The organism is Bacillus sp. 123MFChir2 (genome assembly GCF_000383235.1).
Classification (GTDB): domain Bacteria; phylum Bacillota; class Bacilli; order Bacillales; family Bacillaceae_G; genus Bacillus_A.
The window spans coordinates 288,358-346,028 of the sequence record NZ_KB910924.1 but is presented as its reverse complement, the minus strand read 5'-3'; the positions used below and the strand labels follow the sequence as shown (position 1 = coordinate 346,028).

Sequence of the window (57,671 nt, the reverse complement as noted above, 5' to 3'; positions counted from 1 at the left end):
TCTGGTGGTTTAATCGACTTTATTTTATTCGGTGTATTACCAAACCGTACAGCATGGTGGTGGGTAATTATTGTTGGTCTTGTACTAGCAGTGATTTACTACTTCGGATTCCGCTTTGCAATTCGTAAATGGGATTTAAAAACACCAGGTCGTGATGTAGTAGCGGATACTGATGGAGCAGGAGCAGTAGAAGCAGGCGAGCTTCCAGGTGAGATTTTAGTAGCACTTGGCGGAAAAGAAAACATCGCTTCTTTAGATGCTTGTATTACACGTTTACGTGTGCAAGTAAAAGAACAAAAGGATGTAAACAAAGATCGTTTAAAAGAGCTTGGAGCAGCAGGTGTTCTTGAAGTTGGTAACAATATTCAAGCTATCTTCGGCCCAAAATCAGATACATTAAAATCACAAATTCAAGATATTATGGCAGGCCGTGCGGTGCATGTTGCAAAAGAAGCACCTGCAAAAGTAGAAGCGCCTGTTCAAAAAGATACAAATGAAGTAATTGCGATTCCAATTGAAGGTAAAATTTTACCAATCACTGAAGTTCCAGACCAAGTATTCTCTGGAAAAATGATGGGTGATGGCTTTGCAATAGAACCAACAGAAGGAACAGTCGTATCTCCTGTAAATGGTGAAATTGTGAACGTATTCCCAACAAAACATGCAATTGGTATCCAATCAGAAGGCGGAAAAGAAATTTTAATTCACTTCGGTATTGATACAGTAAAATTAAATGGAGAAGGCTTTGAAGCGTTAGTTTCTCAAGGAGACAAAGTAACACAAGGCCAGCCGTTATTAAAAGTAGATATAGCGTTTGTAAAAGAAAACGCACCTTCTATTATTACGCCAATTGTTTTCACTAACTTACAAGAAGGACAAAAAGTTGAAATCAAAAAGCAAGGTGATGTCAAGAAAGGTGAAACAAACGTTATTGATATCCATTAAGATTTAGACGCAAAATGTTTATAATTATAATAGGCGGTGTGGTTGACCGAGCATCGCCTATTATATACAATATAGATGGTGTTATACTCACATCTAGACAACTTCAAATATACTGTAGTTTAAAGGAGATAGATCATTATGGAAAAAATCTTTAAAGTAACTAGCGACTCTGGAATTCATGCTCGTCCAGCAACTTTACTTGTAAATACTGCAAGCAAATTTGGTGCGGATATTAACTTAGAGTATAATGGTAAAACTGTAAACTTAAAATCAATTATGGGTGTTATGTCTTTAGGTATTCAACAAGGCGCAGAAATTAAAATTACTGCAAATGGTGATGATGCAGCTCAAGCAGTAGCAGCTATCGAAGAAACTATGAAAAACGAAGGGTTAGGAGAATAATGACTCTTAACATTAAAGGGATTGCTGCATCAAGTGGTATTGCCATTGCAAAGGCGTTCCGTTTAGAAAATCCTGAATTTAACCTTGTAAAGAAAACGATTTCGGATGAAGCTGCGGAAATCGCACGCTTAGAATATGCGCTTGAAAAATCAAAATCTGAATTAGAAGCAATTAAAAATCATGCTTTTGCTGAGCTTGGTGCTGATAAAGCTGCTATCTTTGAAGCGCATTTACTAGTATTAAATGATCCAGAACTAGTAAATCCAGTGAAAGATAAAGTGAATAATGAAAAAGTAAACGCTGAATTCGCAATGGATGAAGTTGCATCCATGTTCATTACTATGTTTGAGAACATGGATAATGAATATATGAAAGAACGAGCAGCGGATATTCGTGATGTGACAAAGCGTGTTATTGCACATCTACTTGGAATTAACTTCTCAAACCCTAGCACAATTTCTGAAGAAGTAATTATTATTGCAGAAGATTTAACACCATCTGATACAGCTCAGTTAAATCGTAAATATGCAAAAGGTTTTACAACTGATATTGGTGGACGTACATCGCACTCTGCAATTATGGCTCGCTCTATGGAAATACCAGCTGTTGTTGGTACAAAAGTTGCTATGGAACAAATCCAAAACGGCGATATCGTAATTATCGACGGTTTAGACGGAGAAGTAATTGTAAACCCATCTGAAGAAACACTTCGTGCTTACGAAGAAAAGAAAGCGCAATTTGAAGAACAAAAAGCAGAGTGGGCAAAATTAAAGAATGAAGCGACAGTTACAGCAGATAATCAACATGTTGAACTTGTAGCAAATATCGGTACACCGAAAGATGTAAAAGGTGTTATTGATAACGGCGGTGAAGGCGTTGGCTTATATCGTACAGAATTCTTATACATGGGCCGTGACAATCTTCCAACAGAAGAAGAACAATTTGAAGCATACAAATCTGTTCTTGAGGGTGTAGGAGAGGGGCAGCCAGTTGTTGTTCGTACACTTGACATTGGTGGCGATAAAGAACTTCCATACTTACATTTACCAAAAGAAATGAACCCGTTCTTAGGCTACCGTGCAATTCGTTTATGCTTAGAAGAACAGGATATCTTCCGTACACAACTTCGTGCTTTGCTTCGTGCAAGTGTATACGGTAACTTGAAAATCATGTTCCCGATGATTGCAACTCTTGATGAATTCCGTCAAGCAAAAGCAGTTTTATTAGAAGAGAAAGAGAAACTTGTACAAGCTAATGTAGCTGTTTCAGACGCTATTGAAGTAGGTATGATGGTTGAAATTCCTGCTTCAGCGGTATTAGCTGACCAATTTGCAAAAGAAGTAGATTTCTTCTCTATCGGAACGAACGACTTAATTCAATACACAATGGCAGCGGATCGTATGAATGAACGCGTATCATACCTATATCAACCATATAATCCAGCGATTTTACGCCTTGTAAAAATGGTTATTGATGCAGCTCATAAAGAAGGAAAATGGGCTGGTATGTGCGGTGAGATGGCAGGAGATGCCTTAGCAATTCCGTTGTTAGTTGGATTAGGATTAGATGAGTTTAGTATGAGTGCAACATCTATTCTTCCAGCGAGAACACAAATTCGCAAGCTTTCAAAAGCGCAAATGGAAGAATTAGCACAAAAAGCTTTAAACATGTCAACTGCTGAAGAAGTAGTAGAACTTGTAAAAAGCATTTAATGAAAAAAACTGGGATTGATTTGAAATCGGTCCCAGTTTTTTTTATACAATTCATTTTGTCATGAGTAGTTGAATAAATAAAACCAGGAAAGCGATAGCTTTCCTGGAAAGTACTGACTCTTATTAGAAAACAATCGCTACAACATCATGTGGGCAAACACGAAGTAGACCTGATCCAGGAATATTGCCTCCTGAGAAAAGTGCTACGCCATTTGAGAAGCCTTCAAATACAACGTTATTAAAAGTACCGTTATCTCTAATTGTTAATAGAGCGATTTGAGTACCGATTGAAAGGTTTCTTAGAACGTTGCAAAAACGATTTCTATTACCATCGGTACGGCGGTCGTCGCGTCTATGGCTACGGCGGTCGCTACGTACACGGCTACGGCAGTCATCAAATCCAAAACATCCTCCGAACATAATTCTCACCCCCTTCACATTAATAAGATATGCTTTAGGTACATGCATTGTTTGGACATAGTGAAGAATTTTTTTTAGATTTTTCCCTATTTTTTAGGAAAGGAATAAATGTTTTCTGTAGAGTGTTGTTATTCCTTTTATAACATATGAGAATAGGGAAATGAGAGTTTGGACAAAAAGCGGATATGTATAGAAAAAAGACTGCCTCTTTTTCATAAAGACAGTCTTTATATTTTTTTGCTTTTATATAAAACGATGATGTATACAGGAAGTGCTAATAGTAATGGTACAAAGGAGCGAGAGGCATACTGATTAATTTCTGATTGAAGTGTTGTTTCTTTTGAAAACTGTAGCATCGCAATATTTGTCATGTCCCCAACGAAGTACAGAAGCAGTACTGTGACTATGTAGCACAATATGGCGATAAAGCTTCCATATAAATTCAACGAAAATCCCTCATTTGTTATCGATTTGTTACTATTGTATCACAATTGTAACAAAAAAGCACCTTTAGATTACAATCTACCATTCCTAGGTAGTAATCCACTCTTAATATTTAGAGAGAAGTAAAGACGATAGATATGTGCAAGTTAAAAAACGACCTTTTTATTTAGAGGAGGACGAGAGCATCTAGCAGTGACTTATATGTCAAAAAATTACGTAACTACTCGGTTACCGTATGAAAAAACCTCCATTGATGGAGGTTTCACTTTATTTTGCCCATTCTGTTACTTGTTCTACGCTCATGCGTGGTGCTGAGTGCCCTGCTAATGTAGATTCGCCGATTGTAATTAACATAATTGGAATGTAACGATTAGAAACGTTAAACTCCTCCATTAATGCTTGTGGGTTGAATCCTCCAATTGCACATGTATCCCAACCAGTTGCTTTTGCTGCAAGCATAAGTTGCATTGCTGCTAAAGATGCATTTGAGAACGCTGCATCACGCGGGTATTGTTCACGTTGATATGCACTTTCAATATTTTGAGCTAAACGATTTTTTGCTTCTTCCTGCATAAATCCTTGTTCTACTAGTGGACCGTATACAGAATCAACACTTTTATATGCTTCTAGGTCGCCTAATATAGCAATAACTGCGGAGGCATCTAGAATTTGTTGTTGATTATATGCGATTGGATGTAAACGACGTTGCACATCTTCTCCTTGGAATACAAGGAATTTCCAATGTTGTAGATTCCATGCTGATGGTGCTTGGCCAGCAGCTTTTAAAATGTCATTTAATTCCTCTTTAGAAATTTCTTTTTTAGGGTTGAAAGCACGATTAGATGTACGTTCGTATAAAACAGTAAAGAAATCTTGCTTTGTCATTATAGTTCCTCCAAGCTTCGTTTCTAATTGTAAATCATTTTGAATGAAAAAAATGTTCTTTACTTACATTTTGTAAGTTGGTACTGTAAAAGAATATAATATATATATTTCTATTGTCAAGTCTTTTAAAAAAAGATATGGATAAGAGAAGATATTCGCACAGGCGTCTTATCTATTGTAGACATACAATAAAAAGATGAAACAGTGCTTTGATGGGTTTATATAACGTGAAGCTGCCATACGATGGTTTGTTGAACAAATCAAGTTCTTAAGAGTAACTCTGTAGTAGAGTGTAAGAATGGGATAAATGAAGTGAGTGAAGGCCTAATGGTGCACATTCTACGTTTTTTGCTGGAACATACAGTTTTTCAAAATGTATTACAGGATCTTGATATGAATGTATTGTATATTGAAGAAGGGCATAACGATCGGCAGACAATTGCAATGTTAAAGCCAAAGTGCTTGTTTTTGGCACATAGTTTTAAAGAAGGGAAAATATTGTTTGAAAAAGTTCAACCGCAAATTGTCATTATATACATCTCGCAAGCTTCTCAGGTTGATTTCGTAAAAGAACTCTTCACTTCAGATAAATCGTTTATCATTGTATGGAGTGAAGAAGTGACATCTCCATTTGTTGACCTTATTAAACTTGGTATACGAAACATTGTATTACCTCCAATTACGCCGCAATCTGTACTTGCTGAAGTCCAAAAGAGTGTGTATGAGTTATCATTAGTAAAACAAGTCATGTTACAGCAAGAATTACTTCAAATGATATTTGATTTTCAAAATGATTTATTTCTTATTTTGGAAGATGATGAAATCATAGATTGTAATACGAATTTTTTGCGTTTTTTCGGATATGAAGACCTTATGTCATACCATGAGCATCATATGACATTTGCAGAACATTTTGCCCAAGAGAATGGGTATTACATTGCGGAAAATAATACAATGTGGATTGATGATTGCTTAACGCATTCAAGAAAAATTAAAATGTATAATGAGGTTGGAGAAGGAAGAGTATTTTTGTTACGTATTGCTCCGTTACAAAATGATGTATCGAGATTTATCGCAACATGTACAGATATTACAGAGCTAGAAGAAGAATATAAAGAGCAAGAGCGTTTAGCAACAACTGATCCTCTGACAAATATTTATAATAGGATAAAGTTTCAAAGATTATTTTCAGAAGGTTGGGAAACTTCCATGCGAATGAACCAACCATTTGCTCTTGTTTTATTTGAACTGGATAATTTTAAAAAAATAAATGACACGTATGGGTATGATTTTGGAGATTTAGCATTGGTACAATTGTCGGAGCTTGTAACAGCAAAATTACAGCCGCATCATATTTTTGCGCGGTGGAGCGGAGAAGAATTTGTTATTTTTTTGTCTCAGGCAACAGAAAAAGAAGCATTTCAAATTGCAGAATCGCTTCGTTTTTTTATTGAAACAAAAAAAATTTCTGGAATTTCAAAGATAACCGCAAGTTTTGGTGTTGCTGCATTTGAAAATGGAATTACAAAAGAAATGTTAATGCACCGAGCAGATGTTGCATTATATGAAGCAAAGAAGAAGGGGAAAAATCAAGTTTGCTTATATCGAAAAGGAAAAATGTAATGTTTTTTCGCAACAAATTGTTGCGATTTTTTTTTATTAACGGATAATGGTGAAGAGGGGGGAGTAAATATTTAAGATGCAATGGAGGATTTTTAGGAATGAAGACGTTATGGAGCACAATTATTTTTTTACTTTCTGTTTTATTAGTAGGAAGCTATTTCTTTTTTAAAGTACCTGCTAAAAAAGAAGCACAATCAATAAAAACAACTGTCCCTGCTAATACAACGAAGGAAAAACCAAAAGAAATTGATTATACTGCTGTTACCCAAAAACTAGATCAGTATCTAAAAGATAAACAATTTAATGGATCAGTCCTTGTTTCCTATCAAGGTCGTACAATCATAAATAAAGGGTATGGCTATGCGGATGTTCAAAAACAAATTGAAAATACACCGCAAACAAAATATCGAATTGGTTCTATTACAAAAACGACAATTGCTGTATCGATTTTACAGTTGCAAGAACAAGGGAAGTTAAATATACAGGACAATGTACATACGTATATTCCATCTTTTCCTGCGAATAAAAATATTACATTATATCATTTATTAACGCATACATCAGGACTCCCTGAACACGGAAAAGGGAAAGTAAATGCGGCATCTAGGCTTAATTTAGTAACGTGGCTTGGACAACAACCAACTGCTTTTCAACCGGGGCAAGGCTGGCTATATACAGATTATAATTATATGTTACTAGCTTATATTGTAGAAAAAAGCTCGGGACAATCTATAGCACAATACGTTACAGAGCACGTCTTCATTCCAGCAGGAATGACAGAGTCAGGTATGGGCGAGACACCGGAAGGGGCTGCGGATTTTGCAAAAGGATATAAAAAGAAAGAGAACGAGAATGAGCTTGTATTAGCCCCAAAATTAGTCATGAATTGGTTATATGGATGCGGTGAGATGTATACAACAGTACATGATATGCAAAAGTTAGACGAAGCAATTATGACAAGTAAGCTTATTTCGCCTGAAAGTTTAAAACTAATGTTAACACCACCCACAGATAGAAAATACGCATTTAGCTTTTATATATATCCAGATTATTATCACAATCATGGTGTACTTTCGGGATGGAATACATTTAATAACTTTAATTGGGATAAAAAACTATTTGTTACTGTATTTTCAAATGTGCAAAATGGAATTAATGATGAGTTTAATACCGAATTTCGCAAACTTGTGAGTGATTTGTTAGAAAAAGAGGAGATGAAAAAATGAAGCAGTTATTACCACCAACTTCTGTTGGTTTTGTTGGTACTGGTGTTATGGGAAAAAGTATGGTGCGTCATTTATTAAAGGCAGGCTATACGGTGTACGTATATAATCGTACAAAAGAAAAAACTGCAGATTTAATTGAAGAAGGTGCACATTGGTGTGATTCTCCAAAGGAAATTGCAAAAACAGCAGATGTCGTAATGACTATGGTTGGATATCCGTATGATGTAGAGGAAGTATACTTTGGTGAAAATGGAATTCTTACTCACGCAAAACAAGGAACGATTACAATTGACTTTACAACATCAACACCAACTTTGGCGAAACGTATTTACGAAGAAGGAAAGAGCAAGGGGATTTATGTATTAGATGCTCCTGTATCGGGTGGAGATATTGGAGCAAAAGAAGGGCGTCTTGCAATCATGATTGGTGGAGACGAAGAAGCATATAAAGCATGTCTGCCATTATTTGAACTGTTAGGTAAAAATATTATGCTGCAAGGAAAAGCAGGCAGTGGTCAGCATACAAAAATGTGCAATCAAATTGCGATTGCATCGAATATGCTTGGTGTATGTGAAGCACTTGCTTATGCTAAAAAGGCGGGATTAGATCTGGAAAAAGTGCTACAAAGTATTTCTACTGGTGCAGCAGGCAGTTGGTCATTAAGTAACTTAGCACCTCGTATGTTACAAGGTGATTTTGAACCAGGATTTTACGTGAAACACTTTATGAAAGATATGAACATTGCCTTAGCAGAAGCAGAAGAGCTTGGATTATCTGCACCTGGTTTAACTCTTGCAAGAGAATTATATGAGCAATTGATGCAAGATGGTGAAGAAAATAGCGGAACACAAGCATTATATAAACAGTACATAAAGGAGTAATTGTATGAGTTTAGAAAAGTTCGATAATATTATTCGCACAGTACAGTGTACAGAAACGACTTTTATTAATGAAAAGCAACTAGCTGCGTTTAAAAATAAGTATAACTTTGAACCGGTATTTGAATATGGCAGAGATGCAACAGGTCGTTATGTTATTCGAACAACGAAAGAAATGCTAGAAGAGATGGAATTTTATTTAGCACTAAAATATGAACGTGATCTGATTGATCTATATATGAATGCTGAAGTAGACGGGAATTTTTATGTTTCGGTTAGCTACGGGGACGATGCGCTTCATTTACAGGAGCTGTTTCAATTTTTAAAAGAAAATAAATAAAAAAGTCCTCACATGAGGACTTTTTTATTTAGGAAAGGCTTGTTGCCCGGCGTGCTTTTTCAATTGGAAAGGGAATCACTTCAGCCATTCTGTTTCGAGTAAATCGTTTTGTGTGAGCATGACGTAATATATAGAAGGCAAACAATATGCCAACAGGAACCGCACCATATAAACCAAAAAATAAAGCGCTTACAGTAGATGCGACGAAACCAATCATACCAATTTCTAACTCATCCATAATAGCTCCCATGACAGCAGGTATAGCCCCGCAAACGACACCAAAAAGAATTGCTAAAATTAACTCCATGTATTCCCTTCCTCCTTTTTACAATTTCGTGCTTTTTTACTAGTATTTGTATTATAACATATTTTAAACAGAATTTTCAGAAAATGTTCATAAAATGTTCATAAAATTGTAAAAAAATTTCGACAAAGAAGAAGGTTTATTTCATAAAAGGAGATAAACCTGTCTATAGAAGGATGTACATGTGTAGAGTGAATAAAAGGAAGGAGAAAAAAGTAATGAATATCGCTTGTGTACAAATGAATATCGCTTTTGGTAATGTTGAAAAAAATATAGAACATGCTGAAAAAAAAATAAGCGAAGCGATGAATGGAAATCCAGATGTTATAGTATTACCTGAGTTATGGACAACAGGTTATGATTTAGAGCGTCTTCCTCATATTGCTGATTTAGATGGGAATGATACAAAAGGTTTACTATCAAAATGGAGTAAGCAAAATGAAGTAAATATTGTCGGTGGTTCAATCGCTAAGCAAACAGGGACTGGTGTTACAAATACGATGTATATTAGTGATCGAAACGGAAAAATTGTGGCTGAATATAGCAAAGTGCATTTGTTTCAACTGATGGATGAGCATAAGTATTTAATTGCTGGAAAAAAAACGGGGCATTTTGTATTGGAGGGTATACCGTGTGCGGGAACGATTTGCTATGATATTCGTTTTCCAGAGTGGATGCGCGTTCATACTGCACACGGGGCAACCGTATTATTTGTTGTGGCAGAGTGGCCGCTTGTTCGTTTAGCACATTGGCGATTATTGCTTCAAGCAAGGGCAATCGAAAACCAATGCTATGTTGTAGCGTGTAATCGAGCGGGGAGTGATCCTAATAATGTATTTGCAGGCCATTCTTTAATTATTGATCCATGGGGAGAAATCATTGCTGAGGCCGATGAAACAGAAACGATTTTGTATGGAACATTAGATATAAAGAAAATTTCTGAAGTGCGAAAAGCGATTCCTGTTTTGTTTGATCGTCGTCCAGAATTGTACACGCCAAAAAAGTATTGACAAACAAATTTTATTCTCGGTATAGTCAGAATTAAAAAAATGATAAATTTATACAATTATATATACAATCTTATTTCATTCTGCACAACCGCGACTTATATGTCGAGAAGCTGAAATGATTTAAATTATTTGTAACTACTCAGCTATATATTTCATTTAGAAGTTTAGTAAGGGGGGAAATTCCGGCCATGAAGATAAAAATGGGCCTACATCTCGTTACCTTTCTTTGTTTTAAAACTTCGCATGTGGTAGGAAAGAGCACTGACCGCTACTATACATGGCCAGTCCCTCTCGCCCACTTAAAAAAATGCGTTTCTGCCTTTTTTCATAAAGTAACTGAGTAGTTATAATTGTTTTTAGTTACCACTTTTTTGCCTTTCTGCTTATTTATAATAAGAAGGGAGGAGACAACGATGGAGGAATGGATATCAGTTATTGGCAATGTTGGTTTTCCAATTGTTGTTACGCTATACTTACTGCATAGAATTGAAAGTAAGTTAGATAGCGTTATTGTTGCAATTGAGAAGTTACCAAAGCAAATGTACGGATATGAATCTCCAAAAGAAAATGTGTAAATGCAAATTGAAAACCCGATATAACCCCCCCTTTTGTTAGGGGAGGACGAGAGCGTCTGAACATGTATAGGAGCGGTCAGGTCTTTTTCCTGCCGCATGCCAGGTTTGAAATAAAAGGAGCAGGCTAGTGGTAGGTATATTGTATTCTGTATAGTTGTGATTTGTGTGTTAAAAAACCAAAGTAGATTTATATATGTAACGGAAACGGATTGCGTGAATAAGCACAATCCGTTTTTAAAATTGATATAGAAGAAACATAGTTTGTTGTCATTTACTGTGCCGTATAACCACCGTCAATGACAACAGCCTGTCCTGTAACTCCTTTTGCTTTTTCGCTTGCTAAAAATAAGGCGTAGTTTGAAATTTCTTCTGTATGTAATAATCGTTGTTGTGGTACGAGCGGGTAAATGACATCTTCTAACACATGTTCAAGCAGGACATTTCTTGTTGTAGCTAAATCTTGAAGTTGATTACGAACAAGAGGGGTATCAACATAGCCGGGACAAAGTGCATTTACGGTAATACCATACTCAGCTCCTTCTAGTGCTGCGACTTTTGTAAGCCCAATTACCCCGTGTTTGGCGCTATTATATGCAGATTTACCTGCAAAACCAACGAGACCATTAATAGAAGCGATATTAATAACGCGACCGTATCGTTGTTTTTTCATAATAGGAAATGCGTGTTTTATTGCAATAAACGGTGCAATTTGCATAATTTTAATCAGCATTTCAAACCTTTCAGTTGGAAAATCTTCAATTGGAGAAACGTATTGCATACCTGCATTATTAATTAATACATCAAGTGAACCAAATCGTGTAACAGTTTCAGAAATAGCTTGTTCAATCTCACATTCTACTGTTACATCACATTGCATTCCAAATACTTTATACCCTTCGTTTTGTAATTGTTTCACTGCCTCTTGTACTCGGACCTCTAACCGATCCGTAATTACGACAGTTGCCCCCTCTTTCGCAAAGGCCTTTCCCATTTCATATCCAATGCCGCTTGCTGCACCTGTTAAAAATACAATGCGATTGCTAAACATTTTTTATTCCATCTCCTCCATAAATATAGTTAGACTAATGCTCTATTTATAGAAAAGAAGTGGGAATTCCTGCAATCTTTTGGGGAAATTATGAAAGCTATCTTGTTTTACAAAATACTGTTTGTTATACTATTTTGTAAAGCAAGATACTTATACTTACCTATCTTGTAAAACAAGATAGAGGAAGGATTTGAATGATGTCGACGAGTCAAATGCTAAAAGGTATTTTGGAAGGATGCTTACTTGCCATTATTTCTGAAGGAGAAATATACGGATATGAAATGAGTGAAAAACTGGCACGGTATGGTTTTACCATGGCAAGTGAAGGAAGTATTTATCCGCTATTAATTCGCATGCAAAAAGAAGAGTTGATTATAAGTACGATGAAGGAATCCTCATCTGGTCCAAAGCGAAAATATTACACACTAACAGAAAAAGGTGAAGATGCACTAGATAATTTTATGGAACGCTGGGAAGCGATGCAAAGTAGTGTACAACGCTTGTTAGAAGGAAAAGGGAGGAAACGATAACGTTGACGTGATGAAAGGAAATCAAAAACAAGTAATCTAAACGAGGGGAGAGTATCATGCAAGTTTCTAAAGAAGGCGAAAAGTTTTTAGTTGATATGAAAGTGTACTTATTAACAAAAGGAATAAAGGAAGGAGATGTAAATAGCTTTATAGAAGATGCTGAGCTTCATTTAATAGAAGGAGAAAAAGAAGGAAAGACGGTAACAGATATTTTTGGGGATTCTCCGAGAGAATATGCGGAAGAGTTGGCTGAAGAGATGGAAATTGATAAGAAAGAAAATTGGAATTTACTTATTTCTTTAGCAATTGCAACGGTAGCTTATTGGATGATTCCAGAACTTGTATTTCGAAATGCAGGGAAACCATTCACTGTATCACTTATTAATTTAATTGGATATCCTATCATTTTATTCTTGATGATAGCAGGGATGATTTTTGCTTTTCGTAGCTCTAGTTTTCAAAGTAAATTGAGAGAGTTTTCTGTTATATATGTAGTAATGGCTGTCATTCCAATGGTTTTACTTGTTGGATTAATGCTGCTTAATAAACAGTATGGTACAGCATTTTTCTCTTTATCCTCGATTCAAAGTTATATTCTCGGTTTCTTATTATTTGCAGCAGCTATAATAATTAATTTTCGTTTAAATAGTTGGATGGGGGTATTAACATTATTTGTTTTGCTTTTTATTATGTTTGTATTTGAATACTTTAAAATTAATAATACGGGATGGGGAAATTTAGAGCCAATTGTGTCGTATGGAAGCTTAATACTGCTTATGATGTGGGATTCTAAACAACAAAAGATTGTGCAGAGATAGTTAAGATAGGAGTGGGTTAGGTGCTGTCAAGAGAATCAAAGCAGTTTCTAGAAGATACAGGAGCCTATTTAACAGTAAAAGGAATAAAAGAAGAAGATATAAAATCTTTTTTAGAAGACGCCGAGCTTCATTTAGCAGAAGGAGAACAGCAAGGGAAAACAGTAATCGATATTTTCGGAGGTTCTCCAAAGCAATATGCAGATGAATTAGCAAGAGAAATGGACATAGATAGGAAGAGAAATTTTACTTTGTTGGTAACTTTCATTATGAGTGTAACCGCATATTGGACAATTCCAGATTTATTATTTCGAAATTTGAATGAGCCCTACAAAGTATCTGTTATTAGTTTCATTGGCTATCCTCTTATTGTATGTTTCATACTTATAGGTAACGTGTTATTTGCACGAAACATGCTTTTTCAAAATAATAAATGGAAACGAAATATAGTATTAACGATTATGGCTATAACGCCTATATTATTATCTCTTACCCTTATGTTTTCTAATGAATGTTACGGGGCAACGTTATTTGAAATTACTGGGCAGTTGCGATATATCATTGGAATCACGTTGTTTGTTTTGGCTGCTATTATTAATATTCGCATGATTGGTTGGAGTGGACTGTTTATATTAATTGTTATGATTCTTGTACCGCTTCTTTTTGATCAATTAAGAGATAGAAATTTATATTGGGGAATTCCTGTTTTAATGGGAATAGCTTTTCTTATTTTATGTTTCTATTTTAAAGATAAAAAGTAGAAGTAACTACAGCGTTTATTTTTTCTCTTTACGCAATAAAGGGCTTTGTAAAGATAACTCTCTTTGTGTATTTGTTAATAAGGAATCTATTTGTGATATATAAGGGGTAGGAATGATGTAATGCATAAGGTTTGTAGGAGAAGGATGGTGCTCGGAGCCGTTTGGACATTCAGGATCAGCATTTGTAAGCTTATCTTGTACACGGCGTGTGAATAAAATGTGGCCGATTTCGTGGGCAAGTGTGTACATGTTTTTCGAAGCTGAAGCGGCGTTTGTTAATACAATGTAACCTTTAATTTGATTACGAATTGATATGGAATAGGCACAAGCGATTACAGATTGTTCTTGAAAATAATCACTGCCGATATAACAAATATAAATATCACATTGCGACGCATGCTCAGAACATTTAGCAAATAAGGAAGCCAACTTTGGTTGCGATTTTAACGAAGATACGTAACTAATTTCACCATCATGAAAACGATATAGTTCATCTAGAACACTGACATCTTTAATTTTAAATATAATAGGATGCCAAATATATTCGGCAATTGCAATATCCCTAGCAATGCGGTGGTTGTCAATATGAGATCCAGGAGTAGTGAAAATACATATGTTCATGTAAGGACGCATAGGAGACACCTCAAATATTATGAATTTTTCTATCGAAATATACTTAACGATTAAAAAAAGGAGGCATAAATGTTTTTAATGTATTTACATTGTTTTTTTGCCGAATCACGTATGGAGAATATTCTTTATTTGATAAGAGCTGCGGAAGGATAGCGTCCTCTTTGTTTAGTAAACTGTTAAAATTAGTTATCATATGGGTGAACTGTTCATCCGTAATCATACCGCTCGTATGCCAATAACACATCATTGCATAGGCGATAGAGCTTGTATCGACGTTTACGGTTATATTCACATTAGAGTTTCCGCTGTTTGAAATATTGGAGCTATTTCGCCGCATCATAATTAATCCTCCTTACAAAAATAGGCTACTGTTTAGTAGCCTATTCCTTTTTGATTATTTTGATTTAGATTTTGGTTATTTAGATTTAGATTATTTTGCGAGGATTGAGTAGCGTTATTTAAAACATTTGTTAAAAATGGGAGCAGGGCCGCTAATAATTGGTTTGTAACATCTGTATTCAATTGACCTTGACCTTGTGCCTGACTTTGATCTTGACTTTGTGCCAGCTCTTGTCCCTGTCCTACATCAGTAGACTGCTGATTAGTAGCGGTTGTATCAGTATCTATATCAGAGTCTACGTTTAAATTCACCTGAGAATTTCCACTATCTGAAATCTGAGCAACGTTATGATTATGTGTATGCTTCTTTGTATGTTCTTCTTGTGATTCAGGTTGATTAGATTGATCAGGTTGATCACACTGGATTCTTCTTCGGCAGCGATCATAATAATAATAAGACAATAGAATCCTCTCCTTATAATAACTATAGAAAATGTCTATACCATACTTTATGTGAAAAGAGAGAATGTGTATGGACAAATGAACTATCGTTTAGAGCGGTTTTTATCCTGTTACAGCATGAGTTACTAATAATTTATTAAATTCACATGAATTTGTGAGCAGTTTTAATAATAAATTATGTTTGTGTTTTTATGACCTCTGAATAGCGTGATGAAAATTGGTGAAAAGAAGTCAGAAAATAGTCAAACTTCGACATGATTATATACCCATTTTTTGTTATAGTAAAAGAAAAGGGGGGAAAAACATGTATACATTAAAAATTGTTTCAGATCGTGAAGCTATTTATCAATTTGCAAGTTATGTTCAAGTTATACAAGGGGTAGAAAATGTATATGTGGAAGTGGGCGAAGCGTTGTATGAACATCCGCTTATGAAATTTTATGTTCATGTTGATATTAATGAAAAGTATGAACAAGAAAAAGCATTGCGGGAAATTGCACGTTTAGTAGAGTTAGGTCGTTTTACATATGTCCATTACCGAGATGAAGAGATTGAAAAAGCATTTGAGGACGTAAAATACGAAAGCCATATTGGCTAGACAATAAGTAATGAAGAGGCTAATGTGAGTTAGCCTCTTTTTGTGTATGAAAATATTTTATAGTATAGGTATCAAACAAATTAAGAAAGAATTTTGCTATTATAGGAGATGGAAAGAAAGGAGAATGTATATGGCAACCACAAAAGAGGGTGTACATATAAAAGGAACAAAAAAGTCGGTTCGTAAAAAGATGAAAACAATCGGTTATGTTCCTACGTTGAAAGACAGAAAAGGTATGCCTAAATTCCATAGTAAAAAACAGGGGAAATTAAGCTATACTACGAATCAAACCAACGGAAACATAAAAATCACACAAGAAAATGGCTCTTATTTTTTATGTATTCCAAAGTTTCAAGAAGGTATTTCGATTCATCTACATCGAGAATTACCGATTGATGGAATCATTAAAAAAGCAACAATTAAGCGAGAAGGAACAAAATATGTCGTTTCTCTTTCTATTGATTATTTTTGTCCAAATGAAAAACAGGTAGAATTCGTAACTGCTGACGAAGTAATTGGACTAGATTACAGTCAAAGCGAATTGTATGTAGACAGCCAAGGACGAACAGCTCAGTACAGTCGGTATAACAAAATCATAGAAAAAAGAGAGCGAAGAATCAATAAATCCTTAGCTCGCAAAAAGAACCATGCAAAAACAGATGAAGCAGGAAATATTGTATATAGTAAAAATTATGACAAGCAAGTGAAAGAATATCAAAAAGTAACAACAAAAGCAAAAAAACAAAGAAAAGATTTTCTACACAAGAAAAGTAATCAGATAACCAATGATTATCATGCCATTGTTGTAGAAGATTTGAACTTAAGTAACCTTGCACAATGTTTGCGTTTAGGAAAAAAGCTGCATGATAATGGATTTGGTATGTTTCGAACGATGTTACAGTACAAATCTAAGAAAAAAGGCAAATATTACATCGTTGCGGATCAGTATTTTGCGTCGAGTAAATTATGCAGTGAGTGTAATCACAAAAAAGATCAGTTGAAATTATCTGAAAGAATCTATACGTGCGATAATTGTGGCACGAAAATCGATAGAGATTACAATGCGGGTCGTAATCTAAAGTATTACGGCATTCGTATTTTGCACGAACAAAGTATAATCGCGTAGTTTGTATCGATTTTATTAGCGGTAGGGACGCCGCGAATTCAAGGCTTTGGACACGAGCCGCTAGGCTTGTGGATGAATTAGCAATAAAAGAGAAAGTCTTTTGACTTTTGAAGCCCCCACTTCAAACAGACCGTAAAGGCGTTAAGTGGTGGGTAGTTCACTAGCATTGACAGAATAGGAAAGGAATTCTCTTTATATATGAATCCATTTTTATTTTTCGACATATAGATTGTGGCTATACAGAAGATCCTGCACTTGCTTTCTTCCTTTGTTTTACCTTGTATGTGGCAGGAAAGGGTACTGACCATTTCTATGCATGGCCAGGTGCTCTCGCCCACCGAAAAAGAATGGTTTTATGTCGGTTTTTTAATTTAGATTTATGTATTTTTGCTTTATTAAATATTTTGATTTCTCAGTTAATTGTTAGTATAATAGACATAGATATGCATCTTGTGGTATTTCATCTCAAATTTACTCGGATACATAAGAGAGGAGAAAGTACACGATGCGTAACGTAGTCGTCACAGCTGCAGTTCGTTCACCGATTGGAACATTTGGAGGAGTTTTCAAAAATGTAAAGCCAACTGAACTTATAGTTCCTGTATTACAGGAAGCTGTAAAAAGAGGCGGTGTGTCGCCCAATGAAGTAGATGAAGTGATTTTAGGTCACTGTATTCAGCGAACAGATGAGGCAAATACAGCAAGAACAGCAGCTCTTATGGCGGGATTTCCTGATACGGTTACTGGTTATACAATTCAGCGTCAATGTGCTTCAGGTATGCAAGCGCTAATTTCAGCAGCAATGCAAATTCAATTAGGTGTAAGTGATATTGTTGTTGCAGGGGGAGTAGAGGCGATGAGCTCTAGTCCGTATGTATTAAAAGAAAACCGCTGGGGACAACGACTACAACATGGAGAAATTCGTGATATGGTGTGGGAAGTGCTAGAAGATCCAATCCATCATATTATGATGGGGGAAACTGGGGAAAATCTTGCCGAGCAATATGAAATTTCTCGCGAAGAACAAGATGAAGTAGCGTTGTTAAGTCATCAACGTGCTCTTCATGCAATCGAAGCGGGCTATTTTGATGAACAAATTGTTCCGATTATGAAAAAGGAACGTAGAAAAGAGATTGTCATTTCTAAAGATGAACATCCTCGTGCAGATATTACGTTAGAAAAACTTTCGGGTTTAAAAGCAGCTTTTCGTAAGGATGGAACAGTAACTGCTGGAAACGCATCGGGTATTAATGACGGAAGTGCAGCGCTAGTCTTAATGAGTGAAGAAAAAGCGAAAGAAAAAGGGCTTCAACCATTAGCGAGAATTGTTGGATATTCTGTAGCAGGTGTTGATCCTAAAAATATGGGGATAGGGCCAGTGCCAGCGATTCAAAAAGGACTGGAAAATGTAAATTGGTCAGCAAATGATGTAGATTTATTTGAAATTAATGAAGCTTTTGCTGCACAATATTTAGCGGTAGAGAAAGAATTAGGTTTAAATCGTGAGAAAGTAAATGTAAACGGTAGTGGAATTGGTCTTGGGCATCCAATTGGATGCACTGGAGCACGTATTACAGTAAGTTTGATTCATGAATTAAGAAGACAAGGATTGGAAAAAGGAATTGCTTCTCTTTGCGTCGGTGGCGGTATGGGAGTAGCGTTATTTATAGAAGCGTTATAATAACAAAACCAGCTAGTATCTCTACTAGCTGGTTTTGTTTATGGATATGGACGGAATAGGTGATGAAATAGCCTTTCACGATCTTCAAAAAAGAGTTTCATCGTTTGATAATGTTCTGTTTCTTCTAATGTAATTTCTTGTATCTTCTCCTGATGTAAGGAATACATAGTTGCATCTGGATATCCCATTAAAATCGGAGAATGTGTAGCTATAATGAACTGTGCGCCTTCATCAACGAGTTCGTGCATTCGAATTAGCATAGAAAGTTGACGCATTGGTGAAAGAGCGGCTTCAGGTTCATCTAAAATATAGAGTCCATTACTAGAAAAGCGGTTCATAAATACAGAGAAAAATGATTCACCGTGGGACTGTTCGTGAAGGGAAGTACCTCCATAAGAATCGATAATTTTCCCGCCACTAAAAGGATCTTTATCCATTTCATCAATATAAGATGCCACATTATAAAAAGATTCTGCACGAAGAAAAAATCCATCTATTGGCTTTTGTAAACCTTTTACGAGTGTGAGATATTCATATAGGCTAGAATGAGAGGAGTTTGTGGAAAAACGAAAATTTTTCGTCCCTCCCTCTGGATTGAATCCCCATGCAGTGGCAATTGCTTCTAATAGTGTTGATTTCCCTGTTCCATTTTCTCCTATAATATAGGTAACCTTTGGATGAAAGGATAAAGATTGTAGCGAACGAACAACAGGTAATGAAAATGGATAAATAGAAAATGATGGGATTTTGTCTTTTTTTAGTAAAATTGTTTGTAAAAAAGGTTGTTTCTCTTGCAATATAAGCACCTCACTTTAAAGTAGGATATATTTCTAAAGTAGTAAAAAAGCTACCAAACAGCTTATAGAAATACAAGTTGAAAAATGGACCTCCTCTTTTTTTTTATGGTAGTGGAGAGCATTTAGGCATGTATAGCTACCAATTATATGGCGAATTATTAAAAATGGTATATATAGTATAATAGTACATGTAATGATGGTTTCATAGTATGTAATGACAGGAGAAAGATGATGAAAGTCAGGAATGTATTTTATATTTTATGTAGCATTCTTATAATTTTAAGTGGGTGTGCTCAGCAAGAAAAAGTGAAGCAGCCGAAGAAGCAGACTATCTCTGAGACAAATGAATATGGCGGTTTACAACTAACAAAAGTAGGGCAAGAGATTAAGCAAAAAAACTGGGGGACTTTAAAATTAGAACAAATCAAACATGTAAATGAAACATTTACAGTTGGAACGATGAAAATTTATGTAGATAATCTCAGAGTTATTACATTATCAAATATGGAAACTGATACAAAAGAAACGCTTAAAATGTATACAAAATTGACTCCAGAAGAAGTGCAATATCGCTTAGGTGAGACATTGGAGCGAACGGAAGCAGAATTGTATGCGTCATTAAGTGGACAAGATATTGGTGAGACCGCTAAATATATTGAAATTACATATAAGGTTGAAAATGCAGGCGACAAAGAGATGAAGTTCTTTTCGATGAATGATGTAACTGTAAATGAAACGCAATCATTCCATGTACCAGCGAAAAACTTTTTATATGCAGAAGATACGCTTGTTGGTACAAAAAGCGTATCGAGAGAGGATTATAGTCCTGGTGAAAAAAGGGATGGCTTAATTGGACTTTTACTAAGTGATCCTAATGAAAAAGTAAAAACAGTTTCTTTTACAACAGATATATTGGTGGTAGGAGACACACATGAAAAAATAGCAGAACCACAAACATTTACCATTTCATTATAGTAGTGAAATGGTTTTTTCGTTGCCATATATATGTTGAAAAAAGAATATCGACTTATAGAGTAGGAGAGGGAATATGTCGTTTTATAGAGAATTTATATGTACATAGTGATTAGCGGGGAGAGGGAAAAATGTATATTGTCAAAGCAAATGTAAATGATGCAAAAGAACTCGCACGTGTTCATGTTGATAGTTGGAGAGAAACATATGATGGTATAATGCCCAAAGAAGTATTAGATAGAAAGTCGTATGAGAAACGAGAGGTATTATGGCTAAAAATATTAAAGGAACAGCAGTCGCATGTCTATGTTGCTAAAACAATTGATGGGAACATCATCGGTTTTGCAGATGGCGGGAAAGAAAGAACGGGTAGTTATGGATATGACGGAGAGTTATATGCGATATATATTTTACAAGAATATCAGCGTAATCAACTTGGAAAAAGATTAATAAAAGCGGTAGCCGCAGATTTATATGAGAATGGCTGTTGTTCTATGCTTGTTTGGGTAGTGGCAAGCAATCCTTCTAAATACTTTTATGAAGCATTACAAGGCTCTTTTGTGGATAAGAAACAAATTGAAGAATTACACGTAGAAGAAATTGCATACGGCTGGAAAGATGTAAAAACTCTTCTTATATAAATCCAAGTTAAAAAACGACATAAAAACCCTTTTCTTTTTAGGTGGGCGAGAGCGTCTAGCCATGCGTAGAAGCGGTTAGTTCCTTTTTCTTCCACATGCGAAGTTCAAACAAAGGGAGAAAGACAGTAGCAGCATCTATTTTTCTGCATAGCAATCTATATGTCGAAAAGTCAAAGTGGATTTATATAATACAACCCCCCATTCGTTTTATCACTTTGTGAATATAATGAAGTGAATAGAGTGAAAGGGGAGACAATCCGTGAGGGCATTCACGGTGTTGATCGGAGTTATATTAGCGGTCTGTTTTCAAATAGGCTTATTATATATGTTACAACGAATCGAGCAATTATCACTTATTCATTTTCTATATGAATTTGTATATATCGGAGTACTATTTGGAATTGGGATGAGTATTGCACATTATTTTTATCAACACAAAATTTATATATTTATATTGATATTTATTTTTTTCTATGGTTGTGGATACTATAACGCTGAGAGTGTTCAAGACATTTTGCGATTGCATATTGTATTGATTCAACAGGCATTCATATTATTATTTTGTATTATGTTTGGAACTATTGTTTATGGAATGTTGTTTTATAAGAGAAATAATGAGAAAAAGATCAAATGAAACATTTGATCTTTTTTAAGATGCTTGTTTTTCTTTTGTAAGGTAAGTTTTCACGTTCTGTAATTGCAGTTGTTCTGATATACGAAATTCTTGTTTTTGTTCTTCAAATTGTTTTTTTGTATAGGGACCAAATCGGCGGTTATTTTTCAAATCAACAATCCAATAATTTTCTTTCGCTTGATTGGTAATAGAAGCGTCAGGGTTGTTAGGATCATCTGTTTGTTCTATTTGCTTTGCTAAAATATAAGCGTCGTTCCAAGCAATTTCCACAATTTTTGATGGAATATATTGAGAAGCATACAAGGCGTCTGATTTTGGGAAAAGTTCTAGTGCGTCACCGGTAACATTAATGAGCTCATATTCATCGCTAACACTGTAATGAGAGTAATTAGAATCTGTTGAACAACTAGCTAAAAGTATGAAAGAGCAGAAGATGATGAATCGTTTCAATATGAGCTCCTCCTTCTGAAATATGATTGATACATATTGTACAGGAAAAGAGAGTAAAACACCAATTTATGAGTTGTTTACAACTGTTTTTAGACATGATACGATGAAACAGTTAATAAAGGATAGAAAAAAGGAGACGACACAACATGAAGCTAAAAATACATCGTCCAGCGATTGTTATGAATCGCATCGGGGCTGCGATTATTGATATGTTTTTCATTTCTGTTCTGTACGGTGCTGTTGTCGCAATTACAACAGGCAACTATAAAGCAATCTTGAATCGGTTTAATGTAAGTTCAGGAGACATCCGTTATGACCTTGGACTTGTATGTGTATTAATGGCGCTTTATTTTATTGTTCTACCATTCATGTGGAATGGATATACACTAGGGAAAAAATTTACGCGTACAAAGCTTGTATCACTTACAAAGGAAAAGTTAACGTTAGGGATATTAACAATGAGGTTTTTTGTATTATTAATACCAAATATTTTATTTCTAGGGATTCCAATAATATGTAATGTATATATGATGCTGTTTAGAAGTGATAATAGCGGTTTCCATGACCTTATAGTAAAAACAAAAGTTATGAGTGTCGTATAGAGAAGGAGAGACAGCCGCTTCTCTTTTTTTAATGAAAATTTTTACCAAGTATAAATTTTTACAAAATTCGATATTTTTAATTGTTATAATAGAATTTATATAGGACAGGCATCTCCTATATAGTACCCTCCATATTGATGGCGCGCCGCGGAAAGGTGCGCTTTTTTAATTTAATTAGATTGAAAATTAAGAAGATGATATTTTTATAATAAAGAGTAATAAATTTATATTTTTGTCAGTCTAGCTTTTGAGTAGTACAATAGTAAGAAAAAAGAGAAAATTCAAAAGTAAACGATTACATCTTATATATCTATCTTTTTCTGCTTGCGAATGCTTTGAAAAAAGGAGTATACTGTGACGGTAGGACTAACCAGAAGGGGTAATGACGATGAAGCTAGCAGGAAAAATTGTCGTTGTAACAGGTGGTGGCATTGGTATTGGTCGTAGCACAGCTCTTTTGTTGGCAGGGCAAGGTGCCAAAGTCATTGTGACAGATATTGATGAGGAAAGCGGACAAGCAACAGTTGATGAAATTGTAGAATTAGGTGGGGAGGCAATTTTTGTTACTCACGATATGGGTAAACAAAGTGATTGGCGACATGTTTTAGAAGTTGCACTTGAAGTCTATAATAGAGTTGATATGTTGTTTAATAATGCTGGATTATATAAAATAGATCCAATATTTTCTCATGAAAAAGGGAACGATTCCGCAACACTTTGCATAAATGACGTCTGGATAGAAATAAAACAATTGACGTCATCTTTTATGAAACAGCAAGAAGAAATGATGTTAACAGATTTGCCGATTTCTGGTGTTATAGGAGCAAAGCAACAATCATTTCATATAGCAGAAGTAGTACTATAATGGAAAACCGCCCATGAATATGGACGGTTTCTTTGTATTTAGCGAATGCGATTTTCAGTTTTTGCATCAAAGAAGTGTGCTTTATTCATATCGAAAGCAAGCTGGATTTGATCACCGTTTGTAAACATATGTCTCGCATCAACACGTGCTGCAAAATCTTGATTTCCAAGTTTCATATATAAAATAGATTCTGCACCTAATAGTTCAGCAACATCAATTTTTGTTGTAAATGTTGTATCTTGTGAAGCTTCTAAAAATAAGAGTTCATCGTGGATATCCTCTGGACGAATTCCTAAAATAATTTCTTGGTTAATATAGCCTTGTTCACTCAGCAGTTTCATTTTTCCTTCAGATACTTTAATTTTTATCTTATTATCTATTACAAAGTAATTTTCTGTTAACTGACCACGGAAAAAGTTCATTGCAGGGGAGCCAATAAATCCGCCAACGAAAATATTTTCGGGTGTTTCATATACTTCTTTTGGCGTTCCAATCTGCTGTATTTTCCCATCTTTCATAACAACAAGACGTGATGCCATTGTCATAGCTTCTGTTTGGTCATGTGTTACATAAATAGTTGTAGTTCCTAGTTTTTGATGTAGTTTAGAAATCTCTGATCGCATTGTTACACGTAATTTTGCATCAAGATTTGATAATGGCTCATCCATTAAGAAAACTTTTGCATCACGAACAATGGCACGTCCTAATGCAACACGTTGCCGTTGCCCTCCAGATAATGCTTTTGGTTTTCGATTTAAATATTCTTCTAGTCCTAAAATACGGGCTGCATCTTTTACGCGTCGATCAATTTCATCTTTTGGAACCTTACGAAGCTTTAAGCCGAATGCCATGTTATCATAAACACTCATATGCGGATAAAGTGCATAGTTTTGAAAGACCATTGCGATATCACGATCTTTTGGAGGAACATCATTCATAAGTTTTCCATCAATTGAGAACTCACCTTTTGAAATATCTTCTAAACCAGCGACCATTCGTAATGTCGTTGATTTCCCGCAACCAGATGGACCGACAAACACGATAAATTCTTTATCTTGTATGTGTAAATTAAAGTTTGTTACTGCTGTTACATCGTTATCGTATATTTTGTAAATGTTTTCTAATTTTAATTCTGCCATGACTTTTCCTCCTAGCAAAAGTGTGCAAACGTTTTCTTTGGGTTTATTATATACGAATGCATAAAAAAAATAAACAAAAAAATTAAAACGTTTTCATATTTTTAAGAAAGTGTAGTTTAACTATTGTATACTTAGTGTTAATTGAGATTAAGTTTATATTTTTTGATAATAAAAAATATAAGGCTGTTTTCATTTTTTTTTAAATCTGTTATTATTCAGTCATGAAAACGTTTGCGCCTGTTTTGCAATTAAATTAATGAAATGGGGTAGCATGATGGAGAAACAGTGGTGGAAAGAAAGTGTTGTATATCAAATTTATCCGCGTAGCTTTATGGATAGTAATGGTGATGGAATTGGTGATCTTCGTGGAATTATTTCAAAGCTTGATTATTTACAAGAACTAGGTATAGATGTGATTTGGTTATCACCAGTTTATGAATCTCCAAACGATGATAATGGTTATGATATTAGCGATTATCGTAAGATTATGGATGAATTTGGGACGATGAATGATTGGGATGAATTGTTATGTGAAATGCATAAACGTAATATAAAATTAATGATGGATTTAGTTGTTAATCATACTTCAGATGAACATCATTGGTTTGTTGAATCGCGGAAATCAAAAGATAATCCATATCGAGATTACTATATTTGGCGTAAAGGAAAAGATGGAAAAGAGCCGAATAATTGGGGAGCTGCTTTCAGTGGATCGGCTTGGCAGTATGATGAAAAGACAGATGAGTATTATTTGCATTTATTTTCAAAAAAGCAACCGGATGTAAACTGGGACAATGAGCATGTGCGTAAAGAGATTTATGAGATGATGAAATTTTGGCTTGATAAAGGGATTGATGGTTTCCGTATGGATGTCATTAATTTTATTTCAAAAACAGAAGGGCTCCCAGCTGTTGATACCGAAACGGAAGGATATGTATCAGGGCATCAATACTTTATGAACGGGCCTAATATTCATACGTATTTACATGAAATGAATCAAGAAATACTGTCTAAATATGACATTATGACAGTTGGTGAGATGCCGGGAGTAACGACGGAAGAAGCTAAACTGTATACAGCTGAAGAGCGCCAGGAATTACAGATGGTATTTCAATTTGAACATATGGATTTAGATTCTGGAGAGAATGGTAAATGGGATGTGCTTCCATGCTCACTCCTTACATTAAAGCAAAATCTAACAAAGTGGCAAAAGGCATTGGAGCATACAGGATGGAATAGTTTGTATTGGAATAATCATGATCAGCCGCGTGTTGTATCTCGCTTTGGTAACGATAAATCTTATCGTATTCTGTCAGCAAAAATGTTAGCGACGGTACTTCATATGATGAAAGGGACTCCTTATATTTATCAAGGTGAAGAAATTGGAATGACAAATGTCCAATTTGCGTCAATTGATGAGTACCGCGATATTGAAACGCTGAATATGTACCGTGAAAAAGTAATGGAATGTGGCGAAAATCATGAAAAAGTGATGCAATCTATTTATGCGAAAGGGCGTGATAATGCCCGAACACCGATGCAATGGGAAAACAGTGAACATGCGGGGTTTACGACAGGTGAGCCGTGGTTACAAGTAAATCCTAATTATAAAGCTATCAATGTAGAGCAGGCATTACGTGACCCGCAATCAATTTTTTATTACTATAAGAAATTGATTGAACTTCGTAAAAAGCATGAAATCATTGTATATGGTGCATATGACTTGATTTTAGAAGATCATTCGTCTATTTTTGCTTATGTGAGAACATGGAAAGATGAGAAATTACTTGTTATTGCAAACTTTACTGAGGAATCATGTGTATTTGAGTTGCCGGAAGAGATAACATATAGTAGTTCAGAGTTGTTCATACACAACTATGATGTGCAGAGTGAATCAATTGCAAATATTGCTTTACAGCCTTATGAAACGAGGGTGTATAAACTGAAATGAGCAAATAGCGAAAAAGAGGTTGCCCAAAAGTTTCACTTTTGGGCAACCTCTTTTCTAATTTACCATTTCAAAATTGAAAATCCGTATGGTGGAAGTGTAACTTGTAGTGAGTTTGTTTCGGCAGAAAACTCTTCTTTTGTATATAAGTTTGTAATCTTTTTACTAGCGATATCATAAGGAAGAGGAGCTGAAACTTTACGATTTGTTGGATTTAAAACAAAAAATATCGTTTCCTTCTTGTATGTTTTCATATAAGAAATATAATTGTGTTTGTCATTTGCCTCAATCCATTGAAATGATCCGTGTCCACTAAAGGCTTTATATTGCTTTCGTAGTGAAATTAATGTTTGTATATGTTGAAATAACTCTCTATCTTGTTTATCTTCCTCCCAAATCATACATGTTCGGCAACTTGGATCCATTCCGCCCTCCATTCCGATTTCATCACCGTAATAAATACATGGCGAACCGATGAAGGAGAGTTGGAATACATAAAGTAATTTTACTTTTTCTTTATTACCGTTGCAGGTTGTTAAAATCCGCGGTGTATCATGGCTATCTAATAGATGAAAAGCAGCTTCGTTTATATTCATGGAATATGAATGTAAAGATGATGTAATTTGTTCCATAAATTCACTAGCTTTAATCGTTTCATGTGCAAAGTAAGAAAGGAGGGCGTTTGTAACCGGGTAGCTCATAACAGCATCAAATTGATCCCCCTGTAACCATGGCTGTGCATCATGCCAAATTTCTCCTAAAATATACACTTCAGAATTAATTGCTTTTATTTCACTGCGGAATTCCCTCCAAAAGCTATGATCAATTTCATTTGCAACATCAAGTCGCCAACCGTCTATGTGAAACTCTCGTACCCAATAACGGCCTACTTCTAGTAAGTATTCTTTTACATCTGGATGAGCAGTATTTAGTTTTGGCATATCAGGTGTAAATGCGAATGTATCGTAATTAGGAACAGGTGCTGTTTTAATTGGAAATTCATGAATATGGAACCAATCTTTATAAGGTGAACGTTCTCCTTTTTCAAGAACATCTTGAAACTTATCAAAAAAGTATCCACTATGATTAAATACAGCATCTAGCATAATTTTAATACCGCGTTGATGACATGCTTCAACAAGCTTTTGAAATGTTTCTTTCGTTCCGAATTGAGGGTCGATTTCCATATAGTCAATTGTGTCGTATTTATGATTCGAATGTGCCGTAAAGATTGGAGTAAAGTAAATTCCGGAAATACCGAGTGTTACAAGATAATCAAGATGCTGCATAATACCAGCAAAATCTCCGCCGAAAAAATTTGTTGCGGTTGGCACTGTGCTGCCCCAAGGAAGAGTGTTCGTAGGATTACATGTATCATCTCCGTTCGCAAAACGTTCTGGAAAAATTTGATACCACACTGTATCTTTTACCCATGAAGGGGCTGTGAAAACATCCTCTTCATGTATAAATGGGAAGCAAAAGTAATGGCCGACGTCGTCGGTAGGTGTTTCAGTGAAAAATCCTCTTTCTGTATAAACGATAGTTTCCGTATTATTTTTTAGTTCAAATCCATATCGTAAGCGCTTAAATTTTGGTTCAATTGAAACGAACCAATAATCAAATAAATCCGTCGAACCGCTCTTTTCCATTGCCATTTTTTCTGTGAGCCACTTCTCGTCCTGCCATTCATATGGATCTCCATAAATGAAGGACACTACATCTACATCGTTTTTTTTTGTACGCAGCCGAATATGAAGTGTTTTTTCATTATAAGCGTATGCGTAATTATCTTTTGGTCTATGGTATATTGCTTCTTTTAACATGTGAAAAATCCCCTTTACTATTTTTCAAATAAAGATATATCGCAAACGATTGCTTTTTATATAACTTTCATATTGCTTATAAGAGTAGTACTCATTTTAGGTAAAGTCAATGACTACAAAGAAGGAATACATAAATTTTTTGAAAAATAATATTTGCAAAATCTATAAAAGAATGTATAATGATAGACAAATAGCGCAAACGTTTTCATAGATTGGAAAGTTGTTTGTGCTTCTATTAAACTATTACATGCAAACGTTTTCATTTTTAGGTATTATGTACATAATTTGGGAGGTAGTTAGGGATGAAGAAGAAAGCGTTATCTTTATTAACAGTTTCAGCTTTGACAATCGGAATGTTATCCGCGTGTGGTCCGAAAGATTCAGGAAAAAAAGAGGCGAGCAAAGAGAAGAAAGATTATGATCTTCTCGTTTGGGAAGATCAGAAAAAAGGTGTTGGTTTAGATCCAGCCGTAAAAAGCTTTGAAAAGAAATATAACGTAAAAGTAAAAGTTGTAGAAGTTCAGATGACAGAGCAGGTAAAAAAACTTCGACTTGACGGTCCAGCTGGTACAGGACCAGATGTTGTAACATTGCCACATGACCAAATCGGAAATGCAGCAACAGAGGGACTACTTTCTGAAATGAAAGTTGATGATTCTGTTAAGAGTAAATTTACTGATTTGTCATTAAAAGCACAAACATATGATGGGAAACTGTATGGTTTACCAAAGGCTATTGAAACACCTGTATTCATTTACAATAAAAAATTAATGCCAAAAGCACCAGAAACGATGGATGAACTATTTAACTTTTCAAAAGAGTTTACGAAGAACGGGAAATATGGATTTTTAACATTAGGAGATAACTTCTATTTCGCGAATGCATTTATGGCTGGTATGGGCGGTTATGTATTTGGTGAGAAAGATGGTAAACCAAACCCAACTGATATTGGATTAAACAATAGCGGTGCAGTACAAGGTGCAGAATTTATTCAAAAATGGTATAAAGAAAAACTATTTCCAGAAGGAATTATCGGTGAGTCTGGTGGATCAGCTGCAGATGGATTATTTAATGAAGGAAAAGCAGCATCTATTATGAATGGTCCATGGGCACTTCAAGCGATTGAAAAAGCAAAAATTGACTACGGTGTAGCTCCAATGCCTAAATTACCGAATGGTCAACCGATGAAGACATTTGTTGGTGTAAAAGGATGGCATGTAACAAGCTTCTCAAAAAATAAAGATTTAGCAACAAAATTCACTGATTGGGTAACAAATGAAGAAAATGCAAAAATTCGTTTTGAAAAAACAAAAGAAATTGCTCCAGTGAAATCAGTGATGGAAGATCCAGTTATTAAAGATAACGAAGCTGCAAAAGCAGTCGTAGCACAAGCAGAAAATAGTATTCCAATGCCGAATATTCCAGAAATGCAAGAAGTTTGGAAGCCAGCTGGTGATGCATTGCAATTAGTTGTAACAAACAAACAAGATCCAAAAGCGGCACTTGATGGGGCTGTGAAACAAATTAAAGGAAACATTGAAGCAAATCATAGTAAGAAAAAATAATATAGAAATTGTGTCTCTTATTTAAAAGAGACACAATTTCTCCTCCTTCCAAGGGGAAGAAAAAAAGGGGGAAGAACCATGCAGACATCCATTGAACCAGCTCATGCAGGAAACGGTTCAAAACACCGAAAAACAGCGGCAACGTTGTCGATTATTCCGGGTATTGGTCAACTGTACAATAAACAATATGTAAAAGGTATTATTTTTCTAATATTAACTGGCTCGTTTTTTGTAGCATTTGCAGACATGTTAAATATTGGGTTGTGGGGGATTGTAACGCTCGGTACAGAAGTTCCTCGAGATCACTCTATCTTTCTATTAGTAAAAGGAATTTTAGCGCTGATCGTCACTGCATTTGGACTAGGTATATATGCTTTTAACATATATGATGCGTATCAAAATGGGAAAAAGCGTGATGAAGGAATACCGTTACACTCTGTGAAAGAGCAGTACCATCATTTATTAGACCAAGGTTTTCCGTATATGATGGTTTCGCCAGGATTTCTGTTATTAATCTTTGTTGTTGTACTTCCAATTATTTTCGTTATATTAATTGCATTTACAAACTATGATTTATATCATTCTCCTCCTGCAAAACTTGTAGATTGGGTTGGTTTTAAAAACTTTGTTGATATATTCACATTACCAATGTGGCGAAACACATTTGTGAGTGTATTTTCTTGGACAATCATTTGGACGTTTTTCGCAACGACATTGCAAGTAGCGCTTGGGGTTTTCTTAGCAATCTTAGTGAATCAACAGGAAATTAAAGGGAAAGCGATAATTCGTACAATCTTTATTTTACCTTGGGCCGTTCCAGCATTCGTATCGATCCTCGTATTTGCTGGTATGTTTAATGAATCATTTGGAGCAATTAACAATCAAGTGTTAGCTCTATTTGGAATTAAAGAAATAGCTTGGATGACAGACCCATTTTGGACGAAAGTCGCTTTAATTTTCATTCAAACATGGCTTGGTTTTCCGTTTATTTTTGCGATGACGACAGGTATACTGCAATCGATTCCAGGTGAATTGTATGAAGCTGCGACGGTAGATGGTGCGACAGCTTGGCAACAATTTTGTAAAATTACACTACCGCTCGTTTTATATGCGACTGCTCCTATTTTAATCACGCAATATACGTTCAACTTTAACAATTTCAGTATTATTTATCTGTTTAATGGCGGTGGTCCAGCTGTATCGGGACAAGATGCAGGCGGGACAGATATTTTAATTTCTTGGATTTATAAGTTGACGATGACATCGGCTCAATACGGGAAAGCAGCAGCACTTACGATGATTTTATCAATAATTGTTATTTCAGTTGCTTTATGGCAATTTAAAAGAACAAAATCATTCCAAGAAGAGGATATGATGTAAATGAACATAAAACGACAGAAGATATTACGTCTTTCATTAAGTTATTTCGTAATTTTCATGATGTGTGTGATTATTTTCTATCCATTATTATGGATTGTAGGATCATCGTTTAACCCGGGAGATAGTCTCTCAGGATCAAGTATCATTCCTAAAAATGCGACGCTGGATCATTACAAAAAACTACTGGATCTCTCGCAAAGTAACTATGTACTTTGGTATAAAAATACGTTGAAAGTTAGTGTTTTGACAATGATTTTCTCTGTATTGTCAATTAGTTTTACAGCATATGCATTTTCGAGATATCGTTTTGTCGGAAGAAAGAATGGGTTAGTAACATTTTTAATTCTTCAAATGATCCCAAACTTTTCAGCGTTAATTGCATTGTATATTTTAGCGCAGTTGACAGGATTAATGGATACGCATCTAGCGTTGATTCTAATCTACGTTGGCGGTGCAATTCCAATGAATACGTGGCTTATGAAAGGGTACTTTGATACGATTCCAAAAGAATTAGACGAATCAGCTCGTATGGATGGGGCAGGGCATTTTCGGATTTTTTGGCAAATTATTATGCCTTTAGCAAAACCGATTGTTGCGGTTGTAGCGTTATTTACTTTTATTGGTCCATTTACTGATTTTATTTTAGCGAGTATCATTTTACGTACACCAGAAAACTATACATTAGCTGTTGGACTATATGAAATGGTAGCGAAAAAATTCGGTAATGAATTTACAACATTTGCAGCAGGATCGGTTTTAATTGCGATACCAATTTCAATTTTGTTCTTATCTTTGCAAAAATATTTTATTTCTGGTTTAACTGCTGGAGGGACGAAGGGATAAATGGGACGTTATGTCTCATTTATCTTTTTTTATCTCCTGATTAGAAGGGTTTTCTATCAGTGGGATGGAGACCACCGGGAAATTGCGCTATATCGAAGAAGCGATTTAGCAAGTATAGGGACGAAGAAAAATTCAAAAAAATAGTATATAGTATAGGAAAATAACCATCTATCCATTACAATACATGAGGAGGGGAAATATAGATTGTTAATAAATGTTTTTCTAAATGAAAAAATGGAATATCCATTAGCGGAAGAATTTTATTCACCATCTATTTTCTTTGTGTTCTCTGAATATTGATGTGGAAATCTTACTGCTCGCAAATGCGCAATAAAAATAGAAGTAACTATAAATATTCATTTTAAACTTTCGACATATAAGTCTCTGCTATGTAGAAAATAACATGACCGCTACTTGCTTTCTCCTTTTGTTTTAAACGTTGCAAGTGGTAGGAAAAGGCCCTGACCGTTTCTATGAGCGGCCAGATGCTCACGTCTCTCCTGAAAAGAAAGGGAGTTTTTATGTCGGTTTTTTAGCTTGTATATAAATAGTATAAATCATATAAATCAAAGAAGAGAGGGGGAACAAATTTATGACAGTTACAATTAAAGATGTAGCAAAAAAAGCAAATGTTGCTCCTTCTACAGTTTCACGTGTAATTGCTAATAATCCAAGCATTAGTGAGAAAACAAAACGACGTGTTCGGAAAGTAATGGCTGAATTAGGCTATCATCCGAATTTAAATGCGAGAAGCCTTGCAAATCAAACAACTAAAACGATTGGACTTGTTATGCCGAGTTCTGCAAGTAAATCGTTTCAAAATCCATTTTTCCCAGAGGTTATTCGAGGGATTAGCTCATTTGCACACGGGGAAGAATACTCATTGTATATGTCAACTGGAGAGACGGAAGAAGAGATTTTTAATGGTGTTGTGAAAATGGTGCAAGGAAGGCAAATTGGCGGTATTATTCTTTTGTATTCTCGTATGAATGACCGTATTTTAGAATATTTACACGGACAAAATTTTCCGTTTGTTCTTATCGGTAAGCCATATGATCGAAAAGAAGAGATTACATATATTGATAATGATAATTATGCGGCGGCGCGAGAAGTAACGGAATATTTAGTTTCACTTGGACATAAGCGAATTGCATTTATTGGTGGTGATTCAGATTTACTCGTTACGAAAGATCGCCTTGCTGGGATGACAGATGCATTAAAATTAGCTGATATTTTTCTGCCAGCTGAGTATATTTTAAATCTTGGTTTTTTACAAGAAAGTGGTCAAAAAGCAGTAGAAAAACTTATGACACTTAGTGAACAGCCAACAGCTATTATCGCAACGGATGATTTAATTGGATTAGGTGTATTAAGTGCTTTATCAGAAAAGGGAATCTCCGTGCCGAAAGATATTTCTATTGTTAGTTTTAATAACGTGTTGTTATCTGAAATGGCAAATCCACCATTAACAACGATAGATGTAAATATTTATCAGCTAGGTTACGAAGCAGCAAGATATTTAGTTGATAAAGTTGAACACTGTGAAACTTCACCAAAATGTATCGTTATTCCTCATAAATTGGTGAAACGTCAAACTTGTAGTGAAAATAAAAAAAACTAAGAGAAGAATTTTCTCTTAGTTTTTTTGTTGTATAAATGTTTCTAAGCGATCACAGCCTTCTTTCAGCATTTCCATGCTATAAGCATAAGAAATACGAATGTATCCTTCACCGTATTCAGAAAATGCTGAGCCAGGAACAACGGCAAGTTTCGCTTCTCTCACAAGTTCCATAGCAAAATCAAAAGAAGAGGAAGATAGATAACCGATATAAGGAAAGAGATAAAATGCGCCTGTTGGTTTTTCGACAGTTAATCCCATTCGTATAAGACGGTTGTATACATAATCAAGGCGTTTTTTGTATTGATGACGCATCATACGGGGAGCATCTTTTGCTGCTGTTAATGCTTCAATGGCCGCATACTGGGAAATTGAAGTTGCACATGTAACGTTATATTGATGAACTTTTAAAATTTGACTTGCTAAGAAGGTTGGTGCAAATAAAAAACCGATGCGCCATCCAGTCATAGAATGAGATTTTGCTAAACCGTTAATGACAATTGTTTTGTCGCGCATTTCTGGGAAACTTGCAATAGATATATGTTTATCCTGATATACAAGTTCACTGTAGATTTCATCAGAAAGAACGAAAATATTTTTATCTTTTAATACTGCTACAATTTCTTCGAGTTCTTCTTTGGACAACGTTACACCAGTTGGATTTGACGGATACGGTAATACGATGCAACGAGTTTTGTCTGTAAGTGCTTCTTCAAGTGCTTTTGCTGTTAAGCGAAAGCCCGTTTTACGAACGTCTACAAAAACAGGTTTTGCACCGCATAGGCGAATAATCGGTTCATACCCTGGATAGACAGGGGCTGGTAAAATTACTTCTGTTCCTTCTTCCAAAATGGTACGAAAGGTAATATCGATTGCTTCGCTTGCCCCGATAGTGACAATTGTTTCATTCTCAGGAGAGTATACTAAATCATAGCGTTCTTTTAAAAAATTACAAGCCGCTTGCCGAAGTTGTATTAAACCGGCATTATGTGTATAGGTTGTAAAGTTTTCTGTAATAGCACGTTTAGCAGCTTCTTTCACTAAAGAAGGCGTTGGAAAATCAGGTTGTCCGATTGTGAGTGAAATAAGATCATCATATTGTTGAATCATGTTAGAAAATTGTCGGATTCCAGAAATTTGAATATCTTTTACGCGAGGGTTAATAAATTGTTCCATTTTGTCTCCCTTTCTTCCGTTGCAAAATTTATTTTATTTTATCATATTTATCCCGCTATTCGTGAGCAGTAATACTTCCGCTTCAAAATTTAGCAAAGGCATTGTCCAGCTTCAGTGGCTAGAATGTTCGGTGGCCTCGCTTCTTCCTGCGAGGTAAAAAACACCTCTACGTCAGAAGCTCCATCCCCCTCACATTCTGAACGAGCCACTTCCGCTCTTCTTTGTTGTCTAGCTCTAGCGGCTAGAATCTCCGGCCGTTTCACTCCCTCGGACGAGGCAAAAAGCGCCTCTCCGCCCTGTGCGTGGGCGTCCTACGATTCTGAGCGAGCCGCTTCCGCTTTTCTTAAGAAGTTAGGCGGGAGATAAACTGCCCGTAAAAGCCCGATTGGTGAGGGCTAATAATCAGTGGGGGATGAAGAAAACCCCCACTGATTAAAGTTTCACTTTATCATACAATCGCTTTGAAAAGCTACAAACAAAAAAGGCCGCTAAAGCGACCTTCTGTTTAATAACCGTATTCCCAATCAATTTCGTCTTCGCTCCAAAGAACAGAAGAAACTTTTCCCAAATATATTACGGAGTTATTTACAGAGCATGTGCAATCATTTGTACCTGTTCGTTCTTGTAATTCTTCATACACTGATTTCTCAACATTTTCTAATACAACAAGATTTTCCTCGTTTAAGACGAGCGCAGTTCCTGTCATTTTAAATTCCTCCAATCAAATTCTTATCCTGTATTTATTGTATATGGGACCTGGACAATTTGATACATGGTTTACAATCATTTCGAAAAGTTGTAACACTTGTGAATTAATCTTCACAAATTATTTACAGGAATATTTAGAATAATCGAAAAAATTAAACAAATTTGTTAATAAAATGGTATAATTATATCAAAATGAATATAGGGGATGAGGGGATGGGACTTATCCGTGATTTAATGATTCAAGTTGCGATTATCATTTTGCCGCTATTTTTGTATGAAGCAATTCGTTTAAATCGTTATCAAAGTATGAATCAAAAGCCCAATCGCTATTTTATTGTATTATTATCAACAATTACGCTTATCCTTTCGATGACATATCCGATTTGTGTTTGGGAAACTTGTAATTATGATTTCCATCAAATTTCAATTATTAGTGCATTTTTGTATGGTGGTGTAGTTGGTATCATTCCAGCTATAATCGCTATTTTATACGATGGATTTCTCAATGGTTTAAGTTGGTTTCGTGTACTAGAAGTTATTTTTATCTCTGTCATTCCTTTTTTATTGTCTAAAAAGTGGAGTGCATTTTCGAGACATAAAAAAATAGTTTTATCTTTTATGCTGGCATCTTTTTATACTCTTATTTCTTTAGGATTTGACATATTTGGTTTGTTATTTGGTAAGGGATTTACACCAATGATATCTTATTTATATAGCGAATATATATTTGCTTCATTCATTATGATCATGACAATGACATTCCAAGTTTATTTAACAGAATATTTATATGAAAATGCAATGTTACGAACCGAAATGCAAAAGTCTGAGAAATTAAATATAGTTAGCGAGTTAGCAGCCAGCGTAGCGCATGAAGTTCGTAATCCACTTACAGTTGTACGCGGTTTTATTCAATTATTGGAAAGTACAGAAGATATGAGAAATAAAGAATACATGCATCTTGTTTTAGCAGAATTAGACCGAGCAGAACAAATCATTTCAGACTATTTAAATTTAGCAAGGCCGCAAATTGATAAGAAAGAACATATTTGTTTATCCGCGCAGCTTATTGAAATGACTACGTTAATGTCTTCATTTGCTGCAATGAGAGGCGTATATTTACAAGTTGAGATTGCAGAAAATTTATATACGATAGGTGATAAAACAAAATTAAAACAAGCAATTATGAATGTCGTGAAGAATGGGATTGAAGCAATCCAAGAAAATAAAGGATATTTAAAGGTAACTGCATGGCAAAAAGATGAATCTATCGTTATTCGTGTTAAAGATAGTGGTGTTGGAATGACGAAAGAGCAGCTGGAAAGACTAGGACAACCATATTATTCATTGAAAGAAAAAGGAACAGGGCTTGGATTAATGGTTACATTTAGTATTTTGCAAGCTCATAGTGGTACACTTGAATATAAAAGTGAGATAGGAAAAGGTACGGAAGCGATTATTACATTACCAGATGCAAAACAAAACATAAATACATAAAGATTAAAAGTTACCAATATACGGTAACTTTTATTTGTTGATTTCACCTGTTTTTTCAGATTTAAAACGGACGAATAAACTTTTAAAAGATTTAAAGAAACTTTGTTCTTGCGAAGCAGCAATTAATCGTTTTGTTTCTTGAATTTCTCGAATTACTTGCATGAGTTGAACATCACGATTACTCTCTTTATTATAAACTTGATTCATAAGTTTGTTCATTTTTTCTTCTTGTTTGGATTCCCGTTTATACATATGATTCATAAGTAGATCCATTTTTTCTTTTTGCAGCGCATCCGTTTCTGCGGCATGATCTACAAGATTTTTCAGCATTTCTTCTTGGTTTACCTCTTTCACATATACTTGGTGTATTAATTCATTTAGTTTTTCATCTTTTAAACGATTCTGCGTAATAAGGGTGGAGTTTTGATGAATAATAGCTTCGTTTAATTGGGCGAGCATATCTAATTTGTGCATGAATTCTTCAAATTTTTTGCTTTGTTCATTCAGTTGCAGGTCGTTACTTTCTTCTACTACAGCAGGAGACACTGCTGGAGATTCTTCCTCTTTTAGTATGAATGCAATTGTTTCCATAATATCTTCTTTCAATGAAGCCGCTCGTTCGTGAATCAGTTTTAATATCCGTAAATCGTCCATTTTATACATACGAGATTGAGATGTTTTATTAATCAAATAGCCATGTTGTTCTAAAAGTTGGCTATATTTGCGAACTACATTTTTGGGGATTCCCGTTTTATTTGTAACATCTTTCGTTTTATATGTTTCATTCATGACATTTCCTCCCTAAAAAGTATCATGTATATCAATTCCATTTCTTGTTTTGTACTTCCTTCGAAAAAAAATGTCGGAAGGATGAAAGTTTTCTACACGATTAGTGGAATGCTGCATGAAACAGCATGTTTTTGATGGAAAAGAAGATAGGAATATAGAATAATGTCTGAAAACATAAGAATATGAAATTTGTTATAATGACAGGAAGAGGAGGAGAGACGTTCCATATTGGCGGCAAGAAAATGAAGGATTTAGTCTAGATGAAACAAGTTAAAATAGGCAGGTATCCTGGCTTATGCATCAGCGATTTCAATCACCTTCCCGTTTTCACAGTGGTATACAGAACGAAATCTTTGCACTTACAGTGGCGGGACCGCGTTGGATTTTCACAAAACTTCCCTTTTAAACACGAAAGCGTTTTTTCGTGTACCTATCCCCTTTTGGAAAGGAATGTAACTAGCGTAGATGGTATTGAAACAGATTTTAATATATTTTTTTGAAAATTTCTTCCACTTTCAAAAATAAGATAATTGTTTTTATTAAAATGAAATTTTTTCTAGATGCCACCACCAATGTGATGGTGGATATATGTGTGAAAAAAACGAGTAAGAACACTGTATTCGTTTGTATATGTCGTGAGCGTGATGAAAGAGTAATCGATCATAGGAGAGTAGTTCCAGTTGTTCATTTGGGTGTAATGTATCGGATTGAAAAGCAATTTCGCTACGAAGCATGAGTATGTATAAGATTTGTTTTTGTAAATATGAATGGTAGTATACAGAGAATCCATATTGTTTAATTAAATGATCCTTCATAACATTTCGCCTCCTTTATATATACGAGTTGAAAAAATAATAAAAACCCTTTTCTTTATAGGTGGCCCTGAGCGTCTGGCCCTGAGTCGAAGTGTGTGCCACGTGCGATATTTAAAACCAAGGGAGCAAGCAAGTGTGAAGCAGTTTGTATTGTTACATAGAAATGACTTATATATTTGTATTGTAGTCAAAGAGGAGAGAGGTTACAAAAAAGAAAAATGCAAAAAAAGGCTTCAGAAAATTCGTTTTTATGAATAGAAAAAACAGTCACCCTTGGTGACTGTTTATATATTTATTAGTTAAATTGTAACTACTCAGTCATACATTTCATTTAGAAGCTTGATAAAGAGTATGATTCCAGCAAAAATGCGCCCCATTACTTATAGAAAGTTATTTTCATTTTCCAGCATATAACTTGCTGTCATGAAGATAAAAATGGTAATGCACTTCGCTACCTCTCTTTGTTTTAAAACTTTGCGCGTGGCACAAAAAGGGACTGATCGCTCCTATGCATGGTCAGTCCCTCAGGAACATTGAAAAAAAATGCTTTTCTGCCTTTTTTCATAGAGTGACTGAGTAGTTAAGTTAACTCACCTGTTTTTGTTTCTTGTTTGTTGGTGCAACTAATCGGTCTTTTCCCATTAAAAAAATGCATATAATGCTAAACAAGGCAGGAATAAGTGCCCATAAAAATGTATCAGCGATAGAGTTTGCTAGCGCATCTTTTATGCCATGTAAAATTTCTGGAGGCATTTTTTCAGTTGCATTTGGAGATAATAAGAAACTTGTATCGCCGCCTTTTGGAGCCGTTTTTGCTAGTTCTGGCGGGAAAATAGATTTTAGTTTTTCTGTAAATGCGTGATTTTGAATGGTACCAAAAATTGTTACACCAAGTGTCATACCAAGTGAACGGAAGAAAGAGTTTGTTGATGTTGCAGAGCCTCGTTCTCTCATACTTAAATTATGAATAGAAGCCATACTTAGGACAGAGAAGGAAAACCCAACGCCAAATCCAGCTAAAATCATATAGACTGTTACCATTGCGCGTGATGTATCCATAGTTAATGTACTTAATAAATACATACCAAGAATAAAGAAAATACCAGAGATCATCATAATGTTACGATAAGTTGTACGCGTTGTTAACTGTCCTCCTATTTGACTTCCGATAACAGATCCTACCATCATCGGTGTTAAAATGAGTCCAGCATTTGCTGCCGATCCACCAAGGACACCTTGTACGAAAATCGGAATATAGACTGTACAAATAATGAACGTTGCACCATAGAAGAAAGCAACCCCTTGACTTGCTGCAAATAAACGTTTTCGGAATAAATGGAAAGAAATAATCGGTTCCTCCACTTTTCGTTCAATAAAGAAAAAGATAATAAGCATAACAGTAAATGTAGCAAATAAGCCAATAATTACACTCGAATCCCAAGCGTACGTTTTACCACCAAGTTCTAAAGCAAACATGAGACAAACGATACCAATAATTAAAGTAATGGCACCTGCCCAATCAATTTTTTGTTTACTATATTGTAAAGATTCTTTATAGTATTTTGTAATTAAAAATAGCGAGATAATTCCTAATGGGATATTAATATAAAATACCCAATGCCAACTAATATAGTCGGTAATATACGCACCTAGAAGCGGACCAAACACACTCGACGTTCCAAAAACAGCTCCAAATAGTCCTGTCATTTTACCGCGTTTTTCCGCTGGGAAAATATCATACATAATTGTAAAGGCGATTGGCATAAGAGCGCCTCCACCAATACCTTGAATTGCGCGATATATACTTAATTGTTCGATGCTATTGGCAGTGCCGCAAAGCATGGAACCAATTAAAAAGAGGAGTAATCCTCCTATGTAAAAACGTTTACGTCCGTACATATCCGATAGTTTTCCGAAGATAGGCATCCCGGCCATAGTAGCTACCATATAGGCAGAAGTAACCCATACAAACTTATCAAATCCGCCTAAATCACCTACAATGGTAGCCATTGCAGTAGCAACAATTGTATTATCCATTGCTGCTAATAGTATTCCAAGTAACAATCCAGTTACAACGAACTTTGTATTACTTGCTTGCTTTTCAGTTATTTGTTCCTCCAAGCATAGCCCTCCTTTGTACACTAATTAATAAGGTGAAACTTCCATTAGTTTTTTTATCCCTCTCGATGGTTAGAATGGGATAAACTATATTATAGTCAAATTTGACTAAATCACAAATAATTTCATTCGGTAAAATTATTTTGCCGTCAGTATGAATCTTTTAGTCAAAGATTACATATTTTCATCAATAGAAGAGTTTTTATTTAGAGTTAGTAGAGAATAAAGGCGTACAAGAAAAAGCTGTACAGGATGTGCAGCTTTTTTTAGAATGATTTTTTCTTTTGTTTATCGAATAAAATATAAAGTGAAGAGTATAAAAATGATAAAATTTTGAAGGTTGTTAATGGAAGAAGTAGAAGTAACAAAGCTATACATTCAATATGAGAATGAGGTGAATTTGCATGGTAAAATATTGTGGTGAGTTAGAGAAACAAAATAAGTTTACTTTGAATATACAACCTGCCTTATGGTCAGGCAGTACGGATAAAGATTTAGTTTATAAGCAAAATATCCCTCGTATAGAAGTAACACTTTCCGTTTGTAATATGAAACAAAACACTTCGTTTTCAAACACTGTTTATTATGAAATTCAGGATATAATTGCAATAAAAATTGAAGTGGATAATCAAGGAGAAGAGGCTGTTTCTCGCATATTTGTCAGTCATATGATTAGAGATCAGTTATTGTATGCACCAAATACTTTAACATCAAATAATGGGGAAAATGAGTTTCTTTTTCGGCTTGTTCGCTGGCGCATAGAGAACTTATTACCGAAAGAAAAGGCGCGTTTAGTATGGCAAGTAAAAGCTGAACGGAACGGTTTACCACCTTCTTTGCCGCTGCGCGCTACGTATACATTTCAACATAACCATCAAGTATATGGACCGTTACAAACAAAGGAGGCTACGCTAATAGAAGCGCCGTAAACGCTCCTTGTATTGGCGGATGGGAACATCTCGCCATGTACAGAAGTGATTATGGATTTTCTTACTAAACGCAAGAGTGGATAGAAGTACAAGTCATGTATTCTTCTTATAGCATATTGAAAAATTAAAGTGAATTTATATTAAGTATAAATAAGTGAAGAAGGAAATCGTCCATGTATAAAGGCTACTTTCCTTCTTTTATGTCGATATAGCATATTTTTAATTCCTTTATGGGCAAGTTCTTTCTACTAAAAATTTAACATAGATGTTATAAATTGATATTGTGCACATCATATTTATGTCTAGCGGAGCAATATATCCATTAGAAGGAAATTCATTTGAAGAATTGTTAGAACTGGCACAAACGAGGCTATATCAAAATAGAAATATATTATGGATGGAATTATAACATTATTATTTTGAAACATTTTTTGCAGTTTTGTTACAATATATTATGGATTTTGTGACAACCCCCTTTAAAAATGTAGTTAATCATCATATAATTAATGATGGACGTATCAGTACATTTTGCACAATGATTTCTCATTAAAAGTGTAGAGTTAAAAGATCTCTACACTTTTCCTTTTGAAGATGTTTGGGGAATAACTGGAATTTATTATTGCGTCGATTCTTTTGCACTGTGTAAAATGAAAAAAGTACAGATATATAGAAAAGTAGAAAGGAAATGATAGAATGGTAGACGTTACGAACCGTCGCTCCACAATGATTAAACGCTTGGGTATTGCTTTTCTCGCAATTTGTGTTGTAGCGGCAGGGTTTTTTATGTTTCAATCCATTACTTCTCCTGCAAAAGCAGTTGCAAATCAAGAAAATACTGTTCAGTTTGCAAGTGAACAACCAAAAGTAGAGATGAAAAAGGAAGTACCGGAAAAATATAACGGTCAAATGCGTAAAATAGTGTACTTAACATTTGATGATGGTCCAAGTGAATTTCAAAAGGAAATATTAGATATTTTAAAGAAGAATAATATAAAGGCAACATTCTTTATGATTGGTGGGAATATTCCTGCTCATAAAGATAGTGTAAATCGCTTGGTAAAAGATGGACATTATCCAGGTGTTCATAGTATGACGCATAATTATAATAAACTGTATAAAGAAGGTAAATTTGTTGAGGAAATGAAACAAGCTCAGGGTATTATGAAAGAAGTAACAGGTATTCATCCGAACCTTGTTCGTTGTCCGTATGGAAGTATGCCGGGTCTTACGCAAGCGTTGCGTGATCAAATGACATCTGTTGGTATGAAAGAATGGGATTGGACAGTTGATTCTTTAGATTGGAAATTACCAGGAAACCCTAATGGAGTCATTCAAAATGTTGTTCCTCATGTTAATAAAGAACGAGAAGTCGTGTTAATGCATGAAAAGAAGCAAACAGTGGAAGCGTTACAAACAATCATTGATGATCTTCGTAAAAAAGGGTATGACTTTGAAGTATACGATGAAGCAAGTCATTTTTCATTAAATTTCTGGCATGATAATCGCATATAAAATTAGGAGGAATTGAAGTTGAAATATAAAAAAGTAGCAATAGTAGCAGCTATATCAATGAGTTTACTTGCGGGTTGCTTCGGACCTAAACCAGAAGAAGAGTTGTACATAGCATTTGAGAATGCTGCTAAAAAAGAAAAACCAATCTTTGATGATACGAAAACATTAGAAACATTAGAAAAGCAAGGGCAAGAATTATATAATCAGATTGTAAAAGACGGAAAAGATAACAATCAAGTGGTAAAAGAGAAGGTAGATCAAGCTGTAAAAAGCGTTACTGATCGTGAAAAAGTGTTAGATAAAGAAAAGGAGACGTTAGATAAAGCACAAGCAGAAACAAAAGATGTTGATAAATATGTAAAAAATCTTAAAGATAAAAAATTACAAGAACAAGCAAAGAAAGTACAAGATGCATATAAAGGTCGTTATGATGCCTTTAACAAGATGTATGATAGCTATAAAAAATCATTAAAACTAGAAAAAGAATTATATACAATGTTGCAAGCGAAAGATGAAAAATTAAAAGCGATTAGTGAAAAAGTAAAAGTTGTAAATCAATCTTATCAAGAGATTGATTCTCCAAAAAATAAATTTAATGAATATACAAAGCAGTATAATGAAGAAAAACTGTCTTTCTACAAGCAAGCAAGCATTAAAATAAAAGAAGATAAAAAATAAAGAAGCTTTGGCCATTTTGGCCAAAGCTTCTTTATTTTTTTGTGAAAGTACGACGATACCAAGGAATGGATTCGCTTAACTTTTTTTCTTGTTGAAATGCCTCTTTCCCAATATACTGCTGGAGCATTTTTTTAGCAGAGGTTAAGGATAGATGAGTTTTGGGATTTCGATATGTGCAATCAAGGCTGCCGAGATGTGGAAGGTTACGAAAATCGTCTTTCGTAGGAGGGATATGGAAGTAATAATTACCTGCTCGGACAAGAACGTCAGATTGTTGTTGGCTGAATCGCGGGTTTTTAGAAAAGTGTAAACCTTCTTTCGTAGCTTGTTTTTCTGCAATTAATCGTTCTAAAGCTGTTTTTTTTAACCAATATAAATATTTCGGATTTGTAGCAGATTTTGCATGTCGGTTTACACTGAAAATTGCTTCAGCAAGTTGATGAACCGAAAATTGATTATAGGAACGAGACTGAGGTTGTGAAGATTTCATCTTAGCACTCCTTTCCTGTCTACATTATCATAATTCAATAAAAGTTAGCAATTTTTCTATGCAGAAAGCTAATATAAGTATTTTCAATATTAAAGCAATGTTGTGACAAAAAACAACTATTCTGTATAATATATAAATACAAATTGAAAAAACGAGATAACGATATGAAGAAAAGGATGACGAGAGCGTTGAAAAACCAATATGGAATTATTGATATCGGATCAAACACAATGAGATTAGTTATTTATGAAAAACAAAGCGGTGGCTTTTACAAAGAAATTGAAAATACAAAGGTAGTTGCTCGATTACGGAACTATTTAGTAGATGGTTCCTTAAGCGGGGAAGGAATTCATATATTAGTACATACTTTGTTGCAATTTCAAGAAAGCACGCGGTTTCACAAGTTACATAAAGTATTGTGCGTTGCAACGGCAACAGTTCGGCAAGCTAAAAATCAAAAGGAAATTAAATGTCTTGTTGAAGAGAACACTGATTTTAAGCTTCGAGTATTGTCAGAATATGAAGAAGCACGGTATGGATATATAGCTGTTACCAATTCTACCTCTTTTACAGAAGGGATTACTGTTGACATTGGAGGAGGAAGTACAGAAGTTACGTATTTTCAAAATCGAGAAATTGTAAACTATCATAGTTTTCCGTTCGGAGCGCTCTCGCTAAAACAACAATTTTTTCAGTATGATACGCCAACTTCAGAAGAACTTGAAGAATTAAGAAGATATTTATGGTACCAGTTCCAATTTATTCCGTGGTTTAAGGGTAAGAAATTACCATTAATTGCAATTGGAGGTAGTGCGCGTAATATGGTGAACATTCACCAAAATCTTATTTCTTATCCAATTTCTGGATTGCATTTGTATAAGATGAAGCCAACGGACATTGAATATGTGCACGAACATTTATTAAGGCTTTCCTTTACAGAATTGCAAAAGTTAGAGGGTCTTGCTAAAGATCGCGCAGATACTATTATTCCGGCAGTAGAAGTGTTTCGGATGTTAATGACTATCATAGAAGCCCCGTCCTTTGTGTTAAGTAGAAAAGGATTACGTGAAGGTGTATTTTATGAAGAATTAGTTAGTTCACTTGGAATTACTTATTATCCAAATGTAGTGGAAGAAAGCTTACATTTATTTTCTTATGAATATGAGATGGATATGAGCGTTGTGATACAGCTTATAAAAAATGCGACGATGATTTGTAAAGAATTAGAAAAAAATGAGGTTGTTTCTTTCGAGAAAGAAGATTGGACTGCACTGCATAGAGCGGCAAAAGTATTTAATATTGGAAAATATATTGATGAAGAGTCAAGCAGGCAGCATACGTTTTATTTATTAGCAAATAAAACGATAGATGGCATGATGCACAAAGAACGAATTAAATTAGCATTAATTGCATCTTATAAATCGAAGTTGTTGTTTAAACAATGCATTGAACCGTTTGTAGGGTGGTTTGAAAAAGACGAACAAAGGAAAATCCGATTATTAGGGGCGGTTTTACAGTTTTCGGCAGCATTAAATGTAACAAATCGCAATCTTATCGAATTCGTTCGTATTGTAAAAGGAGAAGAAGGGCTTGGTTTTTATGCTTACTGTAAGCAATTAGCTCTATCTGAAAAAGTACAAGCAGAAAAGCAGAAAAAGCAAATAGAGAAAATTTTAAAAGTGAACATTGATCTTTATTTTTATGAATAATGTTAAGTTGTACGGACTTCTTTACAAAAAATTTACATTTATCCCAGTAAAAATTTGTTAAAATAAATATAACTAAATTATATTGAGAAAGCTTTAGAGGGAAGTGTGAAGGGAATATGGAAGCGATGAAAAATAGTCTTATAAATTTGAATGATACAGCTTATTATAACAATCGTGAATTAAGCTGGCTTGCCTTTAATGAACGAGTATTACAAGAAGCACAAGATGACAGTAATCCATTATTAGAGAGATTAAAGTTTATTAGTATCTTCAGCTCAAATTTAGATGAATTTTTCATGGTGCGTGCTGCAGGACTAAAAGATCAGGTGAAAGCGGGATTTAATCAACCAGAAAATAAGGCGGGTCTAACACCGAAAAAGCAATTAGAAAAAATTTCATTTAAGGCACATGAATTAACGCAAGTGCAGTATGATACTTATCAAAATGTGTTACTTCCTGCACTGAAGGAAGAAGGAATTGAACAGTTGTCTTTTCAGGATTTAACGAAAGAACAACGAGAATTTATTGAAGAATATTTTGATGAACAAATTTTCCCTGTGTTAACACCTGTAGCAATTGATGCATATCGACCGTTTCCTATGTTATTAAATAAAAGCTTAAATTTAGCTGCTATTTTATATGACGAAAGACAAACAGTAGAAGAAAATCGGACAAAGCTTGGCATCGTTCAAGTTCCATCATTATTAGAACGTTTTATTTTTTTACCAAATGAAGATAATAAGCAAAAATTTATTTTTTTAGAAGATGTGATTAGTAACTTTACTCATAAATTATTTACTGGATACACAGTATCTTCTGTTACACGTTTTCGAATTACGCGTAATGCAGATTTAACAATTCATGAGGAAGGCGCACGTGATTTATTGAAAGTCATTGAGAAAGAATTAAAAAAACGAAAATGGGGAGCGGCGGTTCGCTTAGAAGTAGGAACGGATAATTTAGATAAAAGAGTATTATCCCTATTATACGAAGTGTTAGAAGTGAAAGATGAAGATGTATATATGATTGGGGGCCCGCTTGATTTAACGTGCTTATTTGCACTTTATAAAAAGTTGGCATCTACATATGAACATCTAAGCTATCCTGCATTTATTCCGCAGCCACCTCAAGATTTAGATGATGAAGAAGATATATTTGAAAAAGTATTAGAACAAGATGTTTTAATGCATCACCCATTCGAGTCGTTTCATCCTGTCATTGATTTTGTAGCAGATGCAGCTGAAGATCCAGATGTACTAGCAATTAAACAAACACTATACCGTGTAAGCGGGGATTCACCTGTTATTCAAGCTTTAAAAACAGCAGCAGAAAATGGGAAGCAAGTGACAGTACTTGTGGAATTAAAGGCACGTTTTGATGAAGAAAATAATGTTCAGTGGGCAAAAGAATTAGAAAAAGCAGGTTGTCATGTGATTTATGGTGTTAGTCATTTGAAAACACATAGTAAAATTACGCTTGTTGTAAGGCGAAAGCATGGGAAAATTGAAAGATTTGTTCATTTGGGCACAGGGAACTATAATGATGCGACAGCGAAATTATATACTGACTTTGGGTATATTACATCACGCAAAGATTTTGGAATTGATGCAACAAACTTTTTTAATTATTTAAGCGGATATACAATGAAACCACATTTTCACCGCATATCTGTTGCCCCATTTGATATTCGTCAGCAATTTATTGAACTTATTGATGAAGAGATTCGTTATCATAAACAATATGAAAATGGCTATATTATAGCGAAAATGAATTCATTAACAGATAAGCCGCTTATTCAAAAATTATACGAAGCATCGCAAGCTGGTGTGAAAATCGATCTCATTGTGAGGGGAATTTGTTGTTTGCGTCCTCAAATTCAAGGTGTAAGTGATAATATTCGCGTTATTAGTGTGGTAGGTCGTTATTTAGAGCATAGTCGTATTTATTATTTTCACCATAATGGAGAGGAAAAAATATATTTATCTTCAGCTGATTGGATGACACGTAATATGGAAAAACGTGTAGAAATTTCATTTCCTATTTTAGGGTTTGATATGAAAATGCGAATTAAAGATGTTTTACAACTTATTTTGGACGATAATGTAAAAGCACGTGAACAAAATGAAGGTGGAGAGTATCAATATGTGGTAAGGGATCGTATAGAAAATATCGAAAGTCAAGTGCAGCTCTTTCGAATGGCGTACACACACACAGAAGAGGAATAAAGTAAAACGGAAATTCTCTAAAAATATAAATTGGAAAAATGACATAAAAACCACTTTTTTAGGGAAGGAGACCAGAGCGACTGGCTATGCATAGAAGCGGTCAGGGCCTTTTCCTGCCACGTGCAAAGTTTAAAACAAAGGTAGAAAGCAAGTAGCGGCCATGTTTTGTTCTGCATAGCAGCGACTTATATGTTTAAAAACCAACTTGTATTTATATTATGTTAAAATGGATTTATTTGCACGTCATAAAGTTAGAGATACATAGAGAAAAAGGCCTCGATTTGAGGCCCTTTTTACATAGTTGTTTCTACTTACGTTAGTAAAAATACGGTGTTGGACAAGGAGAGCCGTAGCAAGGGAACGGTGGAGGTGGATATGGTGGATAGAATGGTCTAGGCCCAAATGCCAATGCCCCGCCGATTATACCTCCTGCAAGACCGGCTAAAAAAGGAAATCCAAAAAATGGTATAAATCGCGGATTTCCAATCGGACCAACTGGAGCTGAGCGAAATGGAATTGGCTGATATTGTGGATACATGTTAAAACCTCCTTCAATGAGCTCATTGTTATCATATGGGAAAATAACGTGGATGAGCGAGTACAAGAGAGAATGGTGCGGAAAATAGGCGAAATACATTCCGCTATTATGTCGATTGTAATGTGAAGAGTGTAATTTCCGGCTTTGCTAAAAATCGAAATGGTACACGCGTTGTTCCGATGCCTCGATTTACATACAATAACAATTCATATTTTTTCTTAATATGATAAAAACCTTCAATATAGTGCTTAGCAAATGTCGGAGTAATAATGGCGCCAAAGAATGGGAATTGTACTTGTCCACCATGACTGTGACCAGAAAGTTGTAAATTAATAGGGAAATTTGCAATATGAGGTGCAACATCAGGTTCATGAACTAGAACAATCGTATAAAGATAATCTTGCGCTTGTTTTAAGATACCGTGTATGTCAGGGTTTCCGAGCATGATATCGTCAATACCGAAAATAGAAATTTCACTTCCATCTAATAGGCGTATGCGTTTTTCAGTATTTTGTAATATTTCAAATCCGGATTGTTTCATGATGTGACCGTAGTATTCTGTTCCATACCCACCATGATCGTGATTGCCGAAAATAGCAAATTTACCGAGCGGAGCATGAATCGTTTGTAAAATTGATGAGACAAATGGAGTATCTTCATATGTTTGATAATTGTCGATTAAATCCCCAGTAAAGAATACGATGTCAGGTTTTTTTTCATTTATTTTTGTAACTACTTTAGAAAGTTGCTGCAGTGAGTAATAATATCCTAAATGTAAATCGCTAAATTGAACAATTTTAACACCGTTAAACCCTTGTGGAATAAGGGGCGAATGAAGTGTATGATTTGTAAAAGAGAGAAGAGAAGGTTCTATAAACTTTGCGTAATAGTAGCCTGTACCGGTTGTTATACAAGTATACAATAGTGTACGAATGCCCTTTTTTATAAAGTTTCTTCTTGTGATTGGATTCATATTTATTTGAGCGAGATAATAGAAAGCGATAGTAGTAGAAAGATGTGATTCGGTAGAATGGATCGCTACTTATCTTCTCTCCTTTCGTTAATAAATAGTGTATTTATTAAAAGATATCAGAAAAATTTAAATTTATAAAGAATTCCGTCGCGTAAAATGATAAAATGAATATGTATTCATTTTAGGGAGGGAAAATTATGAAAGAAAAGGTAGTTGTAATTACAGGTGGTTCAAGTGGAATGGGAAAAGGAATGGCAACTCGTTTTGCAAAAGAAGGTGCAAGAGTTGTAATTACAGGACGTACACTAGAAAAGTTAGAAGAGGCAAAGAAAGAAATTGAACAATTTGAAGGACAAGTATTACCTGTACAAATGGATGTGCGTAATGTTGAGGATATAAAAGGGATGATTGAAACAATTGATAAAGAATTTGGACGCATCGATATACTAGTAAATAATGCTGCAGGAAATTTTCTTTCCCCTGCTGAAGATTTATCGCCAAATGGTTGGAATGCTGTTATTAACATCGTGTTAAACGGTACATTTTATTGTAGTCAAGCTATTGGTAAATATTGGATTGAAAAAGGGGTAAAAGGGACAATTATTAATATGGTTGCAACTTATGCATGGGATGCAGGTCCTGGTGTTATTCATTCCGCAGCGGCAAAAGCGGGTGTATTAGCGATGACGAGAACGCTTGCTGTTGAGTGGGGACGTAAATATGGAATTCGTGTCAATGCAATTGCACCAGGGCCAATTGAACGTACTGGGGGAGCTGATAAGCTTTGGATATCTGAGGAAGCTGCGAAGCGCACATTACACAGCGTGCCACTTGGCAGGCTTGGTACACCAGAAGAAATTGCTGGTCTTGCTTTTTATTTATGTTCTGAAGAAGCGGCGTACATAAATGGAGCCTGTATTACAATGGATGGTGGTCAACATTTGCATCAATATCCGTTTTAAGAGAGAAGAGATTTGTGACGAATTTGTGACATTTAGAAAGAGAACCTTTACAGAAAATTGTTTATAAGGTATATTTAAGACCTCTTTTTTCTTCATAGTAGAATTGCTAATTCCCCTTAGCATTTTACCCCTCTAATCCCTTCAGGAGAACTGAAGGGATTTTTTTATTATTTTTTCTACATAACGTGTTATAATCTTGAAAAGTAAAGGGGGAGCGCTATGGTAGATGCATTAGATGTAATGAGTAATTTGGATAAAGTCCTTCCTTATTATCAAGCTATTTTTAGTGCTGATGAACATACTGTAATTGGATATGAAGTAGTAGGACGTATACAAACAGAAGAAGGGATTCACAGTCTTGCTTCATTTTTTCACGATGATACGATTCCATATGAATACCAACTGGAAGTAGATAATGTCATTTTAGGAAAAGCATTGGATCGGTACTTGGAAACAGATCAATCATTTTTATTATTTGTGCATCGTAATGCGCATATATTGATGAGTGATGAAAGTGAAAGTTTATTGCACTTATTATTAACCTATGAGAAGAAGGGACTTTGTTTAAATCATATTGTATTAGAAATAACAGAACATGATTTTAAAGAAGAAATTGAACAGTTTAACCATTTACTTATGTATTACCGTACATATGGTATTCAATTGTCGATTAATAAAGTAGGAACAGGTACAAGTAATCTTGAACGAATTAGTATGTTAACTCCTGATATTTTAAAAGTAGATTTAATAAATTTACGTCAAACGGCGTTGTTACAATCGTACCAGGATATTTTGTATTCACTATCACTTTTGGCGAGACGCATTGGAGCGACATTATTGTATGAAGATATCGATGCATTCTATCAGTTGCAATATGCGTGGAAAAATGGGGGAAGATATTACCAAGGGGATTACCTGAAAGAGTCTTTACCTAATTTTATTGATAAAGCCATTTTGAAAGAGCGCCTTGGCAGTGAATGCCATCAATTTATTCAGCGTGAGAAACGAAAATTGCAGAAGGTTTATGAACTGACAGAAACACTTAGAGAAAATGTTGGGAATGTATTAGCGAAACAAAAGAAAATAGAAGATTTTAATAAATGGCTGTTGAATTTTAGCCAACAAGTGACACATTGTAGCTTTCGAATTTTTATTTGTAATGAAGACGGATTTCAACAATCAGGAAATGTTATGAAAAAAGACGGAGAATGGGTGTTAATGCCAGAATATTATATGAAAAATTGGAGCTGGCGTCCGTATTTTTTAGAAAACATTATGAAGTTACGCTTTGAGAAAAAGGGGAGATTGTCTGATTTATACGGAGATCTTGAAACAGGTGAATTGGTTCGGACGTTTTCGTTTCCTATTGATGATGAGCATTATTTATTTATTGATTTATCTTATGAATTTTTATATGAAGAAGATGTTTTATTATAATGCACGAAATATTTCGTGCATTTTTTTGTTTGTTTTTATCATAAATTGGTAATAGTGACAACTATGATAAGAATGCTGTCTATCGTTGTAAACATTTTACGAACGAAACTTACTCTTTCATTGCATAATCATTGCTACAATGAATAGTAGAAGGATAAGCTCTTTTTACAAGGAGGGTGCGAAAATGAGGAAATATGGGATTTGGATTGTGCTATTTCTTTTCATTGCATTTGTAATTGGACAAGGTGTAACAACAGTTCTTGGAAAAGAAGAAATTAAAATTGATCAAAATGAAATATTTGAAACGATTCAAAAGGGATATGAAGCGCAGTTCTCTATTCGTGAAAAGCGACTATCAATGGATAAAATGTATGATACATTATCTCCTTATTTCACGGATAACTTTCTTCAAGTTTTTACGGATGAAAATAATCAAGATGTGAAACGGAGCGCTCAATATTTGTTACCTACAAAAGAAGCACCATTCACTTTTTCATCAAAAACAAAAATTGTATACAATCAAGAGCATAATTTGTTATACGTGTATGAACGTAATATAAAAACGGAGGAGTATCAAATTATTACACTGCAAAAAAGTGGTGATAAATGGAAAATGGCGGGGTATCATGAAAATAAACAGCTCTTATCTGAAATAAAAAAATACGAAAAAGAGTAAAATTACCGGAGTTTCACTTTATCCCTACCATTTTTAGGATTCTTAAAGTATTATTTACCATTTGCGAATAGCGAAAAAAAGTGACGTATATACTGTCACTTTTTTATTGTTCTATTTCTAAAAGTTGTTGTAGTTTTTCAATTTGAAATCCTGCCACAACTTCTCCGTCTACAACAACAGTTGGAGTAGAATAGGACTCATAATCATAGAGAAGACGATTGCGAGCAGCAGCGTCTTTTTTGATATTGTATTCTGTGAAAATAATATGATTATGTTTTAAAAATTCTTTTATAATTTGACATGGTGGACAATCAGGTTGTGTGTATATATCTACTTTCTTCATATCATTCCTCCTCTTCAACTTATTTTCATTATATTCTCGTATATAAAAAACTTCAATAAAGCAAAATCTTCATTAGACATGGTGATTTTTCTATTGAATATGAATTAAATACTGCTTATTTATCTTTATCCCGCTATTCGTGGGCAGTAATACTCCCACCTCAAAATTCGGCAAAAGCAAAGAAGTTAGGTGGGAGATGGTTACATCGTTTTAAAATGTACCCTATAGAATAGACACTTGAGAAAGTCTGGTCTATAGGGTATTGCTTGTATAATAGGAGAAATTTCAAAAACAATAATTTTATAACGTTTTTTAATTTGGATTTATATATTTTTTTCTGTTAAATGCGTAAGAAAAGCAGTAGAAGTGTAGATTTCGGCTTTTTGTATGTTTTTTCGACAAATTTTAGTTGAGTTTCTTGCCCATAAGCATTATCCTAGGGTGTGGGACATTTTTTCAGTTATGACGGATAGAATGAGTATTGCTGTAAAACCTATTCGTAGGAACATTAGAGAAAGGGGAGATTTCATGTCTCTGCTCCAAGGAATTTTAACTCGTCTTGTTAGTCTAAAAGAACAAGCTGAAAGCGGCGAAGTAGCACAACGCTATTTTGAAGTGAACGGTGAACGCAAATGTAGCGTAAAATATTTTGATAAAAGCGATATGTACGAGCTAGAAGTGTATCAACAAGGAGAAAAACCACAAGTATATCAATTCGATAATATTGATATGGTTGCAATCGAAATTTACGATATTCTTTCTTGATACATAAAAAGAAGGTGCCTCAAAAAATGAAGGCACCTTCTTTTTTTATGATGAATAAGATTCTCTCTCTGACCCTAAACTGATAACACATTCTATAAAGTGAAGTTTTTATCAATCGGGCTCTTACGGACAGGTGGCATTGAGATAGAGGCCTGCTCATAAGCAGCGAAATAAAGAGGTGGGAAAAGTGGAAAAAATGCCGATTGTTGTGTGTCCAAAGTGTCATAAACAGTCAGAAATTACACATGTGTTAACAGCACAATCGAATCAAAATGTTATTTTTAAATGTCCGTTTTGTATATATTCAATACGGAATATCGAAACGAGCAAAGGATAAGTAAGGCATATTTTGTTACTTTGTCCCATACAATGAGAATACGAAAGTCTGTCTATGAGAAGGGACGTGACTGTATGGGCGGAGAATATCAATTTTACAATTTATCAGAGCGACACATGAGTTTCGAAACTGTATTCTCAAGAATTTGTCATTTTATTCAAAGTGCACCGCGCAACATATATCGATTGTCAATTGGAACAGATTCACAAGCACATCAAAATGATACCCGTTTTATTACAGCTATTCATTTGCATCGCGTTGGAAAAGGAGCTTGGGGGTGTTTATATCACCAAACGTTAAAGAGAAAGCCTCCAAGTTTACGGGAAAAAATTTATTTGGAAACGCAATTTAGTCAAGAGATTGCTTGTTTATTTACACCTGAGCGAATACAACAACTTTGGGATATTCTTTATCCATACTGCGGAGAAGGTGCTGAATTTGTAATGGAGATTCATTTGGATATTGGAAAATATGGCTTAACGAGAGAATTTATTTCAGATATGACAAATAAGATTACAGCAATGGGATTAACACCTAAAATTAAACCCGATGCATATGCGGCGTTTAGTTATGCAAATCGGTACACAAAATAATTTTTGTGCTGAATTTTCAATCTATTAAACAAAGAGAATATTTTATATAATAAATAATAAGGACAGTTCACTAAGGGGAGGAAGAAATGAGTAGAGAAATTGATTTAACAAAAGAGGAACAAAACTTATTATTAGATGTGTTGTTTCGACAAAATTATGCGAGTGAAATACTTTCCGTTGAACTTTCTGATATTGAAAATGGGCGAAAGAAAACAGATGTATCTCATTATAAACGAATTACAAACTTATTTGCGCGTCTGAAAAACGAAGGATACTAAGGCTGCCAGAATGGTGGTCTTTTCTTTTGTTTCTATGGTAAAATGAACTGTGATTATTTATTTTAAATAAGAAAATAAAGACAGATAATGATATGTAAACGCTGTCATAAACTGAGAATAGAAATGAGAAAGTAAAACATCACTTGAACGAATTGTTTTTTACGATTGTTTTACAATTGCTACTGGTTAGAATGAGTTAAAGTGGGGGATATCAATATGATTAGCATTCCAAAAGAAGATTTTCAGCAAGTTTTTGTAAAGGACTTAATGATTTCGTCGGAAAAAGTAGCACATGTTCAAATTGGAAATAGTTTGGAGCACGCTTTACTTGTTTTAGTGAAATCTGGCTATTCAGCAATTCCAGTATTAGATCCGATGTACAAATTGCATGGATTAGTAAGTACAGCGATGATTTTGGATGGTATTTTAGGGCTAGAGCGGATTGAATTTGAAAAACTAGAGGATATGAAAGTAGAAAGTGTGATGAAGGGAGATATTCCACGCCTTAAGTTACAGGATTCATTTTCAAAGGCAATAGAGATGACGATTGATCATCCATTTGTATGTGTTGAGAACGAGGAAGCGTATTTTGAAGGGATTTTGACGCGTCGTGCCATTTTAAAATTACTAAATAAAACAGTGAGACGATTTAATCGATAATGTTGGAAAAGGCGACTTCAACTGAAAGAAGAAGTCGCCTTTATCGTTCAGTTGTAACGAAAGAAGGGGAAAACATTGCAAATTGATGATTTTCAGATGATGGTCATTTTAGCACAAGAGTTAAATATGCGAAAGGCTTCTGAGCGCTTATTTGTATCACAACCAGCGCTTAGTCAAAGGCTTCAATCGATGGAAAAACAATGGGGGATGAAATTTTTTATTCGCTCTCAAAAAGGATTAACGATTACACCAGAAGGTGAAAAAGTAGCGAATTATGCTAAAGATATGTTGCAAAGAGAGGAAGCGATTAAGAGTGAACTAGCAACTTTTCAAACGGAAACATATGGAACATTAAAGATTGCTGTTGCCTCTGTCATTGGGCAATATTGGTTGCCGCCAGTTTTAAAGATGTTTGTACAAAAGTATCCATTCGTAAAAATTTCTCTCTTTACAGGGTGGAGTAGTGAAGTGCAAAATCACTTTTACGAAGGTGATGTTCATGTAGCGATTTTACGAGGGACACAAGAATATAAAGGCTATAAGCAACAACTATTTGAAGATGAGTTGTATTTAGTTGATACAGAAATTAAGGATATTTCCATGTTAAAAGACACCAATAGACCGTTCATTCAATTTAAAAGTGATTCAACATATTATGGACAAATCCAAAATTGGTGGTATGGTTTATTTTCTAATCCTCCTAAACGTACAATTGTTGTTGATCAAATTGAAACGTGTAAGCAACTTGTTTTAAATGGTATTGGTTATGCACTTTTACCCTCTACTGTTTTAAAAGAAGTAAGAGAAAAGACATATAAAACTCCCGTAAAACTGACGAGAGAAACGTGGTTATTAACAAGTGAATCGGCTAGACAATTAAAACAAGTGCAGGCGTTTTTAGATGTTATTGAAGAAATTCAAGCAGGAAAATAAGATTATTTCCTTGCGAGGAGTCTTCTCGTTTGGTAGAGTAACATTATAAATGGATTTAGGAGGCAACAAGCATGAAAATGATGGATGCAAACGAGATCATATCGTTTATTCAAAAAAGTGAGAAGAAAACTCCTGTAAAGGTATACATAAAAGGGGATTTAAAAGAAATTACATTCCCAGAAACAGTGCAAGCGTTTGTAAATAAAAAATCAGGCGTATTATTTGGAGAATGGTCTGAAATTAAGACAATCCTTGAAGGAAATAAAAAACATGTTGTAGATTATGTTGTCGAAAATGATTGTCGTAACTCTGCAATTCCAATGCTTGACTTAAAAGGCATAAAAGCACGTATTGAACCAGGTGCTATTATTCGTGACCAGGTTGAAATTGGCGATAATGCAGTTATTATGATGAATGCAACAATTAACATTGGTGCTGTAATTGGTGAAGGTTCAATGATTGATATGAATGCAGTGCTTGGTGGACGTGCAACAGTAGG

Annotated in this window: 62 protein-coding genes and 1 riboswitch (2 of these 63 only partly in view); of the genes, 42 read left to right on the top strand and 20 right to left on the bottom strand. The window is 34.8% G+C overall.

Annotated elements, in window-relative coordinates; genetic code table 11:
* The 3 genes from ptsG to ptsP form a co-directional block, all read left to right on the top strand.
* A protein-coding gene (gene ptsG / locus H280_RS0101745) for a glucose-specific PTS transporter subunit IIBC (protein ID WP_020059387.1) crosses the window boundary here: on the top strand, window positions 1-945 show its end. Its footprint begins 1,116 nt before the window's first position; 945 of the gene's 2,061 nt are visible here — the last part of the coding sequence; its start codon lies off the left edge, out of view; it ends in the stop codon at window positions 943-945.
* 138 nt (window positions 946-1,083) lie between these two features.
* A complete protein-coding gene (gene ptsH, locus H280_RS0101740) occupies window positions 1,084-1,347 on the top strand; it encodes a phosphocarrier protein HPr (protein ID WP_020059386.1) in 264 nt (87 codons plus the stop codon).
* Entirely contained in the window at window positions 1,347-3,059 is a 1,713-nt protein-coding gene (ptsP, locus tag H280_RS0101735; RefSeq protein ID WP_020059385.1) for a phosphoenolpyruvate--protein phosphotransferase, read from the top strand. Before ptsH ends, ptsP begins: the two co-directional genes overlap by 1 nt.
* Before the next feature lie 123 nt (window positions 3,060-3,182).
* Here the strand turns inward: ptsP and H280_RS22930 are convergent, their stop codons facing one another.
* The 3 genes from H280_RS22930 to H280_RS0101720 all read right to left on the bottom strand — a co-directional run bounded on the left by H280_RS22930 (window position 3,183) and on the right by H280_RS0101720 (window position 4,808).
* Window positions 3,183-3,479, bottom strand: a complete 297-nt coding sequence (locus H280_RS22930; protein WP_020059384.1) for a DUF3915 family protein — start codon at window positions 3,477-3,479, stop codon at window positions 3,183-3,185.
* A 227-nt stretch (window positions 3,480-3,706) separates the two neighbouring features.
* A complete protein-coding gene (locus H280_RS0101725) occupies window positions 3,707-3,925 on the bottom strand; it encodes a hypothetical protein (RefSeq protein WP_028411060.1) in 219 nt (72 codons plus the stop codon).
* Window positions 3,926-4,190: 265 nt separating this feature from the next.
* Entirely contained in the window at window positions 4,191-4,808 is a 618-nt protein-coding gene (locus tag H280_RS0101720) for a nitroreductase family protein (RefSeq protein ID WP_020059382.1), read from the bottom strand.
* A 330-nt stretch (window positions 4,809-5,138) separates the two neighbouring features.
* Here H280_RS0101720 and H280_RS0101715 point away from each other — a divergent pair, with 330 nt between their 5' ends.
* From H280_RS0101715 to H280_RS0101700, 4 genes are all read left to right on the top strand, one after another.
* Window positions 5,139-6,431 carry a sensor domain-containing diguanylate cyclase gene (locus H280_RS0101715; protein WP_028411059.1) on the top strand — a complete coding sequence of 431 codons (1,293 nt, stop codon included), beginning with the start codon at window positions 5,139-5,141 and terminating at the stop codon, window positions 6,429-6,431.
* Between the two features lie 98 nt (window positions 6,432-6,529).
* Window positions 6,530-7,657, top strand: a complete 1,128-nt coding sequence (locus tag H280_RS0101710) for a serine hydrolase domain-containing protein (RefSeq protein WP_020059380.1) — start codon at window positions 6,530-6,532, stop codon at window positions 7,655-7,657.
* A complete protein-coding gene (locus H280_RS0101705) occupies window positions 7,654-8,538 on the top strand; it encodes an NAD(P)-dependent oxidoreductase (protein ID WP_020059379.1) in 885 nt (294 codons plus the stop codon). The genes H280_RS0101710 and H280_RS0101705 overlap by 4 nt, the downstream gene beginning before the upstream one ends.
* A 4-nt stretch (window positions 8,539-8,542) precedes the next feature.
* Window positions 8,543-8,875 carry a DUF3909 family protein gene (locus tag H280_RS0101700; RefSeq protein ID WP_020059378.1) on the top strand — a complete coding sequence of 111 codons (333 nt, stop codon included), beginning with the start codon at window positions 8,543-8,545 and terminating at the stop codon, window positions 8,873-8,875.
* A 28-nt stretch (window positions 8,876-8,903) separates the two neighbouring features.
* Here the strand turns inward: H280_RS0101700 and H280_RS0101695 are convergent, their stop codons facing one another.
* Window positions 8,904-9,182, bottom strand: coding sequence for a hypothetical protein (locus H280_RS0101695; protein ID WP_020059377.1), 279 nt, complete (start codon window positions 9,180-9,182; stop codon window positions 8,904-8,906).
* Between the two features lie 215 nt (window positions 9,183-9,397).
* On the opposite strand from H280_RS0101695, the gene H280_RS0101690 reads away from it, so the two are divergent.
* Entirely contained in the window at window positions 9,398-10,189 is a 792-nt protein-coding gene (locus H280_RS0101690; RefSeq protein WP_020059376.1) for a nitrilase-related carbon-nitrogen hydrolase, read from the top strand.
* A 413-nt stretch (window positions 10,190-10,602) separates the two neighbouring features.
* Window positions 10,603-10,764, top strand: a complete 162-nt coding sequence (locus H280_RS0101680; protein WP_020059374.1) for a YvrJ family protein — start codon at window positions 10,603-10,605, stop codon at window positions 10,762-10,764.
* A gap of 271 nt (window positions 10,765-11,035) precedes the next feature.
* Here the strand turns inward: H280_RS0101680 and H280_RS0101675 are convergent, their stop codons facing one another.
* Window positions 11,036-11,812: a 3-hydroxybutyrate dehydrogenase gene (locus tag H280_RS0101675; protein ID WP_020059373.1), complete on the bottom strand. Its 777-nt coding sequence runs from the start codon at window positions 11,810-11,812 to the stop codon at window positions 11,036-11,038.
* A 197-nt stretch (window positions 11,813-12,009) separates the two neighbouring features.
* Between H280_RS0101675 and H280_RS0101670 the strand changes: the two genes are divergently transcribed.
* The 3 genes from H280_RS0101670 to H280_RS0101660 are packed head-to-tail and all read left to right on the top strand — an operon-like array spanning window position 12,010 to window position 13,918.
* Entirely contained in the window at window positions 12,010-12,342 is a 333-nt protein-coding gene (locus tag H280_RS0101670) for a PadR family transcriptional regulator (RefSeq protein WP_028411058.1), read from the top strand.
* Between the two features lie 56 nt (window positions 12,343-12,398).
* The gene (locus H280_RS0101665; protein WP_020059371.1) at window positions 12,399-13,160 is read left to right on the top strand and encodes a DUF1129 domain-containing protein; all 762 of its coding nucleotides are present in this window, start codon (window positions 12,399-12,401) and stop codon (window positions 13,158-13,160) included.
* A 20-nt stretch (window positions 13,161-13,180) separates the two neighbouring features.
* Complete coding sequence (locus H280_RS0101660) at window positions 13,181-13,918, top strand: HAAS domain-containing protein (RefSeq protein ID WP_020059370.1); 738 nt, start codon at window positions 13,181-13,183, stop codon at window positions 13,916-13,918.
* 15 nt (window positions 13,919-13,933) lie between these two features.
* On the opposite strand, the gene H280_RS0101655 is transcribed toward H280_RS0101660, so the two are convergent.
* Genes H280_RS0101655 through H280_RS0101645 form a run of 3 tightly spaced genes read right to left on the bottom strand, consistent with a single transcriptional unit; the run spans window position 13,934 to window position 15,352 of the window.
* Window positions 13,934-14,551 (bottom strand): ImmA/IrrE family metallo-endopeptidase, encoded by a 618-nt coding sequence (locus H280_RS0101655; protein WP_020059369.1) that lies wholly within the window; start codon window positions 14,549-14,551, stop codon window positions 13,934-13,936.
* Between the two features lie 43 nt (window positions 14,552-14,594).
* On the bottom strand, window positions 14,595-14,891 hold the full coding sequence (locus H280_RS22925) for a hypothetical protein (protein WP_020059368.1): 297 nt from the start codon (window positions 14,889-14,891) through the stop codon (window positions 14,595-14,597).
* Window positions 14,892-14,923: 32 nt separating this feature from the next.
* Window positions 14,924-15,352 (bottom strand): hypothetical protein, encoded by a 429-nt coding sequence (locus H280_RS0101645; protein WP_020059367.1) that lies wholly within the window; start codon window positions 15,350-15,352, stop codon window positions 14,924-14,926.
* A gap of 304 nt (window positions 15,353-15,656) precedes the next feature.
* On the opposite strand from H280_RS0101645, the gene H280_RS0101640 reads away from it, so the two are divergent.
* The 3 genes from H280_RS0101640 (at window position 15,657) to H280_RS0101630 (ending at window position 18,757) form a co-directional block, all read left to right on the top strand.
* On the top strand, window positions 15,657-15,950 hold the full coding sequence (locus H280_RS0101640; RefSeq protein ID WP_020059366.1) for a DUF3928 family protein: 294 nt from the start codon (window positions 15,657-15,659) through the stop codon (window positions 15,948-15,950).
* 130 nt (window positions 15,951-16,080) lie between these two features.
* Window positions 16,081-17,076 (top strand): RNA-guided endonuclease InsQ/TnpB family protein, encoded by a 996-nt coding sequence (locus H280_RS24330; RefSeq protein ID WP_020059365.1) that lies wholly within the window; start codon window positions 16,081-16,083, stop codon window positions 17,074-17,076.
* Window positions 17,077-17,581: 505 nt separating this feature from the next.
* The gene (locus tag H280_RS0101630) at window positions 17,582-18,757 is read left to right on the top strand and encodes an acetyl-CoA C-acetyltransferase (protein ID WP_020059364.1); all 1,176 of its coding nucleotides are present in this window, start codon (window positions 17,582-17,584) and stop codon (window positions 18,755-18,757) included.
* Between the two features lie 38 nt (window positions 18,758-18,795).
* Here H280_RS0101630 and H280_RS0101625 read toward each other — a convergent pair whose 3' ends face one another.
* Entirely contained in the window at window positions 18,796-19,554 is a 759-nt protein-coding gene (locus H280_RS0101625) for an AAA family ATPase (RefSeq protein WP_020059363.1), read from the bottom strand.
* Between the two features lie 228 nt (window positions 19,555-19,782).
* Between H280_RS0101625 and H280_RS0101620 the strand changes: the two genes are divergently transcribed.
* From H280_RS0101620 to H280_RS26275, 3 genes are all read left to right on the top strand, one after another.
* Window positions 19,783-20,529: a hypothetical protein gene (locus tag H280_RS0101620; protein ID WP_028411057.1), complete on the top strand. Its 747-nt coding sequence runs from the start codon at window positions 19,783-19,785 to the stop codon at window positions 20,527-20,529.
* Between the two features lie 128 nt (window positions 20,530-20,657).
* Window positions 20,658-21,167, top strand: a complete 510-nt coding sequence (locus tag H280_RS0101615; protein ID WP_020059361.1) for a GNAT family N-acetyltransferase — start codon at window positions 20,658-20,660, stop codon at window positions 21,165-21,167.
* Between the two features lie 259 nt (window positions 21,168-21,426).
* Entirely contained in the window at window positions 21,427-21,801 is a 375-nt protein-coding gene (locus H280_RS26275; protein ID WP_020059360.1) for a hypothetical protein, read from the top strand.
* 15 nt (window positions 21,802-21,816) lie between these two features.
* On the opposite strand, the gene H280_RS0101605 is transcribed toward H280_RS26275, so the two are convergent.
* Window positions 21,817-22,251, bottom strand: a complete 435-nt coding sequence (locus H280_RS0101605; RefSeq protein WP_020059359.1) for a DUF3997 domain-containing protein — start codon at window positions 22,249-22,251, stop codon at window positions 21,817-21,819.
* A 146-nt stretch (window positions 22,252-22,397) separates the two neighbouring features.
* Here H280_RS0101605 and H280_RS0101600 point away from each other — a divergent pair, with 146 nt between their 5' ends.
* Both H280_RS0101600 and H280_RS0101595 read left to right on the top strand, forming a co-directional pair.
* Window positions 22,398-22,853, top strand: coding sequence for an RDD family protein (locus tag H280_RS0101600; protein WP_020059358.1), 456 nt, complete (start codon window positions 22,398-22,400; stop codon window positions 22,851-22,853).
* Between the two features lie 382 nt (window positions 22,854-23,235).
* Complete coding sequence (locus H280_RS0101595; protein ID WP_028411056.1) at window positions 23,236-23,718, top strand: SDR family NAD(P)-dependent oxidoreductase; 483 nt, start codon at window positions 23,236-23,238, stop codon at window positions 23,716-23,718.
* Window positions 23,719-23,756: 38 nt separating this feature from the next.
* Here H280_RS0101595 and H280_RS0101590 read toward each other — a convergent pair whose 3' ends face one another.
* Window positions 23,757-24,857, bottom strand: a complete 1,101-nt coding sequence (locus H280_RS0101590; protein WP_020059356.1) for an ABC transporter ATP-binding protein — start codon at window positions 24,855-24,857, stop codon at window positions 23,757-23,759.
* 274 nt (window positions 24,858-25,131) lie between these two features.
* Here H280_RS0101590 and H280_RS0101585 point away from each other — a divergent pair, with 274 nt between their 5' ends.
* Window positions 25,132-26,808 carry a glycoside hydrolase family 13 protein gene (locus H280_RS0101585; protein ID WP_020059355.1) on the top strand — a complete coding sequence of 559 codons (1,677 nt, stop codon included), beginning with the start codon at window positions 25,132-25,134 and terminating at the stop codon, window positions 26,806-26,808.
* A gap of 59 nt (window positions 26,809-26,867) precedes the next feature.
* Here H280_RS0101585 and H280_RS0101580 read toward each other — a convergent pair whose 3' ends face one another.
* A complete protein-coding gene (locus H280_RS0101580) occupies window positions 26,868-28,628 on the bottom strand; it encodes an alpha-glycosidase (RefSeq protein WP_020059354.1) in 1,761 nt (586 codons plus the stop codon).
* A gap of 302 nt (window positions 28,629-28,930) precedes the next feature.
* Here H280_RS0101580 and H280_RS0101575 point away from each other — a divergent pair, with 302 nt between their 5' ends.
* From H280_RS0101575 to H280_RS0101550, 4 genes are all read left to right on the top strand, one after another.
* Window positions 28,931-30,193, top strand: a complete 1,263-nt coding sequence (locus H280_RS0101575; RefSeq protein WP_020059353.1) for a sugar ABC transporter substrate-binding protein — start codon at window positions 28,931-28,933, stop codon at window positions 30,191-30,193.
* A gap of 78 nt (window positions 30,194-30,271) precedes the next feature.
* A complete protein-coding gene (locus H280_RS0101570) occupies window positions 30,272-31,573 on the top strand; it encodes a sugar ABC transporter permease (RefSeq protein WP_020059352.1) in 1,302 nt (433 codons plus the stop codon).
* Complete coding sequence (gene malD / locus H280_RS0101565) at window positions 31,574-32,416, top strand: maltosaccharide ABC transporter permease MalD (protein WP_020059351.1); 843 nt, start codon at window positions 31,574-31,576, stop codon at window positions 32,414-32,416.
* 592 nt (window positions 32,417-33,008) lie between these two features.
* Entirely contained in the window at window positions 33,009-34,037 is a 1,029-nt protein-coding gene (locus H280_RS0101550; RefSeq protein ID WP_020059348.1) for a LacI family DNA-binding transcriptional regulator, read from the top strand.
* A gap of 15 nt (window positions 34,038-34,052) precedes the next feature.
* On the opposite strand, the gene H280_RS0101545 is transcribed toward H280_RS0101550, so the two are convergent.
* Complete coding sequence (locus H280_RS0101545) at window positions 34,053-35,210, bottom strand: aminotransferase A (protein WP_020059347.1); 1,158 nt, start codon at window positions 35,208-35,210, stop codon at window positions 34,053-34,055.
* Window positions 35,211-35,715: 505 nt separating this feature from the next.
* Window positions 35,716-35,916, bottom strand: a complete 201-nt coding sequence (locus H280_RS0101535; protein WP_020059345.1) for a hypothetical protein — start codon at window positions 35,914-35,916, stop codon at window positions 35,716-35,718.
* Window positions 35,917-36,131: 215 nt separating this feature from the next.
* On the opposite strand from H280_RS0101535, the gene H280_RS0101530 reads away from it, so the two are divergent.
* On the top strand, window positions 36,132-37,412 hold the full coding sequence (locus H280_RS0101530) for a sensor histidine kinase (protein WP_020059344.1): 1,281 nt from the start codon (window positions 36,132-36,134) through the stop codon (window positions 37,410-37,412).
* A 30-nt stretch (window positions 37,413-37,442) separates the two neighbouring features.
* On the opposite strand, the gene H280_RS0101525 is transcribed toward H280_RS0101530, so the two are convergent.
* Window positions 37,443-38,201 carry a DUF3967 domain-containing protein gene (locus tag H280_RS0101525; protein WP_020059343.1) on the bottom strand — a complete coding sequence of 253 codons (759 nt, stop codon included), beginning with the start codon at window positions 38,199-38,201 and terminating at the stop codon, window positions 37,443-37,445.
* Between the two features lie 261 nt (window positions 38,202-38,462).
* A riboswitch (cobalamin riboswitch) is annotated at window positions 38,463-38,650 on the bottom strand.
* A gap of 143 nt (window positions 38,651-38,793) precedes the next feature.
* Between H280_RS0101525 and H280_RS25565 the strand changes: the two genes are divergently transcribed.
* On the top strand, window positions 38,794-38,937 hold the full coding sequence (locus H280_RS25565; RefSeq protein ID WP_155894957.1) for a hypothetical protein: 144 nt from the start codon (window positions 38,794-38,796) through the stop codon (window positions 38,935-38,937).
* 664 nt (window positions 38,938-39,601) lie between these two features.
* Here the strand turns inward: H280_RS25565 and H280_RS0101515 are convergent.
* Entirely contained in the window at window positions 39,602-41,137 is a 1,536-nt protein-coding gene (locus H280_RS0101515; protein ID WP_020059340.1) for an MDR family MFS transporter, read from the bottom strand.
* Between the two features lie 401 nt (window positions 41,138-41,538).
* Between H280_RS0101515 and H280_RS0101510 the strand changes: the two genes are divergently transcribed.
* From H280_RS0101510 to H280_RS0101500, 3 genes are all read left to right on the top strand, one after another.
* Complete coding sequence (locus tag H280_RS0101510) at window positions 41,539-42,063, top strand: hypothetical protein (RefSeq protein ID WP_020059339.1); 525 nt, start codon at window positions 41,539-41,541, stop codon at window positions 42,061-42,063.
* Window positions 42,064-42,786: 723 nt separating this feature from the next.
* The gene (locus H280_RS0101505; protein ID WP_034303168.1) at window positions 42,787-43,575 is read left to right on the top strand and encodes a peptidoglycan-N-acetylglucosamine deacetylase; all 789 of its coding nucleotides are present in this window, start codon (window positions 42,787-42,789) and stop codon (window positions 43,573-43,575) included.
* A gap of 57 nt (window positions 43,576-43,632) precedes the next feature.
* The gene (locus H280_RS0101500) at window positions 43,633-44,253 is read left to right on the top strand and encodes a YkyA family protein (protein ID WP_051094721.1); all 621 of its coding nucleotides are present in this window, start codon (window positions 43,633-43,635) and stop codon (window positions 44,251-44,253) included.
* 31 nt (window positions 44,254-44,284) lie between these two features.
* Here H280_RS0101500 and H280_RS0101495 read toward each other — a convergent pair whose 3' ends face one another.
* Entirely contained in the window at window positions 44,285-44,743 is a 459-nt protein-coding gene (locus H280_RS0101495) for a YkyB family protein (RefSeq protein ID WP_020059336.1), read from the bottom strand.
* Between the two features lie 176 nt (window positions 44,744-44,919).
* Between H280_RS0101495 and H280_RS0101490 the strand changes: the two genes are divergently transcribed.
* Window positions 44,920-46,452: a Ppx/GppA family phosphatase gene (locus tag H280_RS0101490; RefSeq protein WP_028411054.1), complete on the top strand. Its 1,533-nt coding sequence runs from the start codon at window positions 44,920-44,922 to the stop codon at window positions 46,450-46,452.
* Between the two features lie 116 nt (window positions 46,453-46,568).
* Window positions 46,569-48,677, top strand: coding sequence for an RNA degradosome polyphosphate kinase (locus H280_RS0101485; RefSeq protein WP_020059334.1), 2,109 nt, complete (start codon window positions 46,569-46,571; stop codon window positions 48,675-48,677).
* A gap of 316 nt (window positions 48,678-48,993) precedes the next feature.
* Here the strand turns inward: H280_RS0101485 and H280_RS0101480 are convergent, their stop codons facing one another.
* Both H280_RS0101480 and H280_RS0101475 read right to left on the bottom strand, forming a co-directional pair.
* A complete protein-coding gene (locus H280_RS0101480; RefSeq protein WP_020059333.1) occupies window positions 48,994-49,215 on the bottom strand; it encodes a hypothetical protein in 222 nt (73 codons plus the stop codon).
* A gap of 106 nt (window positions 49,216-49,321) precedes the next feature.
* Entirely contained in the window at window positions 49,322-50,188 is an 867-nt protein-coding gene (locus tag H280_RS0101475; RefSeq protein WP_028411053.1) for a metallophosphoesterase, read from the bottom strand.
* Window positions 50,189-50,385: 197 nt separating this feature from the next.
* Here H280_RS0101475 and fadH point away from each other — a divergent pair, with 197 nt between their 5' ends.
* From fadH to H280_RS0101460, 3 genes are all read left to right on the top strand, one after another.
* Window positions 50,386-51,150 (top strand): 2,4-dienoyl-CoA reductase, encoded by a 765-nt coding sequence (gene fadH / locus H280_RS0101470; protein WP_020059331.1) that lies wholly within the window; start codon window positions 50,386-50,388, stop codon window positions 51,148-51,150.
* A 219-nt stretch (window positions 51,151-51,369) separates the two neighbouring features.
* Entirely contained in the window at window positions 51,370-52,587 is a 1,218-nt protein-coding gene (locus H280_RS0101465) for an EAL domain-containing protein (protein WP_020059330.1), read from the top strand.
* Between the two features lie 184 nt (window positions 52,588-52,771).
* Window positions 52,772-53,263, top strand: a complete 492-nt coding sequence (locus H280_RS0101460) for a DUF3993 domain-containing protein (RefSeq protein ID WP_020059329.1) — start codon at window positions 52,772-52,774, stop codon at window positions 53,261-53,263.
* A gap of 103 nt (window positions 53,264-53,366) precedes the next feature.
* On the opposite strand, the gene H280_RS0101455 is transcribed toward H280_RS0101460, so the two are convergent.
* Window positions 53,367-53,606 carry a glutaredoxin domain-containing protein gene (locus tag H280_RS0101455; protein WP_020059328.1) on the bottom strand — a complete coding sequence of 80 codons (240 nt, stop codon included), beginning with the start codon at window positions 53,604-53,606 and terminating at the stop codon, window positions 53,367-53,369.
* A 528-nt stretch (window positions 53,607-54,134) separates the two neighbouring features.
* On the opposite strand from H280_RS0101455, the gene H280_RS0101450 reads away from it, so the two are divergent.
* The 7 genes from H280_RS0101450 to dapD form a co-directional block, all read left to right on the top strand.
* Window positions 54,135-54,371, top strand: a complete 237-nt coding sequence (locus H280_RS0101450) for a YkuJ family protein (RefSeq protein WP_020059327.1) — start codon at window positions 54,135-54,137, stop codon at window positions 54,369-54,371.
* A gap of 187 nt (window positions 54,372-54,558) precedes the next feature.
* Window positions 54,559-54,708, top strand: a complete 150-nt coding sequence (locus H280_RS25990; protein WP_020059326.1) for a hypothetical protein — start codon at window positions 54,559-54,561, stop codon at window positions 54,706-54,708.
* A 74-nt stretch (window positions 54,709-54,782) separates the two neighbouring features.
* On the top strand, window positions 54,783-55,301 hold the full coding sequence (locus tag H280_RS0101440) for a ribonuclease H-like YkuK family protein (protein WP_020059325.1): 519 nt from the start codon (window positions 54,783-54,785) through the stop codon (window positions 55,299-55,301).
* 86 nt (window positions 55,302-55,387) lie between these two features.
* A complete protein-coding gene (abbA, locus tag H280_RS0101435) occupies window positions 55,388-55,579 on the top strand; it encodes an antirepressor AbbA (RefSeq protein WP_020059324.1) in 192 nt (63 codons plus the stop codon).
* A gap of 216 nt (window positions 55,580-55,795) precedes the next feature.
* Window positions 55,796-56,239, top strand: a complete 444-nt coding sequence (cbpB, locus tag H280_RS0101430) for a cyclic-di-AMP-binding protein CbpB (RefSeq protein WP_020059323.1) — start codon at window positions 55,796-55,798, stop codon at window positions 56,237-56,239.
* A 96-nt stretch (window positions 56,240-56,335) separates the two neighbouring features.
* Window positions 56,336-57,172: a LysR family transcriptional regulator gene (locus H280_RS0101425; protein WP_081625579.1), complete on the top strand. Its 837-nt coding sequence runs from the start codon at window positions 56,336-56,338 to the stop codon at window positions 57,170-57,172.
* A gap of 71 nt (window positions 57,173-57,243) precedes the next feature.
* On the top strand, window positions 57,244-57,671 hold the 5' portion of the coding sequence (dapD, locus tag H280_RS0101420) for a 2,3,4,5-tetrahydropyridine-2,6-dicarboxylate N-acetyltransferase (RefSeq protein WP_020059321.1). It continues 295 nt past the right edge of the window; 428 of the gene's 723 nt are visible here — the first part of the coding sequence; its start codon is at window positions 57,244-57,246; its stop codon lies beyond the right edge, outside the window.

What these genes read in the sequence shown, in the direction of transcription:
- ptsH (WP_020059386.1), top strand. Translation starts at nt 1,084, where the DNA reads ATGGAAAAAATCTTTAAAGTAACTAGCGACTCTGGAATTCATGCTCGT.
- ptsP (WP_020059385.1), top strand. Translation starts at nt 1,347, where the DNA reads ATGACTCTTAACATTAAAGGGATTGCTGCATCAAGTGGTATTGCCATT.
- H280_RS22930 (WP_020059384.1), bottom strand. Translation starts at nt 3,479, where the DNA reads ATGTTCGGAGGATGTTTTGGATTTGATGACTGCCGTAGCCGTGTACGT.
- H280_RS0101720 (WP_020059382.1), bottom strand. Translation starts at nt 4,808, where the DNA reads ATGACAAAGCAAGATTTCTTTACTGTTTTATACGAACGTACATCTAAT.
- H280_RS0101710 (WP_020059380.1), top strand. Translation starts at nt 6,530, where the DNA reads ATGAAGACGTTATGGAGCACAATTATTTTTTTACTTTCTGTTTTATTA.
- H280_RS0101705 (WP_020059379.1), top strand. Translation starts at nt 7,654, where the DNA reads ATGAAGCAGTTATTACCACCAACTTCTGTTGGTTTTGTTGGTACTGGT.
- H280_RS0101700 (WP_020059378.1), top strand. Translation starts at nt 8,543, where the DNA reads ATGAGTTTAGAAAAGTTCGATAATATTATTCGCACAGTACAGTGTACA.
- H280_RS0101695 (WP_020059377.1), bottom strand. Translation starts at nt 9,182, where the DNA reads ATGGAGTTAATTTTAGCAATTCTTTTTGGTGTCGTTTGCGGGGCTATA.
- H280_RS0101690 (WP_020059376.1), top strand. Translation starts at nt 9,398, where the DNA reads ATGAATATCGCTTGTGTACAAATGAATATCGCTTTTGGTAATGTTGAA.
- H280_RS0101680 (WP_020059374.1), top strand. Translation starts at nt 10,603, where the DNA reads ATGGAGGAATGGATATCAGTTATTGGCAATGTTGGTTTTCCAATTGTT.
- H280_RS0101675 (WP_020059373.1), bottom strand. Translation starts at nt 11,812, where the DNA reads ATGTTTAGCAATCGCATTGTATTTTTAACAGGTGCAGCAAGCGGCATT.
- H280_RS0101670 (WP_028411058.1), top strand. Translation starts at nt 12,010, where the DNA reads ATGTCGACGAGTCAAATGCTAAAAGGTATTTTGGAAGGATGCTTACTT.
- H280_RS0101665 (WP_020059371.1), top strand. Translation starts at nt 12,399, where the DNA reads ATGCAAGTTTCTAAAGAAGGCGAAAAGTTTTTAGTTGATATGAAAGTG.
- H280_RS0101655 (WP_020059369.1), bottom strand. Translation starts at nt 14,551, where the DNA reads ATGCGTCCTTACATGAACATATGTATTTTCACTACTCCTGGATCTCAT.
- H280_RS22925 (WP_020059368.1), bottom strand. Translation starts at nt 14,891, where the DNA reads ATGATGCGGCGAAATAGCTCCAATATTTCAAACAGCGGAAACTCTAAT.
- H280_RS0101640 (WP_020059366.1), top strand. Translation starts at nt 15,657, where the DNA reads ATGTATACATTAAAAATTGTTTCAGATCGTGAAGCTATTTATCAATTT.
- H280_RS24330 (WP_020059365.1), top strand. Translation starts at nt 16,081, where the DNA reads ATGGCAACCACAAAAGAGGGTGTACATATAAAAGGAACAAAAAAGTCG.
- H280_RS0101630 (WP_020059364.1), top strand. Translation starts at nt 17,582, where the DNA reads ATGCGTAACGTAGTCGTCACAGCTGCAGTTCGTTCACCGATTGGAACA.
- H280_RS0101620 (WP_028411057.1), top strand. Translation starts at nt 19,783, where the DNA reads ATGATGAAAGTCAGGAATGTATTTTATATTTTATGTAGCATTCTTATA.
- H280_RS0101615 (WP_020059361.1), top strand. Translation starts at nt 20,658, where the DNA reads ATGTATATTGTCAAAGCAAATGTAAATGATGCAAAAGAACTCGCACGT.
- H280_RS0101600 (WP_020059358.1), top strand. Translation starts at nt 22,398, where the DNA reads ATGAAGCTAAAAATACATCGTCCAGCGATTGTTATGAATCGCATCGGG.
- H280_RS0101595 (WP_028411056.1), top strand. Translation starts at nt 23,236, where the DNA reads ATGACGATGAAGCTAGCAGGAAAAATTGTCGTTGTAACAGGTGGTGGC.
- H280_RS0101590 (WP_020059356.1), bottom strand. Translation starts at nt 24,857, where the DNA reads ATGGCAGAATTAAAATTAGAAAACATTTACAAAATATACGATAACGAT.
- H280_RS0101585 (WP_020059355.1), top strand. Translation starts at nt 25,132, where the DNA reads ATGGAGAAACAGTGGTGGAAAGAAAGTGTTGTATATCAAATTTATCCG.
- H280_RS0101580 (WP_020059354.1), bottom strand. Translation starts at nt 28,628, where the DNA reads ATGTTAAAAGAAGCAATATACCATAGACCAAAAGATAATTACGCATAC.
- H280_RS0101575 (WP_020059353.1), top strand. Translation starts at nt 28,931, where the DNA reads ATGAAGAAGAAAGCGTTATCTTTATTAACAGTTTCAGCTTTGACAATC.
- H280_RS0101570 (WP_020059352.1), top strand. Translation starts at nt 30,272, where the DNA reads ATGCAGACATCCATTGAACCAGCTCATGCAGGAAACGGTTCAAAACAC.
- malD (WP_020059351.1), top strand. Translation starts at nt 31,574, where the DNA reads ATGAACATAAAACGACAGAAGATATTACGTCTTTCATTAAGTTATTTC.
- H280_RS0101550 (WP_020059348.1), top strand. Translation starts at nt 33,009, where the DNA reads ATGACAGTTACAATTAAAGATGTAGCAAAAAAAGCAAATGTTGCTCCT.
- H280_RS0101545 (WP_020059347.1), bottom strand. Translation starts at nt 35,210, where the DNA reads ATGGAACAATTTATTAACCCTCGCGTAAAAGATATTCAAATTTCTGGA.
- H280_RS0101535 (WP_020059345.1), bottom strand. Translation starts at nt 35,916, where the DNA reads ATGACAGGAACTGCGCTCGTCTTAAACGAGGAAAATCTTGTTGTATTA.
- H280_RS0101530 (WP_020059344.1), top strand. Translation starts at nt 36,132, where the DNA reads ATGGGACTTATCCGTGATTTAATGATTCAAGTTGCGATTATCATTTTG.
- H280_RS0101525 (WP_020059343.1), bottom strand. Translation starts at nt 38,201, where the DNA reads ATGAATGAAACATATAAAACGAAAGATGTTACAAATAAAACGGGAATC.
- H280_RS0101510 (WP_020059339.1), top strand. Translation starts at nt 41,539, where the DNA reads ATGGTAAAATATTGTGGTGAGTTAGAGAAACAAAATAAGTTTACTTTG.
- H280_RS0101505 (WP_034303168.1), top strand. Translation starts at nt 42,787, where the DNA reads ATGATTAAACGCTTGGGTATTGCTTTTCTCGCAATTTGTGTTGTAGCG.
- H280_RS0101500 (WP_051094721.1), top strand. Translation starts at nt 43,633, where the DNA reads ATGAGTTTACTTGCGGGTTGCTTCGGACCTAAACCAGAAGAAGAGTTG.
- H280_RS0101495 (WP_020059336.1), bottom strand. Translation starts at nt 44,743, where the DNA reads ATGAAATCTTCACAACCTCAGTCTCGTTCCTATAATCAATTTTCGGTT.
- H280_RS0101490 (WP_028411054.1), top strand. Translation starts at nt 44,920, where the DNA reads ATGACGAGAGCGTTGAAAAACCAATATGGAATTATTGATATCGGATCA.
- H280_RS0101485 (WP_020059334.1), top strand. Translation starts at nt 46,569, where the DNA reads ATGGAAGCGATGAAAAATAGTCTTATAAATTTGAATGATACAGCTTAT.
- H280_RS0101480 (WP_020059333.1), bottom strand. Translation starts at nt 49,215, where the DNA reads ATGTATCCACAATATCAGCCAATTCCATTTCGCTCAGCTCCAGTTGGT.
- H280_RS0101475 (WP_028411053.1), bottom strand. Translation starts at nt 50,188, where the DNA reads ATGAATCCAATCACAAGAAGAAACTTTATAAAAAAGGGCATTCGTACA.
- fadH (WP_020059331.1), top strand. Translation starts at nt 50,386, where the DNA reads ATGAAAGAAAAGGTAGTTGTAATTACAGGTGGTTCAAGTGGAATGGGA.
- H280_RS0101465 (WP_020059330.1), top strand. Translation starts at nt 51,370, where the DNA reads ATGGTAGATGCATTAGATGTAATGAGTAATTTGGATAAAGTCCTTCCT.
- H280_RS0101460 (WP_020059329.1), top strand. Translation starts at nt 52,772, where the DNA reads ATGAGGAAATATGGGATTTGGATTGTGCTATTTCTTTTCATTGCATTT.
- H280_RS0101455 (WP_020059328.1), bottom strand. Translation starts at nt 53,606, where the DNA reads ATGAAGAAAGTAGATATATACACACAACCTGATTGTCCACCATGTCAA.
- H280_RS0101450 (WP_020059327.1), top strand. Translation starts at nt 54,135, where the DNA reads ATGTCTCTGCTCCAAGGAATTTTAACTCGTCTTGTTAGTCTAAAAGAA.
- H280_RS0101440 (WP_020059325.1), top strand. Translation starts at nt 54,783, where the DNA reads ATGGGCGGAGAATATCAATTTTACAATTTATCAGAGCGACACATGAGT.
- abbA (WP_020059324.1), top strand. Translation starts at nt 55,388, where the DNA reads ATGAGTAGAGAAATTGATTTAACAAAAGAGGAACAAAACTTATTATTA.
- cbpB (WP_020059323.1), top strand. Translation starts at nt 55,796, where the DNA reads ATGATTAGCATTCCAAAAGAAGATTTTCAGCAAGTTTTTGTAAAGGAC.
- H280_RS0101425 (WP_081625579.1), top strand. Translation starts at nt 56,336, where the DNA reads ATGATGGTCATTTTAGCACAAGAGTTAAATATGCGAAAGGCTTCTGAG.